At 67.0% G+C, this 55,933-nt stretch carries 54 protein-coding genes (1 of these 54 cut by a window edge); 16 read left to right on the top strand and 38 right to left on the bottom strand.

All coding sequences use genetic code 11. From position 1 onward, the window contains the following. The 9 genes from AC5Y31_RS19050 to AC5Y31_RS19010 form a co-directional block, all read right to left on the bottom strand. Positions 1–1,101: the 5' portion of an acyl-CoA dehydrogenase family protein gene (locus AC5Y31_RS19050; RefSeq protein WP_065023294.1), read on the bottom strand. It extends 78 nt beyond the left edge of the window; only the first 1,101 of its 1,179 coding nucleotides appear in the window; it begins with the start codon at positions 1,099–1,101; its stop codon lies beyond the left edge, outside the window. Between the two features lie 12 nt (positions 1,102–1,113). Beyond that, positions 1,114–2,211, bottom strand: coding sequence for an acyl-CoA dehydrogenase family protein (locus AC5Y31_RS19045; protein WP_499982166.1), 1,098 nt, complete (start codon positions 2,209–2,211; stop codon positions 1,114–1,116). 3 nt (positions 2,212–2,214) lie between these two features. After that, positions 2,215–3,042: an amidohydrolase family protein gene (locus tag AC5Y31_RS19040; RefSeq protein ID WP_301633694.1), complete on the bottom strand. Its 828-nt coding sequence runs from the start codon at positions 3,040–3,042 to the stop codon at positions 2,215–2,217. Then, on the bottom strand, positions 3,039–4,661 hold the full coding sequence (locus AC5Y31_RS19035) for an acyl-CoA synthetase (RefSeq protein WP_499982165.1): 1,623 nt from the start codon (positions 4,659–4,661) through the stop codon (positions 3,039–3,041). Before AC5Y31_RS19035 ends, AC5Y31_RS19040 begins: the two co-directional genes overlap by 4 nt. 12 nt (positions 4,662–4,673) lie before the next feature. Further along, positions 4,674–5,867, bottom strand: coding sequence for an amidohydrolase family protein (locus tag AC5Y31_RS19030; protein ID WP_499982163.1), 1,194 nt, complete (start codon positions 5,865–5,867; stop codon positions 4,674–4,676). A gap of 25 nt (positions 5,868–5,892) precedes the next feature. Further along, positions 5,893–6,738, bottom strand: coding sequence for an enoyl-CoA hydratase (locus tag AC5Y31_RS19025; protein WP_301633688.1), 846 nt, complete (start codon positions 6,736–6,738; stop codon positions 5,893–5,895). Between the two features lie 149 nt (positions 6,739–6,887). Then, on the bottom strand, positions 6,888–7,685 hold the full coding sequence (locus AC5Y31_RS19020; RefSeq protein WP_065023288.1) for an SDR family NAD(P)-dependent oxidoreductase: 798 nt from the start codon (positions 7,683–7,685) through the stop codon (positions 6,888–6,890). Between the two features lie 3 nt (positions 7,686–7,688). Continuing rightward, entirely contained in the window at positions 7,689–8,459 is a 771-nt protein-coding gene (locus tag AC5Y31_RS19015; RefSeq protein ID WP_064853225.1) for an SDR family oxidoreductase, read from the bottom strand. Between the two features lie 51 nt (positions 8,460–8,510). Then, on the bottom strand, positions 8,511–9,272 hold the full coding sequence (locus AC5Y31_RS19010) for a crotonase/enoyl-CoA hydratase family protein (RefSeq protein WP_064853224.1): 762 nt from the start codon (positions 9,270–9,272) through the stop codon (positions 8,511–8,513). Between the two features lie 151 nt (positions 9,273–9,423). Here AC5Y31_RS19010 and AC5Y31_RS19005 point away from each other — a divergent pair, with 151 nt between their 5' ends. Continuing rightward, on the top strand, positions 9,424–10,182 hold the full coding sequence (locus AC5Y31_RS19005) for a TetR/AcrR family transcriptional regulator (protein ID WP_499982161.1): 759 nt from the start codon (positions 9,424–9,426) through the stop codon (positions 10,180–10,182). Here AC5Y31_RS19005 and AC5Y31_RS19000 read toward each other — a convergent pair. From AC5Y31_RS19000 to AC5Y31_RS18990, 3 genes are all read right to left on the bottom strand, one after another. Beyond that, positions 10,179–11,354 carry a thiolase family protein gene (locus tag AC5Y31_RS19000; RefSeq protein WP_301633684.1) on the bottom strand — a complete coding sequence of 392 codons (1,176 nt, stop codon included), beginning with the start codon at positions 11,352–11,354 and terminating at the stop codon, positions 10,179–10,181. The two genes, AC5Y31_RS19005 and AC5Y31_RS19000, sit on opposite strands and share 4 nt — an antisense overlap. A gap of 71 nt (positions 11,355–11,425) precedes the next feature. Then, a complete protein-coding gene (locus AC5Y31_RS18995; protein WP_301633682.1) occupies positions 11,426–12,307 on the bottom strand; it encodes an enoyl-CoA hydratase/isomerase family protein in 882 nt (293 codons plus the stop codon). Further along, positions 12,304–12,990, bottom strand: coding sequence for a hotdog family protein (locus tag AC5Y31_RS18990; protein WP_499982158.1), 687 nt, complete (start codon positions 12,988–12,990; stop codon positions 12,304–12,306). The genes AC5Y31_RS18995 and AC5Y31_RS18990 overlap by 4 nt, the downstream gene beginning before the upstream one ends. Positions 12,991–13,070: 80 nt before the next feature. Here AC5Y31_RS18990 and AC5Y31_RS18985 point away from each other — a divergent pair, with 80 nt between their 5' ends. The 7 genes from AC5Y31_RS18985 to AC5Y31_RS18955 are packed head-to-tail and all read left to right on the top strand — an operon-like array spanning position 13,071 to position 20,642. Further along, positions 13,071–13,910 (top strand): enoyl-CoA hydratase-related protein, encoded by an 840-nt coding sequence (locus tag AC5Y31_RS18985; protein ID WP_301633679.1) that lies wholly within the window; start codon positions 13,071–13,073, stop codon positions 13,908–13,910. 17 nt (positions 13,911–13,927) lie between these two features. Further along, entirely contained in the window at positions 13,928–14,734 is an 807-nt protein-coding gene (locus AC5Y31_RS18980) for an enoyl-CoA hydratase/isomerase family protein (protein WP_301633676.1), read from the top strand. A 5-nt stretch (positions 14,735–14,739) separates the two neighbouring features. Further along, entirely contained in the window at positions 14,740–15,522 is a 783-nt protein-coding gene (locus tag AC5Y31_RS18975; RefSeq protein ID WP_499982151.1) for an enoyl-CoA hydratase/isomerase family protein, read from the top strand. After that, the gene (locus AC5Y31_RS18970; RefSeq protein WP_499982149.1) at positions 15,522–16,982 is read left to right on the top strand and encodes a class I adenylate-forming enzyme family protein; all 1,461 of its coding nucleotides are present in this window, start codon (positions 15,522–15,524) and stop codon (positions 16,980–16,982) included. The genes AC5Y31_RS18975 and AC5Y31_RS18970 overlap by 1 nt, the downstream gene beginning before the upstream one ends. Next, complete coding sequence (locus AC5Y31_RS18965) at positions 16,972–18,495, top strand: class I adenylate-forming enzyme family protein (protein WP_301633672.1); 1,524 nt, start codon at positions 16,972–16,974, stop codon at positions 18,493–18,495. The genes AC5Y31_RS18970 and AC5Y31_RS18965 overlap by 11 nt, the downstream gene beginning before the upstream one ends. Further along, on the top strand, positions 18,488–20,014 hold the full coding sequence (locus AC5Y31_RS18960) for a class I adenylate-forming enzyme family protein (RefSeq protein ID WP_301633670.1): 1,527 nt from the start codon (positions 18,488–18,490) through the stop codon (positions 20,012–20,014). Before AC5Y31_RS18965 ends, AC5Y31_RS18960 begins: the two co-directional genes overlap by 8 nt. A gap of 19 nt (positions 20,015–20,033) precedes the next feature. Beyond that, positions 20,034–20,642, top strand: a complete 609-nt coding sequence (locus AC5Y31_RS18955) for a carboxymuconolactone decarboxylase family protein (RefSeq protein ID WP_301633668.1) — start codon at positions 20,034–20,036, stop codon at positions 20,640–20,642. On the opposite strand, the gene AC5Y31_RS18950 is transcribed toward AC5Y31_RS18955, so the two are convergent. From AC5Y31_RS18950 to fabG, 4 genes are read right to left on the bottom strand one after another with little or no spacing between them, the layout of a single operon-like run. Beyond that, positions 20,626–21,321 carry a GntR family transcriptional regulator gene (locus AC5Y31_RS18950; protein ID WP_301633666.1) on the bottom strand — a complete coding sequence of 232 codons (696 nt, stop codon included), beginning with the start codon at positions 21,319–21,321 and terminating at the stop codon, positions 20,626–20,628. The genes AC5Y31_RS18955 and AC5Y31_RS18950 overlap by 17 nt on opposite strands. A 3-nt stretch (positions 21,322–21,324) precedes the next feature. Continuing rightward, positions 21,325–22,518, bottom strand: coding sequence for an acyl-CoA dehydrogenase family protein (locus AC5Y31_RS18945; RefSeq protein ID WP_499982148.1), 1,194 nt, complete (start codon positions 22,516–22,518; stop codon positions 21,325–21,327). Further along, positions 22,515–23,738, bottom strand: coding sequence for an acetyl-CoA C-acetyltransferase (locus tag AC5Y31_RS18940; RefSeq protein WP_301633662.1), 1,224 nt, complete (start codon positions 23,736–23,738; stop codon positions 22,515–22,517). The genes AC5Y31_RS18945 and AC5Y31_RS18940 overlap by 4 nt, the downstream gene beginning before the upstream one ends. Continuing rightward, positions 23,735–24,520, bottom strand: coding sequence for a 3-oxoacyl-ACP reductase FabG (gene fabG / locus AC5Y31_RS18935; protein ID WP_301633660.1), 786 nt, complete (start codon positions 24,518–24,520; stop codon positions 23,735–23,737). The genes AC5Y31_RS18940 and fabG overlap by 4 nt, the downstream gene beginning before the upstream one ends. Before the next feature lie 59 nt (positions 24,521–24,579). Here fabG and AC5Y31_RS18930 point away from each other — a divergent pair, with 59 nt between their 5' ends. The 3 genes from AC5Y31_RS18930 to AC5Y31_RS18920 are packed head-to-tail and all read left to right on the top strand — an operon-like array spanning position 24,580 to position 28,067. Further along, on the top strand, positions 24,580–25,743 hold the full coding sequence (locus tag AC5Y31_RS18930; RefSeq protein ID WP_499982147.1) for an acyl-CoA dehydrogenase family protein: 1,164 nt from the start codon (positions 24,580–24,582) through the stop codon (positions 25,741–25,743). 22 nt (positions 25,744–25,765) lie between these two features. After that, the gene (locus AC5Y31_RS18925) at positions 25,766–26,587 is read left to right on the top strand and encodes a mycofactocin-coupled SDR family oxidoreductase (protein WP_065023272.1); all 822 of its coding nucleotides are present in this window, start codon (positions 25,766–25,768) and stop codon (positions 26,585–26,587) included. A gap of 7 nt (positions 26,588–26,594) precedes the next feature. Beyond that, positions 26,595–28,067 (top strand): ANL family adenylate-forming protein, encoded by a 1,473-nt coding sequence (locus AC5Y31_RS18920; protein WP_301633654.1) that lies wholly within the window; start codon positions 26,595–26,597, stop codon positions 28,065–28,067. On the opposite strand, the gene AC5Y31_RS18915 is transcribed toward AC5Y31_RS18920, so the two are convergent. From AC5Y31_RS18915 to AC5Y31_RS18860, 12 genes are all read right to left on the bottom strand, one after another. Then, the gene (locus tag AC5Y31_RS18915) at positions 28,062–29,240 is read right to left on the bottom strand and encodes a cytochrome P450 (RefSeq protein ID WP_301633652.1); all 1,179 of its coding nucleotides are present in this window, start codon (positions 29,238–29,240) and stop codon (positions 28,062–28,064) included. The two genes, AC5Y31_RS18920 and AC5Y31_RS18915, sit on opposite strands and share 6 nt — an antisense overlap. A 165-nt stretch (positions 29,241–29,405) precedes the next feature. Further along, the gene (locus AC5Y31_RS18910; RefSeq protein WP_064853206.1) at positions 29,406–29,810 is read right to left on the bottom strand and encodes a hypothetical protein; all 405 of its coding nucleotides are present in this window, start codon (positions 29,808–29,810) and stop codon (positions 29,406–29,408) included. A gap of 15 nt (positions 29,811–29,825) precedes the next feature. Beyond that, positions 29,826–30,512: a hypothetical protein gene (locus AC5Y31_RS18905; protein ID WP_065023270.1), complete on the bottom strand. Its 687-nt coding sequence runs from the start codon at positions 30,510–30,512 to the stop codon at positions 29,826–29,828. Beyond that, positions 30,509–30,640 carry a hypothetical protein gene (locus AC5Y31_RS18900; RefSeq protein WP_267887450.1) on the bottom strand — a complete coding sequence of 44 codons (132 nt, stop codon included), beginning with the start codon at positions 30,638–30,640 and terminating at the stop codon, positions 30,509–30,511. The genes AC5Y31_RS18905 and AC5Y31_RS18900 overlap by 4 nt, the downstream gene beginning before the upstream one ends. A gap of 14 nt (positions 30,641–30,654) precedes the next feature. Next, positions 30,655–31,446: a CbbQ/NirQ/NorQ/GpvN family protein gene (locus AC5Y31_RS18895; protein WP_499982140.1), complete on the bottom strand. Its 792-nt coding sequence runs from the start codon at positions 31,444–31,446 to the stop codon at positions 30,655–30,657. Positions 31,447–31,458: 12 nt separating this feature from the next. After that, complete coding sequence (locus tag AC5Y31_RS18890; protein ID WP_499982139.1) at positions 31,459–32,991, bottom strand: nitric oxide reductase activation protein NorD; 1,533 nt, start codon at positions 32,989–32,991, stop codon at positions 31,459–31,461. Between the two features lie 395 nt (positions 32,992–33,386). Next, a complete protein-coding gene (locus tag AC5Y31_RS18885; RefSeq protein WP_065023267.1) occupies positions 33,387–34,064 on the bottom strand; it encodes a hypothetical protein in 678 nt (225 codons plus the stop codon). Positions 34,065–34,109: 45 nt separating this feature from the next. Continuing rightward, a complete protein-coding gene (locus AC5Y31_RS18880; RefSeq protein ID WP_499982231.1) occupies positions 34,110–34,694 on the bottom strand; it encodes a TetR family transcriptional regulator in 585 nt (194 codons plus the stop codon). A 66-nt stretch (positions 34,695–34,760) separates the two neighbouring features. After that, positions 34,761–34,943, bottom strand: coding sequence for a (2Fe-2S)-binding protein (locus AC5Y31_RS18875; protein ID WP_065023266.1), 183 nt, complete (start codon positions 34,941–34,943; stop codon positions 34,761–34,763). Positions 34,944–34,949: 6 nt separating this feature from the next. Then, positions 34,950–36,404: a FadD3 family acyl-CoA ligase gene (locus AC5Y31_RS18870; protein WP_499982137.1), complete on the bottom strand. Its 1,455-nt coding sequence runs from the start codon at positions 36,402–36,404 to the stop codon at positions 34,950–34,952. A gap of 2 nt (positions 36,405–36,406) precedes the next feature. Next, the gene (locus AC5Y31_RS18865; RefSeq protein WP_301633641.1) at positions 36,407–37,597 is read right to left on the bottom strand and encodes an amidohydrolase family protein; all 1,191 of its coding nucleotides are present in this window, start codon (positions 37,595–37,597) and stop codon (positions 36,407–36,409) included. A gap of 35 nt (positions 37,598–37,632) precedes the next feature. Beyond that, positions 37,633–39,222: an AMP-binding protein gene (locus tag AC5Y31_RS18860; protein WP_499982136.1), complete on the bottom strand. Its 1,590-nt coding sequence runs from the start codon at positions 39,220–39,222 to the stop codon at positions 37,633–37,635. Positions 39,223–39,279: 57 nt separating this feature from the next. Between AC5Y31_RS18860 and AC5Y31_RS18855 the strand changes: the two genes are divergently transcribed. After that, positions 39,280–40,002 (top strand): enoyl-CoA hydratase/isomerase family protein, encoded by a 723-nt coding sequence (locus AC5Y31_RS18855; RefSeq protein WP_065023263.1) that lies wholly within the window; start codon positions 39,280–39,282, stop codon positions 40,000–40,002. Here AC5Y31_RS18855 and AC5Y31_RS18850 read toward each other — a convergent pair. Beyond that, positions 39,999–40,643 carry a TetR/AcrR family transcriptional regulator gene (locus AC5Y31_RS18850; RefSeq protein ID WP_065023262.1) on the bottom strand — a complete coding sequence of 215 codons (645 nt, stop codon included), beginning with the start codon at positions 40,641–40,643 and terminating at the stop codon, positions 39,999–40,001. The genes AC5Y31_RS18855 and AC5Y31_RS18850 overlap by 4 nt on opposite strands. Before the next feature lie 140 nt (positions 40,644–40,783). On the opposite strand from AC5Y31_RS18850, the gene AC5Y31_RS18845 reads away from it, so the two are divergent. Genes AC5Y31_RS18845 through AC5Y31_RS18830 form a run of 4 tightly spaced genes read left to right on the top strand, consistent with a single transcriptional unit; the run spans position 40,784 to position 45,283 of the window. Next, a complete protein-coding gene (locus AC5Y31_RS18845) occupies positions 40,784–42,082 on the top strand; it encodes a cytochrome P450 (protein WP_301633637.1) in 1,299 nt (432 codons plus the stop codon). 33 nt (positions 42,083–42,115) lie between these two features. After that, a complete protein-coding gene (locus tag AC5Y31_RS18840; protein ID WP_301633636.1) occupies positions 42,116–43,321 on the top strand; it encodes a cytochrome P450 in 1,206 nt (401 codons plus the stop codon). Between the two features lie 49 nt (positions 43,322–43,370). Beyond that, complete coding sequence (locus AC5Y31_RS18835) at positions 43,371–44,210, top strand: mycofactocin-coupled SDR family oxidoreductase (protein ID WP_301633634.1); 840 nt, start codon at positions 43,371–43,373, stop codon at positions 44,208–44,210. A 47-nt stretch (positions 44,211–44,257) separates the two neighbouring features. Further along, complete coding sequence (locus AC5Y31_RS18830) at positions 44,258–45,283, top strand: phosphotransferase (protein WP_499982230.1); 1,026 nt, start codon at positions 44,258–44,260, stop codon at positions 45,281–45,283. Positions 45,284–45,366: 83 nt separating this feature from the next. Here the strand turns inward: AC5Y31_RS18830 and AC5Y31_RS18825 are convergent, their stop codons facing one another. From AC5Y31_RS18825 to AC5Y31_RS18785, 9 genes are read right to left on the bottom strand one after another with little or no spacing between them, the layout of a single operon-like run. Then, on the bottom strand, positions 45,367–47,760 hold the full coding sequence (locus AC5Y31_RS18825) for a CoA transferase (protein ID WP_301633632.1): 2,394 nt from the start codon (positions 47,758–47,760) through the stop codon (positions 45,367–45,369). 4 nt (positions 47,761–47,764) lie between these two features. After that, positions 47,765–48,739 carry an enoyl-CoA hydratase/isomerase family protein gene (locus tag AC5Y31_RS18820; RefSeq protein ID WP_301633630.1) on the bottom strand — a complete coding sequence of 325 codons (975 nt, stop codon included), beginning with the start codon at positions 48,737–48,739 and terminating at the stop codon, positions 47,765–47,767. A gap of 8 nt (positions 48,740–48,747) precedes the next feature. After that, positions 48,748–49,872, bottom strand: a complete 1,125-nt coding sequence (locus AC5Y31_RS18815) for a M24 family metallopeptidase (RefSeq protein ID WP_499982131.1) — start codon at positions 49,870–49,872, stop codon at positions 48,748–48,750. Further along, a complete protein-coding gene (locus tag AC5Y31_RS18810) occupies positions 49,872–51,110 on the bottom strand; it encodes a M24 family metallopeptidase (protein WP_499982228.1) in 1,239 nt (412 codons plus the stop codon). Before AC5Y31_RS18810 ends, AC5Y31_RS18815 begins: the two co-directional genes overlap by 1 nt. A 2-nt stretch (positions 51,111–51,112) precedes the next feature. Continuing rightward, the gene (locus AC5Y31_RS18805) at positions 51,113–52,294 is read right to left on the bottom strand and encodes an amidohydrolase family protein (RefSeq protein ID WP_301633626.1); all 1,182 of its coding nucleotides are present in this window, start codon (positions 52,292–52,294) and stop codon (positions 51,113–51,115) included. Between the two features lie 24 nt (positions 52,295–52,318). Continuing rightward, positions 52,319–53,509 carry a cytochrome P450 gene (locus tag AC5Y31_RS18800; RefSeq protein ID WP_499982225.1) on the bottom strand — a complete coding sequence of 397 codons (1,191 nt, stop codon included), beginning with the start codon at positions 53,507–53,509 and terminating at the stop codon, positions 52,319–52,321. Between the two features lie 53 nt (positions 53,510–53,562). Next, positions 53,563–53,760, bottom strand: a complete 198-nt coding sequence (locus tag AC5Y31_RS18795; protein WP_301633623.1) for a 4Fe-4S domain-containing protein — start codon at positions 53,758–53,760, stop codon at positions 53,563–53,565. Next, entirely contained in the window at positions 53,757–54,413 is a 657-nt protein-coding gene (locus AC5Y31_RS18790) for a TetR/AcrR family transcriptional regulator (protein WP_499982128.1), read from the bottom strand. The genes AC5Y31_RS18795 and AC5Y31_RS18790 overlap by 4 nt, the downstream gene beginning before the upstream one ends. 45 nt (positions 54,414–54,458) lie before the next feature. Beyond that, positions 54,459–55,277 carry an SDR family NAD(P)-dependent oxidoreductase gene (locus AC5Y31_RS18785; protein ID WP_499982126.1) on the bottom strand — a complete coding sequence of 273 codons (819 nt, stop codon included), beginning with the start codon at positions 55,275–55,277 and terminating at the stop codon, positions 54,459–54,461. Positions 55,278–55,933 lie beyond the last annotated feature (656 nt).

Genomic DNA, 55,933 nt, shown 5'->3' with positions numbered 1-55,933 from the left:
CACCTCCAGCGTGCCGCCGTAGATGCCGACCAGCGGGGCGAACCGGTAGATGTAGTCCGAAGCCCCCTCATCGATGGAGCCGTCGGTGCCGATCGGCAGCGCCGACGCGCTTCCCAGCAGGTCCATCAGATCCGGCGAGATATCGCGCATCGTCTGGGCGAGCGCCACCCGCCCGAAGATGGACGGCGCCGACAGTGACGCCTCCACCCGCGCCGCGGCGCGGCCCAGCCGGTAGGCGACCGAGCCGTCGTCGATGCGCCCCGACCGCCCGACGACCGCACCTGCTTTGTCGACGGCCTCGGCCATGAAATTCGCCTGGTGCATCATGATCGAGACATCCTGCAGCCCATCGGGATCGGCGTCGACGGCGCCGTGCTCGACGTTGAGCGGTTCGCGCAGCACGGTCCAGCCACCGTTGACCTCACCCAGCCGGTATTTGTCATCAATCCGGACATCGCTGTAGTAGACGATGTTGGTGCGATCACCGTCGACGGTGCGCAGCCCCTGGATCTCGATGCCCGGCGTGTTCAGCGGAACCAGGAACATGGTCAGGCTCTTGTGCTTTCGCGCATCGGGGTCGGTATTGGTGATCAAGAAGACGTACTGGCAGTTGTGCGCGCCGGTGGTGAACATCTTGGAGCCGTTGATAATCCAGCTGTCCCCGTCGCGGACCGCGCGCGTCTTGCAGGTCGCGACGTCGGAGCCGCCTTCGGGTTCGGTGTAGCCCAGGCAGAGCCGGACGTGGCCGCTGAAGACGCCCGGAAGCACCTCGTCACGCAGCTCGGACGAACCGAACTTGTCGACCGAGCGGGCCACCATGGCGGTGGTTCCCCAGGTCACCCACGGTACGTGGGCGCGACGCTTCTCCAGTTCCCAGATGCGCCGGCGCACCCGGGAGAAGCCGCCGTCGGCTTCGGTCTTCCATTCGGCCTCCAGATAGCCGGCGGTACCCAGCGCCAGGTGCACGCCTTCGTCGAAGTTGTCGCCGGTCTCGCGGTCGCGGCGCTTGACCTCCTCGGTCACGTGGGTGGCGAGGAAGGTGCGGGCCTCGTCGAGGAAGGCCTGGTCGTCGTCGGTCAGTTGCGGTCGGGAGAAGTCCATGATGCTCCAGTCTTAAAGGGCTGCGCGGTCGGCGTTTTCGCGAACGGCTGTTTCACGAACGGCTGTTTCACGAACGGCTGTTTCACGAACGGCGATGAGCTCCGCTATGCGGCAGGCGCTGACGCCGGGGTCGCCACCGGCCAGCGGCCAGCCACGGGCCCGCACCAGATATGCCGTGGCGGCGGCTTCCGCCGAGACCCCGAGGCCGCCTTGGATGTGCACCGCCATGGTGGCGGCCTTGGCGGCTTCCTCGGCCATGAACACGAACGCCGACGCGGCCAGCTCCGGCCGCTCGTCGGGTTCGTTGTCCATGAACCATCCGGCTCGATAGGCCAGGTTGCGCCCGCTCGCGACGGTGATCGCCATGTTCGCCAGCGGGTGGGAGATGGCCTGCAAGGTCCCGATCGGCACCCCGAGGGTGTAGCGGGTCTTGGCGAATTCCACGGCGATGGTCATGGTCTGCTCCACCATGCCCACCAAGGCGGCGGCGGTCAGCAGCCGCCATTCATCCAGGGCCCGCTGGTATTCCGCCAACGCGCCGGCCCCGCCGGCCAGCACCGTCCGGCTGTCGGCCGCCGCCGGGTCGATCCAGGCCATTGGCAGCCGGCCGATGTTCTCGACCGTCGTCGCCCGGGTGTCGAACGTCAGGCTGACGATCTCGTCGCCGTCGCGGAGGACAATCGCATCGGCGATGGAACCGGCGGGGAGCAGCCGTGGCCCGACAATGGTGTCCTGATGCGGGTCTAATGCGGCCAGTTGGCTACCGCGCACGACGTCGGCATCCACCGCACCAAGCCGCGCCAACAGCCGTGCGGGGCAAACGTGATCGATCCAGGGCACCGGGGCCAGCGCCCGGCCGATCTCCTCGGCGACCAGGGTGAGGTCCACCAGGGTGGCGCCGTCGCCGCCGGCCGATTCCGGCAGCGCCATCGTGGTCGCGCCCATCGCGCAGAGCCGCTCCCACAGGTTCTTGTCGAACCCGGATTCCTCGGCGGCGCGGACGGTTTCGATATCGCAGTGCGTGGTGAAGAACTGCTTGTAGGCGGCTTGCAGCGCCTGATGGTCCTCGGTCAGGCTGTAGTCCAGCCGGCGCAGCTCGTATCGGTCCATTGATCAGTGCTCCTCGTAGTCGCCGAAGAAAAACTCGTGTGCATTGCGGTACAGGTATTTGTCCATCACCTCGGGCGGCAGATCCAGCCCCAGCGCCTCGGGCACCACGCGGTTCATCCGCAGCACCGGCCAGTCCGAGGCGAAGATGATCTTGTCGGCGCCGCGAGTTCGCATGAAGTGCAAAAGGCTTTCCGGCAACCGTTTCGGCGACCATGCCGAGGTCATCAGCCGCAGGTTGCGGTATTTGATCAGCATCCGGATCGCGACGTCCCACCACGGGTCGGCGCCGTGGATCATGCACAGCCGCAGTTCGGGGAAGCGCACGCAGACCCGGTCCAGGTGGATCGGGTTCTGCACCTCACCGGGGATCGGCGGTCCCGGGATGCCGGTGTTGATGCACAGCGGCAGATCCAACTCGGCGCACTTGGCATAGAGCGGGTAGTAGACCGCGTCACTCGGGGGGTACTGGCCGTCGCCCCAGAAACTCGGTCCCACCACGGCGTAGACCACCGGCAGGTCCTTGACGACGGCGCTGAGGTCGCGAAGCGCCGGAACCGGGCGCAGCAGATTCAGCCCGCCCATCGCCAGCACGAACCGGTCCGGCCTGGCCTGCACGAACTTTCGCGCAGTCACCGACGGTGTGGCCAGGTTGTCCATCAGCACGGCCTTGGTCACCCCGTTGGCGTCCATCTCGTCGAGCAGCGCCGACATGTCGGCCGGCTCGAACATCGACTTCGGGCCCTTGAAGTAGTCGTCCCGCGTCTTGGCCATCCAGGCGGGCTGTTCACGTTCGCCGAAGTGAACGTTGACCAGACAATCGATTGCGCTCATGACCCTGTGGCCACCTTTTCGTTCATTTGGCTTTTCGCCCACCGGTAATCGGCCTTGCCGTTGCCCAGCCGACGGACCTCGGGCACGACGAGGAACTCCTTGGGTACCTTGAATCCCGCCAGTGACGCCCTGCAGTGCGCCGCGAGCAGCTCCCCGGTGGCGTCGGCGTCCGGACGCAGCGCCACCAGCGCGGCCAGCTCCTCGCCCCACCGAGCACTGGGCCGACCCACCACCAGAGCGTCCGCCACCGCGGGGTGGGCACGCAGCACTTCCTCGACCTCCTCGACGAAAACCTTCTCCCCGCCGGTGTTGACCACCAGGGCGTCGCGGCCGAACAACCGCAGCGTGCCGTCCTCCTCGATCGAGGCCCGATCGCCGGAGATCACCACCCGCTGGCCGTCGATCTGACAGAAGGTGCGCTCGGTGGCGTCGGCATCCTCGAAGTAGCCGAGTGGGATACGGCCGGTCCGCACCACCCAACCGACCTCAGGTTCACCGGGTTTCAGGAATCTGGCGCGGTCCTCGGAGACCACGGCTCCGCCGGTGCGCAGGTCGAACGTGTCGCGCCGCGACTCGCGCTGGCTGCGGCCGAAACCCATGTTTCCGGTCTCCGAGGAGCCGTACCCGTTGATCAGGGTGATCTGCGGAAGGTACTCCAGCAGCGCCGCCTGATACTTCGGGTTGGTGGCGGCACCGCCGGTGCCGATCGCGTACAGCGAGGAAAGGTCATAGCTTCCCCTGCCCAGTTCCTCCACCAGCGGTGCCGCGTAGGCGTCACCCACCATCGTCATCAGCCCGACGCGCTCGCGCTCAACCGTTCGCAGCACCGCGCGCGGATCGAATTTGGTGCGGGTGTCGTTGAGAATCACTGTCTGACCGCTCAGGAACGCCGAGAACGCGGTCCACATGCCCGCCGCGTGCATCAGCGGTGACAGCGCGAACCAGGGCGAACCGGCGTTGCTCACCTTCTGGTGAATCTCCGCCGCGGAGGCGTGGTCGTCCCCGACCATCGAGGAGACGTAGATGTCGCTCTGCCGCCACAGCACGCCCTTGGGGCGTCCGGTGGTGCCGCCGGTGCAGATCATCATCAGATCGTCGGGCGAACCCGTCGTCGTGTGATCGGTGCCGCCTTGCGCCAGCGCATCATCGAGCCGGATCGCACCCGCCGACTCGGGGGCGTCACTGCCGTCATCGATCGAGATCAGCAGGTCAATGCCGGCCGCAGCGATGATGTCGGCGAACTTCGCCCCCAGCGCCCGGTGATAGATGATGCCGCGGGGCCCGAGATAGCGGAGCAGGTCGGCGATCTCGGCCGGCGCGTAGTAGTGGTTGACGTTGACCGGCACCGTCCGCGCCTTGAGGCAGCCGATCACCATGTCCGGGTAGAGGTCGTTGTGCATGAGCAGAGCAATCCGGTCCTGGCCGCATTCCCAGTTGCTCAGGTCCGCGCGCTCACGCCGGACACCGAGTCCACGTCCGGCCAGGAAGTTGGCCAGCCGGCGGGTGCGCTCCGCCGATTCGGCGAACGTGCTGCGCCGGTCCGCGCAGATCGTCATGGTCCGGTCGGGAACGGCCACGGCGATCTCGTCGAGGACCGCGCCGATGGTCCACTCGCTCATGGCAACGGCGACCTATGCCCGCACGTTCACGCCGAGCAGGTCCAAGGCGTTGTCGCGCATGATCTTCCGGATGTCACCGGCGCTGAAAGCGGACAGCTCCTCGGTGAACGCCACCGGATCTTCCAGTCCCTCACCGTGCGGCCAGTCCGAGCCGAACAGAATCTTGTCGACGCCGATGGTCTCGGCCAGCAGCGGAAGGTCGTCCTCGTAGTAGGGAGCGATCCAGACGTTGTTGCGCAGCTGCTCGACCGGATCCTCGGCGAAGTACCGCGGCTGGCTGTTGGCGGCCTTCTTGAGCCGTTTGATCAACCGGTGCACGAAGTACGAGCCGTTTTCGATACTGGCTACCTTCAGGTTCGGGTGCCGGGTGAACACCTGGTGCACGATCATCGCAGCCATCGTGTCGTGAATCGCCCGGTCGTCGAGCAGCACCGTGTCCAGCGGATCCTTGGCGCCGAATCCCTCGAAGGTCGACTGGCCGCCCCACAGGGCGGCGATCGCCAGATAACCGCTGTCGGACAGGTGAAATCCGACCGGCACCCCGGCTTCGGCGAGCCGAGCCCAGACCGGGTCATGGCTGGGATCGCCGAGCGAGCGCGGCTTGACCGCACCGGGTACCGGCGCGGGCCGCACCAGCACCATCTTGGCGCCCTTGGCCAGCACCTCCTCGACTTCGGCCACCGCGGCGACTGGATCAGCCAGGGAGATGATCGGCGCCGCGATGATCCGGTGATCGAGCCGGTCGAAACCCCAGTCCTCGTCGAGCCACCGGTTGAAGGCGTGCACCGAGGCCATCGTCGCTTCGATGTCGTGTTTGAGGGCCTCTTCGACGCCGCAGGCGAAAGTCGGCAGCATGAACACGGTTTCGATGCCCTGGCTGTCCATCACCGTCACCCGGGCGTCACGGTTCTGGTATTCCGGGTGTTCGGCCAGCCGCTCGACCTTCATCAGTGACGCGGGGTCGACGCCCTCAGGGATCTCGCCGCGGAACAGCAGATCCAGGCAGCCCGGCACGATGATCGGGTCGAACGTCGGGTTCGGGATGAAGTGGTTGACCCGGTCGCCGATCACCGCCTGCGTGCGCTTGCCGTCGTTGAGCATCTGCACACCGCGACGCTTGAACTTCTTGTCCAGGTGCCGGGTGAACGAGTCCACCGGCTCGTAGTAGTGGTTGTCGACGTCGATCGCCTTGTAATCCAGCGTCATGAACTTAGCCCTCTCCCTGCGTTAGTCATTCACTCAGCGGCGGGAATTGTGGCGGCCGCTTCTGGAGAAAACTCGTGATGCCCTCGATGAGGTCGGGCCGCGCCAGCGATTCGTACATCAACTTCTCGGCACGTGCGCTCACCGCGGCGACATCATCGAGGGCGTCGCGGTAGGCCTGCGCCTTGATCACCGCCAGGGACGCCGGCGAGCAGTTGGTGGCGATGTCTTCGGCGTATTGCATGGCCCGCTCCAACAGTCGGTCGGGCGGCACGACGTGGTTGACCAGGCCGAGTTCGCGGGCCTCCTCTGCCAGGAAGGTCCGCCCGCTCAGCAGCAGATCCATCGCCGCACCCCAGCCGGCCAGCCGAGGCAGGATCCAGGTGATCCCGTATTCGGCGATCAGTCCGCGGCGGGTGAACGCGGTGGCGAACTTGGCTCCGGCCGCCGCGAAGCGGATGTCGCACATCAGCGCGTGGGTCAGCCCGATGCCGACACAGGCGCCGTTGATCGCGGCGATGACGGGTTTGCGCAATTCGGTCAGGAAGTGTGGATGACGCTCCCCGACCAATTGGGCCACATCGGTGGTGGATACGTCGGGCTCCGATGCCTCGGAGTTGGTGGCCGGACCCAGATTCGCGCCCGCACAGAATCCGCGACCACTGCCGGTCACCACGATCGCCCGTACCGCGGGGGCGGCCTCGGCGCGATCGATCGCCGTGTAGAAACCAGCCGCGATGTCAGGCCCCCAGGAGTTGAGCCGCTGCGGACGGTTGAAGGTGATCACCGCGACGCCGCCCCGCACCTCGTAGCGCACCGCAGGGTCGTCCGAGGCACTCGTGGCAACGAGCGCGCCGTCGTCGGCAGCGGTCATCGACCCGCACCTCCTCGCCCTGGGCGCCCTTCGGAGTCCGACTGGAATAACTCTTACTGTATACCTTTCGGTAGCACATTCCGCAACCCTCGTCCTCCGCCCGAAAATCGCTATGTCAGCAGGTCAGAGGCGGGTCGCTGGGCGGCGCATCAGACGAAATCGGAGCCACCGTCGACGTTGACGTTGGCGCCGGTCATGTAGGAGTTGCGCCGCGAGGCCAGAAAGGCGGCAACGGACCCGACTTCATCCGGCAGTCCGGCCCGCGGCAGGTGCGCCGGATGGCCGAAGTGCTCGGTGATGGCTTCCATCAATCGGTACGGGTCCTCACCGTCCAGCCCGACGGAGCGTGCCCAGCCGACCAGTGCCTCGGAAGCCACGCTGCCGGGAGAGACCACGTTGACCAGGATCTCATCGGGGGCCAGCAGCAGCGACAAGTTCTTCGAGACGCTGTTGACCATCGCCTTGGCGGCGGTGTAGGCGGCCAGCACGGTGCTTTGCCGCTGCGTCGAATGCGCCGAGAAGTTGACGATCCGAGCCCATTCGGCTTTGCGCAGCAAGGGAAGTGCGGCTCGCACGGTGTGCACCATGCCCATCGCACCCTGGTCGATGGCCCGGCGCCACTGCTCGTCGGTGAGATCGTCGAAGGTGCCCTGCACGTCGGGTCCGGCCGCGTTGATGAGGATGTTGAGTTCGCCGCCCCAGCGCCTCCCCAACTCGGCGAAGACCTCCCCTACCCGCTGCTCGTCGGTGGCGTCGGCGACCAATCCGACCGCGTCGGGGCTGCCGCGCCGGGTCAGGTCGTCGGTCGCCCGGTCGAGGTCGGCGGCCGAGCGCGCGACGACGGCGACCCGGGCGCCGTCGTCGGCCAGGCACCGCGCGGTGGCCAACCCCATGCCGCGGCCGCCGCCGACGACGACAGCGCGCGCGTCTTGCAGGCCCAGGTCCACGCGTTAGCGCGGCTGGAAGCGTTGCGCGCCGTCGATGCGCACGACTTCGCCGTTGATGTAGGTGTTTTCCAGCAGGTGCTGCGCCAGGTTGGCGTACTCGTCGGGGGTGCCCAGCCGCTTGGGGAACGGCACCGTTTCGGAGAATTTCGCCAGCATCGCATCGGTGGCGCGTTCCATCGCCGGCGTCCGGATGGTGCCCGGCGCAATACTGTTCAACCGGATCCCGACCGAGCTGAGATCCCGGGCCCCGCACAGCGTCAACCCGATCACCCCGCCTTTGGCGGCCGCGTATGAGGATTGGCCGATCTGCCCCTCGATGCCGGCGATCGACGACGTCATCACGATCGCGCCCCGCTCGCCGCCTGAGCCGGGCTCGGTGGTGGCGATCTTGGCCGCCGCCAGCCGCAGCACGTTATAGGTGCCGGTCAGATACAGCGCGATGGTCTTGGTGAAGCCCTCCATCGGGGCGGGGCTGCCGTCGCGGGCGACGATCTTGTCCGCCACGCCGAAGCCCCCGTGGGCGATCACCGCGTAACGCAGCGTGCCGAGTTCGTCGGCCTTGGCCAGCGCCGCCTGCACGTCGTCGTCGTTGAGGACATCGGTGCGCGCGTAGACGGCCTTGTTGCCCAGCTCATTCGCTAGCTTGGTGGCCTTCTCGTCGGCGACGTCGGCGATGACGACCGCCGCACCGGCTTCGTGCAACCGGCGGACCGTGGCCTCACCCAGGCCGCCGGCACCTCCGGTAACCAGGACCACTTCACCTGCGAAAGACATGACTGCTCCTCACGTTTCGACCTACGAGTTCAAAAAAGCTGCGCGCCGGGGTCAGGTCCCGGTCCAGTTGGGTGCGCGCTTTTGCGCGAAGGCGATGGCACCTTCCTTCGCGTCGTTGGACGCGAAAACCGGCGAGATCAGCTCGCCCTGCTTCTGCCACATCTCGTCGGAGGACCAGTCCGCGGACTGGACCATGATGTCCTTGGTCACCGCCACCGCGAGCGGCCCGTTGGCGGTGATCCGCTCGGCCAGCTCAATCGCCCCGGCCAGTGCTTCACCCGGTTCGGTCAGGACATTGACGAAGCCCCACTGGGCGCCCTGTTCGGCGGTGAAACTCTCACCCGTCAAAGCCAATTCGAGCGCCTTCTGATAGGGGATGCGGTGTGGCAGCCGCAACAGGCCACCGCCGGCGGCCACCAGCCCCCGCTTGACCTCCGGAATGCCGAACTTCGCGTCCTTGGCCGCCACCACCAGGTCGGTGGCCAGCACCAGCTCGGTGCCGCCGGCCACCGCGTGACCCTCGACGGCGGAGATGAGCGGCTTGCGCGGCGGGCGCTCGGTGAAGCCCAGCCCCCGTCCCGGGACGTAGGCCAGCTCGCCGGCCGCGAACGCCTTGAGATCCATACCGGCACAGAAATTGCCGCCGGCACCGGTCAGCACCGCGGCCGACAGCTCCGGGGTGTCATCGAGCTCGTCGCAGGCCGCGGCCAAGCCTTCGGCGACCGCCTTGTTGGCCGCGTTGCGGGCCTCCGGACGGTTGATCGTGATGATGAGGGTTCGTCCACGACGTTCGGTGAGCACTTCATCTGACACGGGCAACCCCTCGAGCGTTGTGACAAGTTATACCAAAATGCTTACCATATGCTTTACGGTAAGAGAAGCTCACTTCCCGGGGACGACGACGGGCACAGGTAGGTTTGACGGCAACAAACCGGCCGCGCGGCCAGAACTGGAGGTACCCGCAGTGGCAAAGCAGCCTGTCGCCGAGAAGCGTCAGCGGCGCGAGCGCGGATCCATCAATCCCGACGACATCATCGACGGCGCGTTCGAGCTCGCCGAACAGATCGGGGTCGACAATCTGAGCATGCCGTTGCTCGGCAAACACCTCGGCGTCGGTGTCACGAGCATCTACTGGTACTTCCGCAAGAAGGACGACCTCCTCAACGCGATGACCAGCCGGGCGCTGCGCCAATACGTGTTCGCCACCCCGTACGTAAAGGCCAAGGACTGGCGCCAGACGTTGCGCAACCACGCCCACAGCATGCGGACGACGTTCTTGGGCAACCCGATCCTGTGCGATCTCATCCTGATTCGGACCGCGCTGAGTCCCCGCGCCGCGCAGCTGGGCGTCCAAGAGGTGGAGCGCGCGATCGCCAGCCTGGTGGAAGCGGGACTGTCGCCGCAGGACGCCTTCGACACCTACTCGACGATCTCGGTTCATATCCGCGGATCGGTGGTGCTGCGTCGCCTCTACGAGAAGAACCGCGCATCGGACGCCGAGGGACCGTCGGACTTCGAGGAGGCGCTCGTCATCGACCCCGAGGTGACACCGCTGCTGGCGCAGACCACCCAGCAGGGTCATCGGATCGGGGCGGCCGACGACGCCAACTTCGAATACGGGCTCAACTGCATCCTCGACCACGCCGAGCGACTGATCGAGGAGAACAACAAGCCGGCGCGGCGTCGCTCCGGCGCCGCGGCCAGCACCCCGAAGGCCCGTTAGACCTCGATCACCACCGCGCCGCCCTGGCCACCGCCGGCACACATCGCGGCCACGCCGATACCGCCACCGCGCCGCTGCAGTTCGTAGGCCAAGGTGGTCACCATCCGCGCTCCGGAGGCAGCAATCGGGTGCCCGAGGCTGCAGCCGCTGCCGGAGAAGTTCACCAGCTCCTCGTCGAGGCCGTACTCGCGGCACGCCGCGATCGGCACCGAGGCGAACGCCTCGTTGATCTCCCACAACGCGACGTCGCCGGGGGCCAGACCCGCCCGCTGCAAGACCTTGCCGATCACCTTGACCGCTCCCAGGCCGGTGTCCCGGGGCGCGACGCCCGCGGACGCCCAGGCCTTCACCGTGCCCAGGACGTTGAGCCCCTGGGCGTGCGCGTAGTCGGCGTCGACAAGTGCGACCGCAGCCGCGGCGTCGTTGGTGCCACTGCTGTTGCCGGCGGTGATCGAGAATCCTTCGATCTCTGGGTGCAGCACCTTCAGGCCCGCCAGCTTCTCCGGTGTGGTGTCGCGGCGCGGGTGCTCGTCCACGCTGAACTCGGTCACCGTGCCGTCGGGCAGTTGGACCTTCAGCGGCACGATCTCGTCGATGAACTTGCCCGCGTCGATCGCGGCGATCGCACGCTGGTGCGACCGGGCCGCCCAGGCGTCCATCTCCTCGCGGCTGATCCCGGCCGCCTGAGCGGTGTTCCACCCCACGGTGATCGACATGTCACGCGTCGGCGCATCCACCGTCTCGGGGTGGGTCGGCGGCATCCACGGCTCGGCGAAGCTGAGCTCCGGGCCCGGGATGCGCATCTTCATCACCGGCAGCATCGACAGGGTCTGCACACCACCGGCGACCAACACCCGCTCCATTCCGGAACCGATCTGGGCGGCGGCGTTGCCGATCGCGGTCAGGCTGCCGGCGCAGTGCCGGTTGACCGCCTGGCCGGGCACCGACTCCATCCCGCAGGCAGCTGCGGCGAAGCGGGCCATATCGCCACCGCCGTAGTGGGATTCGGCGAAGATCATGTCGTCGATATCGGCGGGTGCGATGCCGGCCCGGCGAATCACCTCCGGCACCACCGTGGTGATCAGCGTCTCCGCGGAGGTGTTGGCCAGCGTTCCTTTGAATGAGCGTCCGATGGCCGTGCGGACGGCACCGACGATGACAGGCGTAGGCATTCTTTGACCTTACATTATCCGTTGTTTTTGTAAAGGTCCCGGTGCGCGGCGGGTGGGCCCGCCGGAGCGACTCAAGGCTCCGGCACGTGAAAGTGCTCATCACGCAGCCGAAACGCCTCCTTGGTGCCGTGCTGCGCGCGCGTCTTGACGAAGTTGAATTCGCCCGGCGCGAACTGCAGGTTGGTGCCGTAGGCGTGAAACAGATAGCTGGCCACCTCTTCGCCCTGATACGCCTGGCTCTGCTCGACGAGCCGGAACGCCTCTTTGGCGATGACCACCCCGTCGGCGGGCATCTTGGCCGCCTTGCACGCCCAGTACCGCGCCCGCGCCGTCACCGCCGCCGGATCGCACGTCTCAGTGAACACGCCCAGATGCTCGACCGCGCCGGCCTCGATGATGTCGCCGGTCAACAGCAGTCGCCGCGCCAGCACCGGGCCCAGACGATGGAAGAACATGTGCAGACTGCCCAGGGCCGGGCCCAGAAAGCGGGTGGCCGGCATGCCGATCTTGGTGTCGCGCGCGATCACCGAGATGTCGGTCATCAGTGCCATCTCGAAACCGCCGCCCAGGGCGTAGCCGCTGATCTCACCCACGGTGACCTTCGGAAAGCCCATCAGGTTGTGGTAAAAGCCGAACGCCTTGCGGTCGACGGTGAGCCGCCGGCGCTGGCTCGGGCGGCCCTTGGCCGCCAAACCCGGCGCTTCGCCACGCTCGCCGTACCAGCCGTAGGCGTTGTTCATGTCGGCGCCGGTGCTGAACACGCCCTCGGCGCCCCGAAGCAGCACCACCACGACGTCATCGTCTTCGGCGACGCGGTCCAGATAACGGGCGATCGCGTCTCGCATCGCAGCATCGTAGGAATTTCGGCGACCGGGGTTGTTCAAGGTGATGGTGGCGATCCGGCCGTCGGGATCGACATCGAAGTGCACGCGGCCATCGGTGCCATCGCTCATCGCTTGGACTCCTCACTGGGCCGTCTGCGGCCGAATCGGTTGGGACTCACCTGCTCCGGCGTCATCGCAGCGGTGGTGACCTCGCCGGTGCACAGCACCTCACCGCGATGCAGAAGCCGCGCGGTCAAGGCGATCCCGCGCTCGACCTCACTCCGCACGATGTCGAAGTCCAATTCGGTGAGAATGGGCGTCGGGCGACGGTAGGTGACCAACAGCGAACGGGTGCGGCCGGCCAGACCCGCCGCGCAGCTGTGATGCTGGGTCACGCAATCGAAGAACACCCCGAGGAACCCGCCGTGTACCAGCCCGGGCGGACCTTCGTACACCACCGGGAAACTGACACGCCCGGCGGCAGTTTCGGCATCCAGGTGGTCGAACCGGTACTCCGGAAAGCAGGGGTTGAACGCGCCGACGTCGAAGGCATGGTTGAGATAGACCCGCCCGCCCTCGTCCTGCTCGAGCCGCGGCGTCGGCGAAGCCGGCGCGTGGGCAGCCAGCTGCCGTTCCCAGTCGGTGAATCGTTCCAGCATCTCGTCCACCACCGGGTGCGGGTGCTCCAGTGCGAGCAGCATGCCCGCCACCCGCCGCAGGGCGCCGGCCGCCGCAACGGTCTGCTCAAGCGGCTGCTCGCCGAACCGGTCGCTGCCAGCCGAAACCGCCGAGGTGCCTGAACCGTCCGCCATGGGCCCTTCCCCCGTCGAATCCCGGTCGAATCGCGCCAATCGTATCGCCTACTGTAGCCCTCACGATATACCGTTGAAGGATGGACACCACAGTGGCCGATTCCCCCGATCCCGGGTCCGGCTCCGCGACCGACGGCTCGGTGGCGGTGCTGCGCGACGGTGCGCTGCTCCGGCTCACCCTGGTTCGTCCGGATCGCCGCAATTCGCTCAGCCCGCCGATGACCGAGGCGCTGATCAACGCCCTGACCGGGGCGGCCAGTGATGATGCCCTGCGCGTCATCCACCTGACCGGCTCCGGTGCGGACTTTTGCGCGGGAGCGGACTGGGTCGCCACTAACTCGACCGGCCAGCGACCCCGCACCGGTGATCTGGTTCGGCGCATCCCGCACGCCGCGCATCGGGTGATCGAACTGCTGCACACCATCCAGCTGCCGGTGGTGTGCAGCGTCCGGGGGTGGGCGGTCGGGTTGGGCTGCAATCTGGCGCTGGCCGCCGACTTCACCGTCGCCGCGACCGACGCCGTCTTCTGGGAGCCGTTCCTGGCGCGCGGATTCAGCCCCGACTCGGGCGCCACCTGGTTGCTGCCGCGCCTGGTCGGACTGGCCCGAGCCAAACGCATGTTGCTGCTCGGTGAGAAGGTCAGCGGAGCTTCGGCGCAAGACTGGGGATTGATACATCAGGCGGTGGAACCGACAGCGGTCGACTCTGTCACCGAAGAACTGCTGGGACGTTTGGTCGACGGACCCACGGTCGCGATCGGCCTGACCAAGCAGGGACTGCACTACGGGCAGCACGCGACGCTGCCGCAAGCCATGACGCAGGAGTTGTTCAACCTCGAACTCAGCTGCCGCACTGCAGATTTCAAAGAGGGACTCGCAGCGTTCACCCAGCGGCGTCCGCCGGGCTTCACCGGCCGCTGACCAGAAGGGATCCGGCTATGCCGACGTTCGACACCATCACCTATGAGCTCGACGGGCACACCGCGACGATCACGCTGAACCGCCCCGAGGCGCTCAACGCGCTGAGCCCGCACATGGTCACCGAGCTGCGGGCCGCCTACGCCGAGGCCGAGAACGACGACCGGGTGTGGCTGCTCATCGTGACCGGTACCGGGCGGGCGTTCTGCACCGGCGCAGACGTCAAGGCGATTCCCGGCGATGGCAAGGTGATCAACGAGCGGCCGTACCTGTCCACCTACGAGCAGTGGGAGGCCCCGCAGGAGGGCACGCCGCCGTTCCGGACGATGGCCAAGCCGGTCCTGGCCGCGATCAACGGAATATGTTGCGGCGCCGGCCTGGACTGGGTGACCACCGGCGACATCGTGATCGCCTCCGAGCGTGCCACCTTCTTCGATCCGCACGTCTCGATCGGGCTGGTCGCCGGCCGCGAGGTGGTGCGGTTGGCCCGGGTACTGCCCCGCTCGGTCGCGCTGCGGATGGCGATGATGGGCCGCCACGAGCGGATGGACGCCCAGCGGGCCTACGACCTCGGGATGATCAGCGAGGTGGTGGAGCACGACCGTCTATTGGAGCGTGCGCACGAGATCGCGGGCATCCTCAACTCCAATGCTCCGCTGGCGGTGCGCGGAACCCGGCTGGCGATCCTCAAGGGCCTCGACCTGCCGCTGCACGAGGCCGAGATGCTCGCCGAAGCGTTCCGGGAGCGCAACCTGCACACCGAGGATTCGCTGGAGGGCCCCAAAGCCTTCGTCGAGAAGCGGGCACCGGAATGGCAGTGCCGATGAAACCGATGACTTTCGAGACCATCCTCCTCGACGTCGATCGCACCGACCGGGTCGCCACCATCACGCTGAACCGGCCGGATCGGCTCAACGCCTTCAACCGCACCATGTGCGAGGAGATGACCGCCGCGTGGCGCATCGTCAAACTCGACACGGACGTCAACGCCGTCGTGCTGCGAGCCGCCGGCGACCGCGCCTTCAGCGCCGGACTGGACATCAAGTCCTCCTACGGGCAGCCCGACAATGTCTGGAATCACGAGGATCCCGGCGAGGCGCTGAGCCCCAAGTGGCAGAAGATGTTCAAGCCGGTGATCTGCGCGGTGCAGGGCATCTGCACCGCGGGCGCGTTCTACTTCGTCAACGAATCCGACGTGGTGATCTGTTCGACCGAGGCGACGTTCTTCGACTCGCACGTCTCGGCCGGGCTGGTCAGTGCACTCGAACCGATCGGTCTGATGCGCCGCATCGGGTTGGGCGAGACTCTGCGGATCGCGCTGATGGGTAACGACGAGCGAGTCAGCGCCGAGACCGCACTGCGCATCGGCCTGGTCTCCGAAGTGACAGCGCCCGAACAACTCTGGGCGCGAGCACATGAGATCGCGGCCATCATCGCGGCCAAACCGCCGTCGGCGACCCAGGGCACGGTCAAGGCGATCTGGGAGTCGCTCGACAAGCCGTACCGCGCCGCACTGGACCAGGGGCTGATCTACACCCGGCTGGGCAACCCGCTGGGCAAGGCCGAGCTCGACGCGCAGTCAACCCGCCCTGCGACCGCGCCGCGGATCCGCTGATGACGCACCCACTCAGCGAACGGATCGCCGCGGTGCTCGACCTGCAGCCCGAAGCGCCCGCCTTCGAGTACGCCGGCCAGTGGTTCTCCTGGTCGCAGCTGGACGTTTCGGCACGGCGCATCGCGGAATTGACCGGTGGCGGCAAGGTCGGGATCCTGCTGCGCAACCGTCCCCCGCAGCTGGCCGCGCTGCTCGGAGTGCTGTTGGCCGGGGGCTGCGTGGTGGTGATCAATCCGTCGCGCGGTGACGAACGCACCCGCGCGGACATCGCCGCGCTCGAGCTGCCGCTGATCATCGGCGAACCGGACGATCTGGCTGCGCTGGTCACGGCGACACCGCACACCGCGACGGTGTCCCTCTCCGACGTGGATGCCGAGCCGCAGGTGACCGCGGCCGCTACGCCCGGCCTGGAAGCCGGCCCGGATTCCGGCCGTCCCGGCGTGGCGGTGTGGATGCTCACCAGCGGGACGACCGGGCCTCCCAAGCGCATCGATCTGAGCTACGACATGTTGGCGCACAGTGTGCTCGGTCCGGCACCGACGGAGCTGCGGAGCGGTGTCGCGATCGTCAACGCCCCGCTGGTGCACATCGGCGGGGTGTTCCGGATCCTGCAGTGCGTCACCGAGGCGAGACCGTTTGTGCTGCTGGACCGCTTCGAGCTGGACCGCTGGGCCGATGCGGTGCGCAAGTATCGACCGCGCGCGGTGTCGCTGGTGCCCGCGGCGCTGCGGATGGTGCTGCACTCGACACTGAGCCGCGAGGATCTGTCCAGCATCCGCGCGGTCACCTCGGGTACCGCGCCGCTGTCGGCCGACGACGCCGACGCGTTCACCGAGAAGTTCGGCATCCCGGTGCTCACCTCCTATGCGGCAACGGAGTTCGGCGGCGGGGTGGCCGGCTGGACACTCGCCGACTACCAGCGGTTCTGGCGTGACAAGCGCGGCAGCGTGGGCCGGGCCAGCCTCGGGGCGCACTTGCGGGTGGTCGGCGACGACGGGTCTCCACTGGGACCCGATGAGCCCGGACTGCTCGAGGTCAAACCGGGACAGCTCGGACCAGACGCGGACTGGATGCGCACCACCGACCTGGCCCGCATCGACGCCGACGGCTTCTTGTGGATCCTGGGCCGGGCGGATCAGGCCATCATTCGCGGTGGATTCAAAGTGATGCCCGATGATGTCCGCGCCGCACTGGAGGCCCACCCGGCGGTCAAAGGCGCTGCTGTCGTGGGGCGTGCGGATGACCGCCTCGGCCAAACCCCGGTCGCCGCGGTCGAACTGCGCACGGGTGCTGCCGCCGACGCCGAGACGCTCGTCGCCTTTCTGAGCACCCGATTGGCGCGCTACGAGATACCGACCGACATCGCGATCGTCGACGCGCTGCCGCGCACGCCCTCGGGCAAGGCCGACCTGGGCGCGGTGCAGGCGCTCATCGGCGCGCAGGGACAGCATGCCCTCTAAAGAGGCAGTCACGCTGCCCGGAATCCTGTGCACTCAAGCCCGTTCGCGTGGCTCCCACGCACTGCTGGTCTGCGACACGGAGCGGATCAGCTACGCCGACGCCGCACAGCGTTCCGCGGGCTTGTCCGGCCGGCTCGTTGCACTCGGGGCCGGCAGAGGCACGCACATCGGCCTGCTGTATCCCAACGGTGCCGCCTTCGTGGTCGGCATGCTGGCCGCGGCCCGCATCGGCGCGGTGGTGGTGCCCTTCCCCACCTTCGCCACCGCGCCGGAGCTGCGCCGCCAATTGGCCCACAGCGATGTGCGGATTCTGCTGGCCGCCACGTCCTACCGGTCCCACGACTATCGGCAGCGGCTTGCCGAGGCACTCCCGGATGCCGATATCGATGACGAGGCAACGCTGTTCAGCGTTCACGCGCCACAGCTGCGGCAGGTGGTGTTCGGCGCCGATGCGGCCGGTGTCGACGGCCCGGTCGCACTGGAAACGCTCGAAAGTGATGTCGACGGCAGCGATCCGCTGGCCATCATCTACACCTCGGGCTCGACCGGCGCTCCCAAAGGGGTGGTGCACACCCACGCCGGCCTGCTCGGTCACCAACGCAATCTCAACGAGATCCGCGGGCTCACCGCGTCCGATGTCCTGTTCTGCAACTCACCGTTCTTCTGGATCGGTGGCTTCGCCTTCGCGCTGCTGGCCAGCATGCTGGCCGGGTCGACGCTGCTGTGCTCCAATGCCAGCGACCCGGAGGCCGCACTGGACCTGCTCGAAGCCGAGAAACCCACTGTCACAAACGGTTTTGTCAGCGGAATTTCCGCGCTGACGCAGCATCCCAGCCTGGCCCGCCGGGACCTGTCCACGCTGCGCCGCGGCAACCTGTACCCGATCATGAACCCGGCGTCGCGTCCCAGCGACCCGGAGCTGCGGCACAACATGCTGGGGCTGACCGAAACCGGCGGCGTGGTGCTGATCAGCGATGACGACACCGACCAGCCCGAACACCGGCGCGGCAGCTTCGGCAGGCCGGCGCCCGGGTTCGAGTGCCGCGTCAAGGCCGGTGAGTTGTTGGTACGCGGACGGTACCTGATGCAGCGTTACCACAAGCGCAGCCGGGAGGAAACCTTCGACGCCGACGGCTGGTTCCACACCGGGGACCTGGTCCGCACCGATGCCGACGGGTTCTACTACTACCTGGGCCGGCGGGACGCGCTGATCAAGACCGCCGGCGCCAATGTGTCACCGGCCGAAGTGGAACGCGCCATCGCGAAGGTGACCGGGGGCGCCGTCGCCCATGTGGTCGGTGTCCCCGACTCCGACCGCGGACAGCTGGTGGGCGCCGTCGTCGTGCAGGGGGATGTGCATCCGGATCTGGAGTCGCTGCCAGAACTGCTGAAGCCGGAGCTGTCGGCCTACAAGATCCCGCGCCGCTTCACCACGCTTCCTGCTGCCGAGATCCCACTGCTGACCAGCGGCAAAGTCGACCGCCTCAGGTTGGCGGAGGTCTTCGATGTCTGACGCCGCGACGATCGACGCCCTGGTCCGATTCCGGGCCGGCTCACACGCGGACAAGCCCGCGGTCATCGATCCGGCCGGCCGGCTCAGCTACGCCGAGCTCGACGCGTCGTCGCGGGAGCTGGCGGCGGTCTTCGTGCAGGCCGGCGTCGGCAAGGGGACCCGGGTCGGGCTGATCATGCCCAACGGCCTCGACTGGGTGCGAACCGCGATCGCGCTGACCCGCATCGGCGCGGTACTGGTTCCGCTGAGCACCCTGCTGACTCCACCGGAGCTGACCGCCCAACTCCGCGTCGCCGCGGTGCAGTTCCTGGTCAGTGTCGAAGAGTTCCGTGGCCGCCGCTACCTCGACGGCCTGGATACGGCTCATGCGCCCCTACCTGCGCTGCAACAGATCTGGGCAACAGACCGATTGGCCGCCGCCGACCCCGCCGAGGCCGGGCCCGCCGGAATCGTCGACGCGCTGGCCGCAAGCGTTGCGCCCAGCGATCCGCTGGTGATCATGTTCACCTCCGGCAGCAGCGGCCCGCCGAAAGGGGTGCTGCATTCGCACGGCAGCGCACTGGGCGCCGTGCGCGCCGGTCTGGCGGCCCGCTGCATCGACACCGACACCCGGCTGTATCTGCCGATGCCGTTCTTCTGGGTCGGCGGTTTCGGCGGCGGCGTGCTGTCGGCGCTGCTGGCCGGGGCAACCCTGGTCACCGAAGAGATCCCCCAGCCCGCGACCACCCTGAAACTGCTGGAATCCGAACAGGTCACGCTGTTTCGCGGCTGGCCGGATCAGGCCGAAACCCTGGCCCGTCATCGCGGGGCCGCCGACCTGTCGGCGCTGCGGCCCGGCAGCCTGGAGGCGCTGCTTGCTCCGGAGTTGCGCTCGCAGCCCGGGGCGCGGGCCAACCTGTTCGGGATGACCGAGTCGTTCGGGCCGTACTGTGGCTACGCCGCCGACACCGACATGCCGCGGTCGGCCTGGGGAAGCTGCGGAAAGCCGTTCGACGGCATGGAGGTTCGGATCGTCGACGCCGACACCGGTGTCCCGGTGCCGGCCGGCACGATCGGCATGATTCAGCTGCGCGGACCGCATATCCTGCGCGGCATCTGCCGGCGCAGCCGCGAAGAGACGTTCACCGTCGACGGCTTCTACCCCACCGGCGATCTGGGCCGCCTCGACGACGACGGGTTCCTGTTCTACCACGGCAGATCCGACGACATGTTCAAGGTCAGCGGCGCCACCGTGTACCCGAGCGAGGTGGAGAAGGCTTTGCGAGCCATCGACGGGGTGGAGGCTGTCTTCGTGACCAACGTGCCCGACGCCGGCCGCGACCGAGTCGGAGCGGTGGTGACCGGCGATGCGCTGGGGGTCGAGCAGTTGCGGGAGCAGGCCCGCGCGCTGCTGAGCCCGTTCAAGGTGCCGACACTGTGGCTGCTGGTCTCAAGTCCCGACGCCGTGCCACGCGGGCCGACCGGCAAGGTCGACAAGCGCCGGCTGCGGGAGATGTTGGCCGAGGCGAATTACCTATAAGTCGAGGAAAGAAACTGATATGCCACGAATCGATCCAGTCAAGCCCAAAGACTTCTCGGAGGAGTTCCGAGCCGCCCTGGCAATGTTGCGACCGCCGAACCCGCGTCATCAGCCACTGCCCACGACGGACCGGCCGAAGGCACTCAACACCCTCGGGACGCTCGCCCATCACCCCGAACTGGCCCGCGCTTATTTCACGTTCAACGGTCACCTGCTGCTGGGTACGACGCTGACTGCGCGGCAACGCGAGATGGTCGTCATGCGAGTGGCCGCGCTGCGCAAGTCCGGTTACGAGTGGTACCAACACCTTTTCATCTCGCGAGACGTCGGCCTGACCGACGAGGAGATCGGACGCATCGCCTACGGCCCCGACGCCCCGCTGTGGAGCGCACTGGAGGCCAACATCTTGCGCGCGGTCGACGAGATCATCCTGGACGGCGGGATCCGCGAAACCACCGTGACAGCGCTCAAAGCCGAGTTCGATACCCGCCAGCTGCTGGATCTGGTCTTCACCGCCGGTGGTTACGACATCCTGGCACGCATGTTCAAGTCGTTCGACGTCGCCATCGACGATGACATTCCCGAGCTGATGAGCCGATACGATCAGCTCTTCACCGAGGAGCGCTGAGCTTCTTCGCCGACTCCACCACGCCGCGCTCGACGAGGTGCTCGAGCATCGGCGCCGCACCGGCCGCCAGATGCTCGGCCATCGCGGCGCGGGCCAGCTCCTCGTCACGCTTGGCCAGGGCCGCCAACACCGCGCGGTGGTGCCTGGTCGACTTGGCCGGCCAGCCCGAGACGGTAGGAAACACCGATTCCGGTGCGTAGCGGGTGATCTGGTACATCAGCTGGGCAAGCTTGGGCGAGTCGGCCGCGACGTTGATGGCGCGGTGGAACTCATGGTTGAGCCGCACCGCGGCCTCTTCGTCGTCGCCGGCATAGGCGGATTCGAGTTGGTCCTGGATGTCTTCGAGCTCACGCAGCTGGTCATCGGTGATGCCGGCCGCCGCCCGCGCGGCGAGTTCACCACCGATATGCGCCTGGACATCGGAGACATCGGTGATGTCACGCTGGGTCACCGGCAGCACCACGAATCCGCGGTGCGGCTGCTGGTCGAGCAACCCTTCGGCGCGCAGCCCGAACAGCGCCTCACGCACCGGGGTCACGCTGACACCCAGCTCGGCCGCCAGTTGGTCCAGCCGCACGTACGCTCCGGCGGCGTAGTCCCCGTTGAAGATCCGCTTACGCACGAAGCGGGCCACATCCTCGGAGAGCTGTGACCGCGCCGGGAATTCCGGGACGCTCACCGGTCAGACCCGGTAGTCGGCGAGCAGCCGCTTGCTGATGATCTGCTTCTGGATCTCGCTGGTGCCCTCACCGATCAGCAGGAACGGGGCGTCACGCATCAACCGTTCGATCTCGTACTCCTTGGAATAGCCGTAGCCGCCGTGTATCCGGAAACTCTGCTGGGTGACCTCCGAGCAGAATTCGCTGGCGAGGTACTTGGCCATCCCCGCGGCGACGTCGTTGCGCTCCCCGGAGTCCTTGAGCCGGGCCGCATTGACCATCATCAAATGTGCCGCTTCGACTTTGGTGGCCATCTCGGCGAGCTCGAAGGCGATCGCCTGGTGCTCGGCGATCGGCTTGCCGAAGGTTTCGCGCTGCTGGGCGTAGCGCACCGCGAGTTCGAACGCCCGGATTCCCACCCCGCACGCCCGGGCCGACACGTTGACCCGGCCGACTTCGATGCCGTCCATCATCTGGAAGAAGCCCTGCCCGGGCGCCCCGCCCAGCACGTCGTCGGCAGCGGCGGCGTACCCGTCGAAAATCAGCTCGGTGGTGTCGATGCCCTTGTAGCCAAGCTTGTCGATCTTGCCCGGGATGATCAGTCCGGGTAGGACTTCGCCGAAGCCGACCGGCTTTTCCACCAGGAACGCGGTCAGGTTGCGGTGCGGTTTGTCGGCCCCCTCGTCGGTGCGCACCAGCACCGCGATCAGGGTGGAACTACCGCCGTTGGTCAGCCACATCTTCTGTCCGCTGATGGTGTATCCGCCGTCTGCCTGTCGGGTGGCGCGGGTGCGGATCGCCGCAACGTCCGAACCCAATTCGGGCTCGGACATCGAGAATGCGCCCCGGGTCTCACCGGTCGCCATCCGCGGCAGGAAACGCTGCTTCTGCTCGTCGGTGCCGTGTTGGCGCAGCATGTAGGCGACGATGAAATGGGTGTTCAGCACGCCGGAGACACTCATCCAGCCGCGAGCCAGCTCTTCGACGCAGAGCGCGTAGGTGAGCAGCGATTCCCCCAGACCGCCGTACTCCTCGGGGATCATCAGGCCGAACAGGCCCATGTCGCGCATCGCGTCGACGATGGTCTGCGGGTAGCTGTCGGTGCGCTCCAGCTCGGCCGCCGCCGGAATGACGTCCTTGTCCACGAAACGGCGGACGGTGTCGAGGATCTCGGTCTGGAACTCGGTGAGCCCCAGGGTCTGGGCGAGCTTGGTCACCGCGCACCTACCCTTTCAAAGATTGCGGCCAATCCCTGGCCGCCGCCGATGCACATGGTCTCCAGCCCGTAGCGGGCACCGCGGCGGTTGAGCTCGCGGGCCAGCGTGGCCAGCATCCGCCCGCCGGTGGCGCCGACCGGATGCCCCAGCGAGATCCCCGAACCGTGCACGTTGGTGCGTTCGCGATCCGCGGCACCGAATTTCCACTCGGCCATCACCGCTAGAGCCTGGGCGGCGAAGGCCTCGTTGAGTTCGATCAGGTCGATGTCGGCCAGCCGAAGCCCGGCCTTCTGCAGAGCGACATCGGTCGCCGGCACCGGGCCGATTCCCATGACGTTGGGCGGGACTCCGGCAACACCCCACGACACCAGCCGAACCAGCGGCGTCAAGCCCAGCTGCTCGGCCTTCTCCGGCGTGGTCACCACGCACATCGACGCGGCGTCGTTCTGGCCGCTGGAATTGCCCGCGGTGACGGTGGCCTCCGGGTCACTTTTGCCCAGAACGGGTTTCAGTTTGCTCAGGGACTCCACCGAGGTGTCGGCCCGCGGGTGCTCATCGGTGTCGATGTGTTCCTCACCGGCGCGGGCGCGCACGGTGACACCGATGATCTCCTCGGCGAGCACACCGGACTGCTGAGCCGCCACCGCACGCCGGTGCGAGGTCACGGCCAGCTCGTCCTGTTCGGCGCGGGAGATGCCGTATTCGCGGCGCAAATTCTCGGCGGTCTCCAGCATGCCGCCGGGTACCGGGTAGTGCCGGCCGCCGGCGGTCGTGCGGCCGCGGGCCAGTCCGTCGTGCACCCGGACGCCACCGCGGGCCCCGCCCCAGCGCATATCGGTGGAGTAGAACGCCACGTTGCTCATGCTCTCGGCGCCGCCGGCGATCACCACCTCGCAGTCGCCGCTGCCGACCTGCAGGCAGGCCTGCAGCACCGCTTGCAGTCCCGAGCCGCAGCGGCGGTCGACCTGCATCCCCGGAACCGTCACCGGCAGACCGGAATCCAACGCGATCACCCGCCCGATGGCCGGCGCCTCACTGCTGGGATAGCAATGCCCCAGCACCACGTCGTCGATGGCCTCGGCGGCCAGTCCGGTGCGGTTCAGCAGGCCTTTCAGCGCGGCGACGCCGAGCTCGACGGCGGTCAACGACTTGAACATCCCGCCGTAGCGGCCGATCGGGGTGCGGACCGGCTCGCAGATCACCGCCTCGCGGGCGCTCATAGGTGCCTGCCGCCGGTCACCTCGAGCACCGTGCCGGTCATATACGAGGAGAGGTCGGAAGCCAGGAACAGTGCGACGCTCGCGACCTCGTCGGGCTCACCGGCCCGGCCCAACGGAACCTCGGCCACCTTGGAGTCCCAAATACGCTGCGGCATCGCCTCGGTCATCGCCGAGCGGATCAGGCCCGGCTGGATCGCGTTCACCCGCACCCCCAGGTACGCCAGTTCCTTGCTGGCGGCCTTGGTCATGCCGACGATGCCGGCCTTGGCCGCCGAGTAATTCGTCTGCCCGACCATGCCGACCTTGCCGGAGATCGAGGACATGTTGACGATGGCGCCGCGCTTCTGCTCGCGCATGATCGCCGCCGCCGCACGCAGTCCGTTCCAAGTGCCCTTGAGGTGCACGGAGATGACCTGGTCGAACTGCTCCTCGGTCATCTTGCGCATGGTGGCGTCGCGGGTGATACCGGCGTTGTTCACCATGATGTCCAGCCCGCCGAATGTCTCCACAGCGGCCGCGACCAAGGCGTCGACCTCGGCGGAACTGGTGACATCGCAGCGGACCGCCCGGGCCACCTCGGATCCGCCCAACTGTGCTGCGGCCTCCTCGGTGGCCGCCAGGTTCACATCGCCGAGCACCACCCGGGCGCCTTCGGCGATGAATCGCTGCGCGATGGCGAGACCCAGACCCTGGGCGCCGCCGGTGATGACCGCCGTTTGACCGGTCAGCAAGGACACTGCATCACCTGCCTTCTCCGAGATGTTTGCGTCATCATATTTCATATATGATCTTCGTCGGTAGCCGGTCGTTCCCGTGTCGGACGTAAGGAGAAGCGGCGTCAATGAGTGAAGTCAGCGACGAGGATTTCGCCGAGATCCTGTCCCAGACCCGCCGATTCGTCCGCAGCTCCGTTGTCCCGCGCGAGGCCGAGATCCTCGCCGACGACCGGGTTCCCGACGACCTGCGCGAGCAAGCCAAGGCGATGGGCCTGTTCGGCTACGCCATCCCGCAACAGTGGGGCGGGCTGGGCCTGGACCTGCGCCAGGACGTCGAACTGGCCATGGAGTTGGGCTACACGTCGCTGGCGGTGCGCTCGATGTTCGGCACCAACAACGGGATCGCCGGTCAGGTACTGGTCGGGTTCGGCACCGAGGAACAGAAATCCCGGTGGCTGGCGCCCATCGCCTCCGGTGAGGTCGTCGCCTCCTTCGCCCTCACCGAGCCCGGCGCCGGCTCCAACCCGGCCGGGCTGCTGACCAAGGCGCTCCGCGACGGTTCGGACTGGCTGATCACCGGGCAGAAGCGGTTTATCACCAACGCCCCGACGGCAGATCTGTTCATCGTCTTCGCCCGCACCCGTCCGGCCGACGACCAGGGCGCCGGTATCGCGGTCTTTCTGGTGCCTGCCGACGCCCCCGGTGTCGTGGTAAGCCCCAAGGACGCCAAGATGGGTCAGGAAGGCGCCTGGACCGCCGATGTCGGCTTCACCGACGTGCGGGTCCCCGACGCGGCGCTGGTCGGCGGCAGCGAAGATCTCGGCTACCGGGCGGCGCTGACATCGCTGGCGCGCGGCCGGGTGCACATCGCCGCACTGGCGGTCGGTGCCGCCCAGCGTGCCCTCGACGAATCGGTGGCCTACGCCGCCACGGCCACCCAGGGCGGTACCCCGATCGGCAATTTCCAACTCGTGCAGGCGATGCTCGCCGACCAGCAAACCGGTGTGCTGGCCGGTCGGGCCATGGTTCGGGACGCGGCGCGCATGTGGGTCACCGATGAGGACCGGCGGATCGCCCCGTCGGCGGCCAAACTGTTCTGCACCGAGATGGCCGGCAAGGTCGCCGATCTGGCGGTGCAGATCCACGGCGGCTCCGGCTACATGCGTGGGGTACCGGTCGAACGCATCTACCGCGACGTCCGGCTGCTGCGGCTCTATGAGGGCACCAGCGAGATCCAGCGCCTGATCATCGGTTCGGGCCTGGTCAAAGCCGCGCAACGACAAGCGTGAATCACCAACGGAGGGAACAGCAATGACGGGACGATTGGCCGACAAGGTCGCGTTCATCACCGGCGCGGCACGCGGGCAGGGGCGTGCGCATGCGGTGCGGATGGCCGCCGAGGGCGCCGACATCATCGCGATCGACGTGGCCGGCAAGCTCCCGGACTGTGTGCCCTACAACCCGGCGAGCCCGGAGGACCTGGCCGAAACAGTGCGCCTGGTGCAGGCCACCGGTCGGCGCATCGTGTCCGCCGTGGTCGACACCCGCGACTACGACGGGTTGCGCGAGGCCGTCGCCGACGGGGTCGCCACCCTGGGGCGGCTGGACGTCATCGTCGCCAACGCCGGTGTCGCGGCCCCGCAGGCCTGGGATGCGATCACCCCGGAGAACTTTCGCGATGTGCTGGACATCAATGTGACGGGCACCTGGAACACCGTGATGGCCGGTGCGCAGCACATCATCGACGGGGGCCGCGGCGGCTCGATCGTCTTGATCAGCTCGGCGGCCGGGATCAAGATGCAGCCGTTCATGGTGCACTACACCGCCAGCAAGCATGCTGTTACCGGGATGGCCCGCGCCTTCGCCGCCGAACTGGGTAAGCACGGGATCCGGGTCAACAGCGTGCATCCCGGCCCGGTCAACACCGACATGGGCACCGGCGACATGGTCAGCGCACTGGGTCAGGCCATGGAAACCAACCCGCAGTTGTCGCACATGCTCACGCCGTTTCTGCCCATCTGGGTGGCCGAACCGGAGGACATCGCCGGCACGGTGTGTTGGCTGGCTGGCGACGACTCGCGCAATGTCACCGCCGCCGCGGTTCCGGTGGACCAGGGCTGCACCCAGTACTGAGGCAGTCATGGAACGGTTCTGCGCAGCCCTGTCCGCGGGCCTGAACAGCTACGGCGCAGCACCGTGCATCGAGTTCGAGCGAACCTGGTACTCGGGCAACGACATCACCGGCTACCTCGCGTCGGTCGAAAACCTGTTGGCCGAGGCCGGAATCGCTGCCGGCGAGCCGGTCGGTGTCGTGGTGCGCAACCGGGTTCCGCATGCCGCGGTGATCCTGGGGTTCATCGCCGCCGGACGCCCGGTCACGATGATCTACTCCTACCAATCGGCCGAATCCATCGCCCGCGACATCACCGCGCTGCGCCTGTCGGCGATCCTGGCCGACCGGCAGGACTGGACCGCACCGGTGCGCCGGGCCGCCGAGCAGATCGGGGCCGCGGGACTGGCCTTGATCCCGCGGCCGCTCGCCGTGCAGACCGTCATGCCACGCGCCAGCGAGATCCGGCCCGAGCCCGCACTCGCGGCCGGGCTGCACATCCTGACCAGCGGCACCACCGGAGCGCCCAAGCGGGTAGCCATACCGATGTCGGCGCTGCAGCACACGGTGCTGACCATGACCGTGGGCCAATCTCCCTCGCCCGACGATCCGCCCGAACTGGTGTATTGGCCGTTCGGCAGCATTGGCGTCTGTCAACTGCTGGTCGGCCCCTACCTCGGCAAGCGGGTGGTGCTGCTGGAGAAGTTCACCGTCGACGAGTGGGTGCGGGCGGTGAAGACCTACCGGATCAGGCGCACCGGCGTCCAGCCGGCAATGCTGCGAATGCTGCTCGACGCCGACGTCGCCGAAGCAGACCTTGCCTCGCTGGAGTATCTGCCTGGCGGCTCCGGACCGCTGGAGCCGGCGCTACGCGAGGAGTTCGAACGCCGCTACCGAATACCACTGTTGTGGGCTTACGGCGCAACGGAATTCGCGGGATCGGTATGCGCCTGGACCCCGGAGCTGTTTCGACGCTACCGCGATACCAAGGCGGCCAGTTCCGGCAAGCCGCTGCCGGGCGTGCAGGTTCGCATCGTCGACGCGGACACCGGCGCGGCGCTGCCGATCGGTGAGCGCGGGGTTCTGGAGGCCCGGGTGGAGGTGCTCGGCCCGGAGTGGATCCGCACCACCGATCTGGCGTCGGTGGATTCCGACGGGTTCGTCACGCTGCACGGCAGAGCCGACGGTGCGATCAACCGCGGTGGTTTCAAGATCCTGCCGGAGACGGTGCGCGCGGTGTTGGTCTCACATCCGGCCGTTCGCGACGCCTGCGTGGTCGGCATCCCCGACCGGCGGCTGGGCCAAGTTCCAGCGGCTGCAGTCGAACTGCGGCACGGTGGCGCCACCCCCTCGGCCGAGGAGCTGATGACGCTGGTCCGCGACGCACTGCCCAGCCATCATGTGCCGGTGGCGATCGTCGTCGTCGAACAACTGCCGCGCAATGCCGCGCTCAAAGTGCGGCCCGCCGATGTCGCCGCGCTGTTCGACGCGCGACGGTCATGAGTGCGGCCCGAGCCTGAGCGGTAGCGCGGGCAGCGCGCACGTCGCCGACGGCCAGGTGATCTCTGGTACGAAACCCGGCACGAGCCCGAAATCGGGAATGCGGGCCAGCCATTCCGAGACCACGAGCCTAAGCTCCATACGAGCGAGGTGTGAGCCCAGACAGCGGTGTGGCCCGCCGCCGAACCCCCAGTGTTTGTGCACCTTTCCATCGAGGATGAGTTCATTCCCGGAAAACTCGTCGCTGCCGTCTCGATTGATCGCACCGAGGCAGAGGCGGACCTGGGCGCCCGCGGGAATCTCAACGCCGGCGATGGTGACCGCGCGTGTCGTCGCTCTCCCGACGACGGGTGCCGCAGGTTCGAGGCGGATCATCTCCTCCACGAAGACCGCGACACCGCCGGGATCGTCGCGCAATTCCGTACGCAACCCGGGTCGGCGGGCCAGTTCCAGCATCGTCATACCGATCATTGCGGTGACGGTGTCCAGCCCGGCCAGCACGAACACCAGGGACAGTCCGATGGCCTCGTCGTCGTCGAGCGGGTCTGCGCCGCGCAATAGTTCCGAGAGAATGCCGGGACGCGGTTCCTTGCGTTGTCGCGCAACCGCTTCCGTGAGGTAGCCGAACAGCTCAACCGTCGGGGTCAGATCCACGCTAGCGGGGTCGTCGGTCAGACCCAACGCGATGATCGCGTCCTTCCAGGCGACCAGGCAGTCCCGATCCTCCAGTGGCAAACCGAACAGCGTGAGGAACACCTGCGAGGGGTAGGGGGTGGCCAATTCGGCCATCACCTCACACCGATCGTGCTCGGCGATCTCGGCGATGATCTCGGCGGCCTGCGACTGCAGCGACGGCAGCAGGGCCATCAGGGTCTGGGGGCTGAAGTAGCGATGCAGCAGCTGCCGGTACCGGGTGTGGTCGGGCGGGTCGAACCCCAATGGCACCAGCGGAACCGGGCTGATCATGTCGTCGTAGGGGATCCTCGAGGAGAAGACCTCCCAGTTACGCAGCGCGGCAAGCACATCATCACGTCGGGTGAGGTAGTACGCGCCCTCGCCGTACACCACGGGCCCGAGATCATGCAGCGCCGCCCACCCTTTACCACGATCATGGGCCATCGGCAGGTCGGCGTAGGCGAAGTGCGGCAGTGCCGGCGCTACATGCATATCGGTCATGACCGCGCCGGACTGCACGGCTGGGCCGATCCCGGGTCCAGATGCAGCACCTGGCCGGGCGGCGCGGCGCAGACCGCAGAAACGGTGTTGTCGGCGAGATGCCGGATACCGCCCCGCCCGACATCGCCAGTCCTCCGCTGCATAACCCGTAGCTTGTCCGGCACCTCAACCACCCTGCTGTTGTGCGGCTTGCTGTCTGGCCAGCCGGGCCTCGTAGCGGTCGACCAGTTCCCGGAAGCCGAGCCGGTCATACTGCGGGACGGGCTGAATCCCCCAGATGTCCTTGGCGGTGTCCTTGCCCTCAGCCCCCTCGGGAGGTCCGAGCGGCGGGTAAGGGTACTTGCACTCGAGGGTGTCGTCGGAGTAGCGCACCTTGAGCAACTCGCTACAGATCTGGGTGAGGCTCAGCGTCGGGTAACCGTAGTAGACCGCCATGAACGGCAAGGTGAAAGCGCCTTCGATGACGAGCGCGACCAGACACACCAAGGTGGCGCGCTTGATCCAGGTGTGCATACGGGCGTAGTAGGGCGTGGTGCCCGGGGGCAAGTCTTCGGCGGCAGGGGTTTCCATCGTGGCGCTCCTTGGTCAGTCGGTGAAGATTTCGCGATTCACCGTGTGCAGATACGGAATGGCGAGGAAGGGGGTGATGTAGAAGATGTCGTAGAGCCACCAGCCGATAACGGGGAAGATCACCCCGGCGAACCGCACGTCGGCGAACATAGTCATGTTGAACACGTAGAGAATCCAGATCAGGACGCCCATCCAGCAGGTGACGATCATCCATTGGTGGCCCCAGCGCTTCATCTGCAAGAAGCCGATCGCCGCGGCGCAGCGCATCGCGAACACCGTGAGGATCATGCCGAAGACCATGGATTTCTCCCCGGGCCCGGCAGCACCGCCGACCCACAGTTCGTTGTAGTGCCAGAAATAGCCGGCATCGAACATGTGACCCCAGCCGATCATCAGCACCCGGTTGATCAGGGTGTGGTTGGCGACCAGATCCAGCGACCAGCCCAGGCTGTTGAGCATGCCGTCGATCAGTACCAGGTAACCGATCAGGGTGACGATCATGGGCCGCACCGACAGGCCCGCCCGCTGGGCCTCGCGCTGCAACCACACCCCGCGCATGAAGATCGGGAAGCCGATCAACCCCGGCGCCCACATACCCATGAGCGCCGCTCCGACGATCATCCATTTGTCGGCCTGCCACTGGGCGAGACGGGACTGCTCCTGATGCTCGTGCAGACCGACCGGCGAATTAGCGGTGGTCACAAGTACCACCAACCCCGTTCGAACGACATGTACAGCTGGATCAGGAACATCGTGAGCAGGTAGCCGTAGATGACGATCTGGAAGACGATCAGGGCCCGCTTGCGTTTCCGCTCTCTCTGGTCGGCCATTTCGGATTTCCTTTCTAAAGCTTGTCGGCGTCGAGCAGAACTGCGGCCGCGATTTCGCGCAGCCCTTCACTGATGGCCCCATCGGTGCTCAGCGGCGCAAGGATGCATGCTTCGGCCGCCTCCAGTTCGCCGGCGCCGGCCGCGATGAGCTGCGCCGCGGTGACCAGGGCCCGGGTCGAGGGCGGCTCGAAGTGGAACGCCTCGTCGGCGGTGCGGATGGCGATAGCGCACTGCACGAGTCGCTGCGCGGCGGCGAGCTCGATGCCCGTCTCCGCGACCACGGCCTGCGCCTCCCGTTCGGGGGGAAGGTAGGTCATCGGCAAGGTGGCGAAGCGCTGCCGGAATGACGGTTTGAGCTCTTTCAACGAACTCCGGTACGCCGGGTTGTAGGAGCACACGAGCATGAAATCGTCTGGCGCCCGGATCACTTCGTCGGCGCGGTCCAGATACAGGGTGCGCCGATGATCGGTGAGCGAGTGCAGAATCGCCAGTGAGTCATGACGCGCCTCGACCACTTCGTCGAGGTAGCAGATGGCACCGGTTTTGACCGCCCTGGTCAGTGGTCCGTCGATCCAGGTGACGTCACCGCCGGTCACCATGAAGCGTCCGACGAGATCTGAGCTGGTCAGGTCATCATGGCAGCTGATGGTGACGACGGGCCGCCCCAGCAGCGATCCCATATGCTCGACGAACCGGGTCTTACCGCAGCCGGTAGGACCGGTCAGCATCACCGGAGTCTTCCGAGTGAAGGCCAGCTCGAAGAGTCGGACCTCGTTTCCGTTCGAATAGTATGTGTCGCTACTCATGTGACTCCTCCCCTATGTACTGATCAGTTCGCGGTGCACGCTTGCCAGTACGCGCGGCAGTTCTTCCACCCGGCTGATCCGTTGCGAGCGTTTGGGTCCGAAAACCTCGGGCAACGGGTCGACGCGTGTCGGTCCGACGCCCACGTAGTAGACCGACACACCGGCGTCGTTGGCCTCCTCCACCGCATGTGCGGCGTCCTCCCAGGCGTACCTACCCTCATAGCCTTCGTCGGAGATCATCCCGTCGCCGATGATGATGAGTAGTCGGCGCTCGGAGGGCTGGTCCAGCAGTCGGCTGGTCAGATGCCGGATCGGGGCGCCGAGACGGGTGTAACCACCAGTGCACAACCCCAGACCGCTCGGCGGGACGAAGCGGGCTTCTGGAAAGTCCTTCAGACAACGCACTTCCACCCGGTGCCTGGTGTTGCCGGTGAACACGAAGATCCCGTGCCGCTCCCGCGCGTGGGTCATTGCGCGGGACAACGCATCTGCGCAGGCCAGCTCGAGCCGGAACACCCGTCCCCCGTGTACCCCCAGTGAAGAGCTGCCGTCGAGCAGCAGCGCGGTGCTGACATCGCGGTTACAGGGCAACAGCTCGCGGAACAATCGAGGTTCGCCGGCCTCCCCGGTGCGCAGGTCGACGTAATGGCGGACGTACTGGTCGATATCGAGATCCGACCCGTCTTCGAGCCGGTTCACCATCGCGCGATGGGTGTTCTCCTGGAACCATTTGCGCAGGTCAGCCGAGGCCGTGGTGGGGGCACCGACTCGTCGGTCACGCGCGAGCTCCACAACGGCCACGTGGCCGGGCATCAGGCGTTGGGTCCAGGAGTTCCACTCCGGATACGGGATTCCCGGACGGTGCTCAGGGGTGACATCGGTGTCGTTGTCCTGCGGCCGGCTCGGGGGAGGCAGGTTCGGATTGCGAACCCCACCGTCACCGCCGACGGGCACCGAATAGGGTCGCGGCATCCGTGTTTGCGTCGTGGTCCAGGGCATCCTGCCGAACTGCCGCCGCAGTCTGTCGGTCAGCCCGGTGGGCGCTGTATAGATCGCCGGCAGCTGGCCCAGCAGCGGGTCGAGCTCTGCCGGATCCGATCCCCGGGCCATCGCGATGGCCCGGCCGATCATGTCCCGCGCCTCGAGCTGCGGGTCTGCCGGTACGAGTTCGGGTAGCAGACGGCCGAACTCGGACATCAGGCCCGGCCACCGCGACGCGATCCAGCCCAGAGCGACGCCGGCTTCCACGACGGTCAGCGCCCGCAGTTCGCGTGTCGACAGTTCGTTGATTCGGTACTGACCCAGCCGGTCCTTCGACGATGCGCATTGCAAGGCGATACCGCAGGTCAACGATCGGCGGGTCCAGTGGGCCCGCAATACCGGGTAGGGCACGTGCACGTGACTGCGCGATGCGCTGAGGCTGAATCCGCGGTGGTCGCCGGTGACCAGCCGCACACCGGCGCGGTTCTCCTCGCTCAGGGCGACCGCGGTGACCGAGCAGCTGCGTTCCAACGCCATGGCGGCCGTCTGGTCGAGGTCAGTCATGAACCGTCGCTCCCGGGCAGTGGCGCGCCGGCCTCAGAACGTGCCGATGTTGGAGAACATCCAATACCAGAACCAGATGACCAGACCGGTGCCGCCCCACGCCGCGACGTAACGCAGAATCTCCCAGACGTAGTCCATGGTCGGACCTCCTTGTTGACGGGTTCGGGCCACGCCCTGCGGCGCAGGACAGCTTGTTACGCACGCTGTTTCGTTGGCCACCGCGACACCGCCCGACGACCGCGATGGCCCGCGTGTGGCGTCGGCGGGTGCCGCACCGGACCTGGCGCACCTGTGGGGTCATGGTGCACTGTTTCTAACCCATTGACTGACTTCAGTCAATAGAACGGTTGTGGTGGAAGTCGACCCGACCCGAAAATCCACCGCCCGGGACGGGTTCAATCGGTGAAAATCTCGCGGTTCACCGTGTGCAGATACGGGATCGCGAGGAACGGGGTGATGTAGAAGATGTCGTAGAGCCACCAGCCGACGACCGGGAGGATCACCCCGGCGAACCGCACGTCGGCGAACATCGTCATGTTGAACACGTACAACACCCAGATCACCACGCCCATCCAGCAGGTGACGACCATCCACTGGTGACCCCAGCGCTTCATCTGCAGGAACCCGATCCCGGCCGCGATCCGCATGGTGAAGACGGTGAGGATCATGCCCGCTTCCATGGCCTTTTCGCCGGGACCGGCAGCGCCACCCACCCAGAGTTCATTGAAATGCCAGAAGTATCCGGCGTCGAACATGTGGCCCCAGCCGCTGAGCAGCACCCGGGCCAGCAAGGTGTGACTACCGATCAGGTCGAGAGCCCACCCCACGGTGTTGATCGCCGCGTCGACAATGACCAGGTATCCCAGCAGGGTCACCAGCATCGGCCGCACCGACATGCCGTTCCGCTGCGCCTGCCGTAGTAGCCACACGCCCCGGAGGAACAACGGCAGGCCGAAAATGCCCAGTGCCGCAGTGCCTATCAGGATGCTTCCACTGATCAACCATTTGTCCGCCTGACGCTGAGCTAGGCGAGACGCTTCCATATGCTCATCGACCGGCGGTGCACTGCGCATGCTGACTGACTCTAGTCATGTAATATCGCCGACGACAAGCATTGATCAGGCGAGCACGGCCATGCTGTGCATGGTGCGTTTCGCCAGATCTTCGAGCAACTCGTGACGCATCGGATCGTTGGTGGTGATCGCCAGTGCGTAGATGCCGAGCAAGAAGAACACCGCGCTGTTGATCGGCCGGACCTCCGGATCCACCTCCCCCTCGGCCTGGGCCTGCTCGATGCGCTTGCCCAACAGCAGCACCAGGGCGTGGTCACTACCGCCCTCGGCGGCCGGGCGGGTCTGGGAGAAGTGCAGCGCCAGGAAATCCTTGAACAGCACCTCGCCGAGGCGGCGTTCCAGCCCCAACACCAGTCGCACCGCCTCGGTCAGGGCGGATTCCAGGTCATGTCCCTTGTCCAGGTACCGGCCGAAATGCTTTGCCATCCGGTCCTCTTCGCGCTTCTCGAGTTCCAGCAGCACGTGTTCCTTGGTGGGGAAATGAAAGAAGAACGTGCCGTGCGCGACACCGGCGGCGGCCACGATCGCGCCCACGTCCGCCTGGGCCATCCCGGTCCGCTTGAACTCGGCGGTCGCCGCACCCAGCAGTCGCTCCCGCGTCTGCAGCCGCTTGGTTTCGCGCGCCGACATCTTCTCCGTCTTATCCACCACGGCCAAGACAGTATCGTCTCGACGCCAGCACCCGCACTAGATGACTTAGGTCATCGTCGCGGTCTCCTGCGAGGACGCGGCGATCAGGGCGCGGATGTTGGTCTTGCAGCGCCCGCACACCGTGCCCGCACCGGTGCACTCACCGACCTGCTTGGTGGTCGAGGCGCCGGCCTCGACGGCGTCGATCACCTGCTGGCTGGTCACCCCGACACACAGGCAGACGTACATGACGCCTCACGCCCCGGACTCGGTCTCCAGTCGCGCCTTGTCCACCTTGCCGGTGGCGTTCAGCGGCAAGCGGTCCACGAACGACACGTACCGCGGGGCCTTGAAGCCGGCCATCCGGTCCCGGCTCCACGTGATCAGATCCGATTCCGAAATCTGCCCGTGGGAGGCCTCTTTCACCACGAACGCCTTGCCGACCTGGCCGAGGCGCTCATCGGGCACGCCGATCACCGCGACCTGTGCCACGGCGGGATGCTCCCGCAGGAAGCCCTCGATCTCGGCGGGATAGGCGTTGAAGCCGCCGACGATGAACATGTCCTTCTTGCGTCCGACGATCCGCAACCGGCCGGCATCGTCGATCGTCCCGGCGTCGCCGGTGTGCAGCCAGCCCTGCGCGTCGATCGCCTCGGCGGTCGCCTGCGGGTCGTCGAGGTAGCCGGCCATCACGTTGTAGCCCCGGACCAGAACCTCGCCGTCATCGGCGATCCGCAACTCGACGTCCTCGCAGGCCACGCCGGCCGTGGTCGCAATGTCCTCGAATGAGTCGCCGCGGCGCGAGGCCGTCACCGTACCGGCTTCGGTGAGCCCATATCCGGTCATGATGGACTGGAACGGCAATTCGCTGCGGATCCGCCGGATCAGATCCACCGGGATATCGGCGGCGCCGGTGACCGCGGCGCGCAGCGACGACAGGTCACGCCCGGAGGCCGCGTCCAGTAGCGACTGATACAGCGTCGGCGGCCCCGGCAGCATGGAGATCCGTTCGGTCTCAATGAGTTCCAGCACGGCATCGACGTCGAATACCCTGACCGGGAACATGGTGGCCCCGCGGATGCAGGCAGCGATGCAGCCCGCTTTGTAGCCGAAGGTGTGGAAGAAGGGATTGACCATCAGATAGCGGTCGCCCTGACGAAGGTCGGCCAGGTCGCACCATTCGGCGTAGAGCCGCAGATTCTGCTGATGGCTCATCATCACGCCCTTGGGCCGGCCGGTCGTGCCCGAGGTGAAGATGATGTCGGCGATGTCGTCACCGTCGACCGCGCGCTGCGTCGGCGAACCGGCACTCAGGAAGTCCGACTTGAGGTCGATCACCGGGACGCCGGGCGGTGCGGTGAAATCCAAACCCAGGAAACCCTTTTCGATCAGGACCAGCTTGGCGCCGCTGCGGCGGATGACGTCGTCGGCTTCGGCCGCCTTGAACCGGGTGTTGACCGGGACCAGCACGCCGCCGGCGGTCAGCAGCCCGAAAGCGGCGATGATCCACTCCGCTGAGTTGGGCGCCCAGATCGCCGCCCGATCGCCCTTCTCGATCCCGGCGCCGGCGAATGCTCCTGCGGCGCAACGAACCCGTTCCGCCAGCTCGGCGAACGTGAGCCGTAACGAACCGTCGGCGATCGCTTCGGCATCCCCGAAGCGATCGCCGACGCTCAAGACCATCTCGGGAATGGTCTGCCAGCGGGGCACCTCTAAACGGTGACGAGGCGACCGAGGTTACCGCCCATGATCTTGGCCTGGTCCTCGACGGAAAGGTGCGACAGCGCCGTCACGTAGTGGGTCGGCTCGGCCAAGCCCTCCGGGTGCGGCCAGTCGGAGCCGTAGAGCACCTGGTCCACGCCGATCAGGTTGATCAGGTCGTCGATGCCCTCTTCGTAGAACGGGCTGACGTAGATGCGGTTCTTGATCTCTTCCATCGGGTTGCCCAGGAAGGCTTCGGGAGCCTTCTTGTACACCTCGGCCATGGACTCCATCAGCGGGAACATCCACTTGGAGCCGGCCTCGACGATGCCCACCTTGAGCTTCGGGTGGCGGAACAGCGCGCCGTGGATCACCCAGGACGCCACCGCGTCCTGGATCGGGCGCCACTCATTGAGGATCTGCATGGCGTTGGTCTGGAACGGCAGCATCTCCTGCGCGGCGCCGTCCCACTCGGAGGTGTAGCGGGAGTAGCCGCTGTCCGACGAGTGCATCCCGACGAAGACGTCGTATTCGACGCACTTCTCCCAGAACGGGTCGAACTCGGGCAGCGCGAAGGACCGCGGCCCGCGGAAGCCGGGCACCGGGGCCGGGCGGATCAGGATGGCGCGAGCGCCACGCTTGACAACCCAGTCCAGTTCTTCGATGGCCTTCTCGACGATCGGCAGGGTGATCACCGGCGTGGTGAAGATCCGGCCCTTGTAGTTGAAGCCCCACACCTCGTCGAGCCACTGGTTGAGCGAGTGGATGATGACGTGGATGGCGACCGGGTCGTCGCGCAGCCGCTCCTCGATCAGGCTGGCCAGCGTCGGGAACATCAGCGAGCGGTCGACGCCGAGCTCGTCCATCAGCTCCAGACGCGCCCCCGGCTCGAAGAACGCCGGAATCGACTTCATCGGCTCACCGAACAGCTCCCGCTTGGTCTTGCCGTCGGGGTTGCCGAACTTGAAGTACTCCTCCCAGGCGCCCGGCTTGGCCACCACGGAGAACGTCGGGTTGGGGATGTACTCGCTGATCTGACCGCGGATGGCGATCTTGGTACGCCCGTTGATCTCGACGTACTGGACGATGTCCTTGTACTCCTTGGGCAAGTACTTGGTCATCGCCTCCGGCGGCTCGTAGAGGTGGTTGTCGGCGTCGAACAGCGGGAAAGGAATCTCGACGCGGTGTGACAGTTGACCCATGAAATGCTCCTTTTCGGCTCGTGAGAATCATATTCTCACAATGGTGTCGGTGCAACCTCGCCGGCGAGCTGCTGGCGCACCACGTACTTCTGCACCTTGCCGCTGGCGGTACGCGGAAAGTCGTCGACCTCGTGCAGCTGCTCCGGCCACTTCTGGCGAGCCACGCCGAGGCCTTCGAAATGGGCCTGCAGTTCCGGCATCGTCGGTAACGCACACCCGGGCTTGAGGCGCACGACCGCCGCCGCCCGCTCCCCCAGGCGGGCGTCGGGCACCGCCACCACCACAGCCTCGGTGACGGCGGGCAGCGCCAACAAAACCTCTTCGACCTCGACGGCGCTGATGTTCTCGCCGCCGCGGATGATGACATCGGCCTTGCGGTCGGTGATGGTCAGATAGCCGTCGGCATCGAGCACCCCGACGTCCCCGGTGTGGTACCAGCCGTCGGCGTCGAAGGCCGCTTCGGTCAAGGCGTCGTCGGTATAGCCGAGGCACAGGTCGGGCCCGCGGCTCAGGATCTCCCCGTCGGGGGCCAGCCGGATCTCCACGCCGGGCCGCGCATTGCCGTCGGTGAACAGTCGCTTGTCCTCGGCAGCGCTGGGGGTGGAGCCGGTGATCGACGGGTGTTCGGTGCTGCCGTAAGACCGGTACACGAAGATGCCCAGATCCGCGAGCCGGCGGGTGACCGCCGCGGGCACCGTCGACCCACCCAGGCCGACGTGGCGGATGTGCCGTAGGTGTTCGGGAGCGAAATCCGGATGGTCGAGCAGGCTGGTGACGAAATACGGTGGCCCGCCGCCGATCGACACGCCCTGCTCGGCCATCAACGCCAGCGCCTTCGCGGGATCCCAGACGTCAGCGAGGTCGATCGGCGTGCCCTCCAGCACCGGGATCAAAAACGCCCCGATCATCCCGATGAAGTGCCCGACCGGGGTTGCGGTCAGTTGCCGGCCGCGGTCCTTGGGGTAGTTGGCGAGCAGCTGGCGCGTCTCGAAGCACAACGTCTGGTGACTGTGGATGACGCCCTTGGGGTTTCGCGTGGTTCCGGAGGTGAAGGCGATCAGCGCCGGTGCGCCGGGGTCGGTGGCAAGTACGCCGGGCATCGGCTCGGCGGCCAGCAGGTCCTCGAAGTTCTGTGCGGCACCGCTCCCGCCCACCACGCTCGCACCGCTCCCGCCCACCACCCCGACGATCGGGACATCCGCCACAAGTTCGGGTGCAAACGTCATCCGCCCGAACTTCTCGGCGGTGATGAATACCCGCGGCTTGCTGGCGGACAGGATGTAGCCCAGCTCTTTGGCCCCGTAGAAGTGCACGACCGGCACCACGACCGCCCCCAGGAACGCCGCGGCCCAGAAGGTTGCGGCGGCCTCCATCCAGTTGGGCAGTTGGAACGCCACCACGTCGCCGGGACCGACACCGCGGGCGGAGAGCCCGGCCGCGAGCCGGCGCGCGGTCTGCTCGACATCGCCGAAGCTGCCCCGCCATGGGCGGACCTCGGAGTGCACCTCGAAGCGGCAGTCCGCCGCCTCGGACAAGCACTGTGTGAGCAGGTCACCGAGGGTCTCGTGGGTCCACCACCCGTTGGCTTCGTAGTGCCGCGCCAGGTCGTCCGGAATCTTTCGCATGACGCCCGTGATGTTATTCTCCTAATCCGAGAATGCCAATATCTTCATTGGAGAGTCATGGTTGATGTCGAGTTGGATGAAGGATTGGCGGTCATCACGATCGATCGTCCCCAAGCGCGCAACGCGATCGCCCCGGAGACGATGGATCAGCTCGATCGCGCGCTGGACGCGGTCGCCGCGGCCCGGGCAGTGGTCATCACCGGCGGTGGCGATCGGGCCTTCGTGTCCGGCGGAGATCTCAAGCAACTCGCCGCCATCCGCACCGAGTCCGACGCGCAAGCCATGGCGTGGCGGATGCGGTTGTTGTGCGACCGGATCGCCGCCTTTCCGGCGCCGGTGATCGCCGCGCTCAACGGGCACGCGCTCGGAGGCGGCGCTGAGGTGGCCGTTGCCGCCGACATCCGGATCGCCGCCGCCGACGTCAAGATCGCCTTCAACCAGGTGTCGCTGGCGATCATGCCGGCCTGGGGTGGCGCCGAGCGACTGGCCGCCCTGGTCGGACACAGTCAGGCGCTGCTGCTGGCCGGCACCGGAACCATGCTGGACGCCCCGGCCGCCGAACGGATCGGCCTGGTCAACCGGGTGGTGCCCCGCGAGTCGTTCGAGGCCGAATGGCGTGGCCTGGCACGGTCGTTGGCCAACCCGTCAGCCGGCGAGATCAAGCGTGTGCTCGCCGGCGCGTCGGCCGACGAGGCGGTGGCGGCGTTCGCTCGGCTGTGGGTCTCCGACGAGCATTGGGCGGCAGCGGATCGCTTGCAGCAGGGCCGGGCGCAACGCTAATGCGCCGCGTGCCCCGAGGTCAGTGCGGCGCCGGGGGCAGGCTCCCCCGGCTCACCCTCGAGTCGGCGCAGCCAGCGCTCGACGAACTCGACGGTCTCGGCGTGGCCAAGGGTCATGCCCAGCGCCTCTTGTTCGATGATCAGCATCCGCGACGCGCTGGTCATCAGCACCATCAACACCGTCGCCGGAAACTCTTGCGCGTCGATGCCGTAGCGCGCCAGCAGTCCGGCCACCGCCTCGATCTGTTCGGCGCGAAGCCGTTCGGCATAGGTCGCGATCTCCGCCCGCAACGCCTCCCGCTGGTTGGCCAGCGCCATGAACTGCATCGTCAGCGCGGTCCACGCCGGGTCGGTGTTGAAGCGCCACAGCGCCCACAACGGCTGCGGCGAGGCGAGCACCTCGGCCTGTTCGGCCAAACCCTGGTCCCCGCGCCGGCGGAACATCGCCAGGAACAGCTCGTCCATGGTGCGGAAGTAATAGTGCACGAGTTGGTGCTTGAGGCCGGCCTGCTCGGCTACCCGGCGCGAGCTCACCGCACCGTGACCGGCGGTCAGCAGCAGCTGTTCGGCGGCATCGAGCAGCAATGTCCGGTTCTTGGCGTCCGGGGCCCCAATTCTGCGCTGCCCCTTAGGTTCGGGCATATCGTCCGCTTTGCATCGTCGTCGTCCACCTTTACACGTCCGGCGGCCATCGTAATGCCGCCTCAACCCTTGACCCCCGGTGCCACCCATGCTAAGCAGATGCTCAGCACCTGTCAGCCCATTCTGCAGAGAGGTCCACGTTGACCGACTTCGACACCATCGACTTCTTCACCGATCAGTCCCTGGTACCCGACCCGCACCCGTACTTCGACTACTTGCGCGCCCAGGGCCCGGTCACCCCGCTGAACGTCTACGGCGTGTTCGCCGTGACGGGTCACGAAGAAGCGAACGAGATCTACCGCGACTCCGACACCTTCTCCAATCTGGTCGCGGTCGGTGGGCCCTTCCCGCCGCTGCCGTTCACCCCTGAGGGCGACGACATCAGCGAGCAGATCGAGGCGCACCGCCACCTGATGCCGATGACCGAGCACATGGTCACCATGGACCCGCCGATGCACACCAAGGCGCGGTCACTGCTGAGCCGGCTGCTCACCCCCAAGCGGCTCAAGGAGAACCAGGACTTCATGTGGCAGCTGGCCGACCGGCAGCTGGACTACTTCATCGACAGCGGCAAGTGCGAATTCCTCTCCGAGTACGCCCGGCCGTTCGCGCTGCTGGTGATCGCCGACCTGCTCGGTGTACCTGAGGAGGACCGCCCGACGTTCCAGGAGGTGCTGGGCGCACCGCAGCCGGGCGCTCGGATCGGCTCGCTCGATCACGAAGAACTGGCCCACGACCCGCTGGCCTGGTTGGACGGCAAATTCAGCAACTACCTCAGTGAGCGGCGCGAGAATCCGCGCGCCGACGTGCTGACCGACCTGGCCACCGCCACCTACGAGGACGGGTCGATTCCCGAGATCGGCGACGTGGTCAAAAGCGCCACGTTCCTGTTCGGGGCCGGGCAGGAGACCACCACCAAACTGCTCAGTGCCGCACTGCGTTTCCTTGCCGAGGACCCGAGCCTCGTCGCGCAGCTGCGCGCGGACCGCAGCAAGATCCCGAACTTCCTCGAGGAGACGCTGCGGATGGAGAGCCCGGTGAAGACCGACCCACGGCTGGTGCGCAAGACCACCACGCTCGGCGGGGTCGAACTGAAAGCCGGCACCGTGGTGGTGATGTTCCCCGGCGCGGTCAACCGCGACCCTCGCAAATTCGACGACCCGCACGAGTTCCGCATCGACCGGCCCAACGTGCGCGAGCATCTGGCCTTCGCCCGCGGCACGCACACCTGCCCGGGCTCACCGTTGGCGCGCGCCGAGAGCCGGATCTCGCTGGAACGCATCCTGGATCGCATGACCGACATCCGGCTCGACGAGTCGCAGCATGGCCAAGCAGGCGAGCGACGGTTCACCTTCGAACCGACGTTCATCCTGCGCGGCCTGACCGAACTCCACCTGGAATTCACCCCCGTGACGGCTCCCGTCCCCGCCGGCCTCTAACCACTGTTCTCCCACCCACTCAAAGGGGCAACCATGACGGTGACCACCACCGACGAAGCGCGCTACGACCCATACGACGTCGAACTCAACAACGATCCGTACCCGATGTTTCGCCGGCTGCGCGAAGAGGCGCCGCTGTACTACAACGAAGAACACGACTTCTACGCGCTGAGCCGATTCGACGACGTGCACGGCGCGTTCGCCGACTACCAGACGTTCAGCTCCGCCAAGGGTGCCGTCCTGGAGATCATCAAGTCCGGAATGGAAATACCGCCGGGAATCCTGATCTTCGAGGACCCGCCGATCCACGACATCCACCGCAACCTGATGGCGGGGATGTTCAGCCCGCGGCGGATGAACGCCCTCGAATCGCAGATCCGGGAGTTCTGCGCGCGCTGCCTGGACCCGCTGGTGGGCACCGGCCGGTTCGACTTCGTCACCGACCTCGGCGCGGAGATGCCGATGCGGGTGATCGGCATGCTGCTGGGTATTCCCGAGGATCAGCAGCGCCACGTCACCGAGCACGGCGATGCCACCATCCGCACCGAGCCCGGTCAGAAGATGACCGACAACCCGGACGGCCCGATCGCCACCGGTGACGTGTTCACCGACATCATCGCCTACCGGACCACGAACCCCTCCGATGACTTGATCACCGAGTTGATGAATGCGGAGTTCGAGGACGAACACGGCACTCGGCGCCGGATGTCCCGCGAAGAACTGCATCTGTTCCTCACCGTGCTTGCGACCGCCGGCAGTGAGACCACCACCCGGTTGATCGGCTGGGCGGGCAAGGTGCTGGCCGACCACCCCGACCAGCGCGCGCAGCTGGCGGCCAACCCGGCACTGATCCCGCGGGCGGTCGAGGAGCTGGTCCGGTTCGAGCCGCCGGCACCGCACGCGGCCCGTTACGTCACCCGCGACGTGGAGTACTACGGCCAGACCGTGCCCGAAGGTTCGGCGATGCTCCTGCTGATCGGCGCCGCCAACCGCGACCACCGCCGGTTCCCGCCGGACGGTGACGTGTTCGACATCCACCGGGAACGGCGCCCGCACCTGGGATTCGGTCATGGCACCCACTTCTGTGTGGGCAATGCCCTGGCCCGGCTGGAGGCGCGGATCGCTCTCGAGGAGATCCTCAAACGATTCCCGGAGTGGGAGGTCGACTTGTCGGCGACGCAGATCTCCCCGACGTCGACGGTGCGGGGCTGGGTCTCCATGCCGGCGCTCGTTCCCTGAACCCCCTAGTCACCCGAAGTTTTCCGCAACAACAGAATTGAGGTTTCCCATGACCGGACGTGTTGAGGGCAAGGTCGCGTTCGTCACCGGCGCGGCGCACGGCCAGGGCCGCAGCCACGCGGTGCGGTTGGCCCAGGAGGGCGCCGACATCATCGCGATCGACGTTTGTAAGCCGATCGTGGAGAACTCGCCCATTCCGCCGGCCACCCCGGAGGAGCTGGCCGAGACCGCCGACATGGTCAAGGCGCTGAACCGCCGGATCTACACCGCCGAGGTCGACGTGCGCGACTATGACGCTCTCAAGTCCGCGGTCGATGCCGGTGTCGAGGAGCTCGGCCGCCTGGACATCATCGTCGCCAACGCCGGTATCGGCAACGGTGGCGACACCCTCGACCAGTGCAGCGAACACGACTGGCAGGAGATGATCGACATCAACCTGTCGGGTGTCTGGAAGACGGTCAAAGCCGGCGTGCCGCACCTGATCTCCGGAGGCAACGGCGGTTCGATCGTCCTGACCAGCTCTGTCGGCGGACTGAAGGCCTACCCGCACTGCGGCAACTACGTGGCCGCCAAGCACGGCGTGGTGGGCATCATGCGCTCCTTCGCCGTCGAGTTGGGGCAGCACAACATTCGTGTCAACACCGTGCACCCCACCCATGTCAGCACCGGCATGATCATGAACGAGGGCACCTGGAAGATGTTCCGGCCGGACCTGGAAAACCCGGGCCCCGACGACATGGCGCCGATCTGCCAGCTCTTCCACACCCTCCCGATTCCGTGGGTGGACGCAGTGGACATCAGCAACGCCGTGCTGTTCCTGACATCCGACGAGGCCCGCTACATCACCGGGGTGACCCTGCCCGTCGACGCCGGAAGCTGCCTCAAGTAGTGACGCAGACGATTCCCGATAGCTGGGAAGCGATTTCGCCGGAGTGGATGACCGCTGCCATCAGCGGTCATCACCCGGGAGCGGTGGTGGAGGACATCTTGGTGGCGTTCCGCGACGACGGCACCAACCGGCGGGCTCGCCTGGCGCTGCGCTACGCGGCCGGAAGCGGGCCGGCCACCGTCTTCGTCAAGGCGGTCGACCCCGAGCACGCCGATCTGGTCGAGCTGACCAGTGGCCTATACCACGAGCCGCGACTGTTCCTCGCGCAAGTCGAACTGCCACTGGATCATCCGGCGGTCTACCGGGCGGTGATCGACGAGCAGCGCCGCGACTTCCTGCTACTGATGGAAGATGTGGTGGCGCGCGGCGCCGACCCGCGCGACGCGACCCGGCCGCTGAACCTCGACGAGGCGGCCCACGGGGTACGCGGCTTGGCCCGCCTGCACGGGGCATTCTGGGGCGAACGCATTACCGCCAATCCCGCGCTGGAGTGGGTGGAGCCGTTCGTGCCGTTCGCCGGCCTGGAGCTTGCGCCGCTGGACGTCGCCTACCAGCGACTGGGCGACTCGGTTCCCGCCGAGATCACCGCGATGAGCGGTCCGGAACTCTTCGGCGAGATCTGGGCCCGCTACATCCGCAGCCTGACCCGGGGGCCGCAGACCCTGCTGCACGGCGACCCGCACATCGGCAACACCTATGTGCTGCCCGACGGCGACGTCGGCTTCCTGGACTGGCAGATGGTCCGGCATGGCAACTTCTCGCTGGACCTCGGCTACTTCCTGCAAGGCGCGCTGACCATCGCCGACCGGCAGGCCGCCGAGCGTGACCTGGTCGAGGAATACCGTGGCGCCCTGGGCCTTCCGTCCGCCGAACTGCCCTCAGTCGAGGAGATCTGGCGGCACTACCGAGCCTCGGCGGCGCACGGCCTGGCGATCTGGATCGCCACGCTGTCCGGCGGCGACAACTGGCAGCGGCCCGACATCAGCCTGGCGCTCGCGCAGCGGTACGCCGCGGCGTTCACCGACCTCGACACCCGCGCTGCGCTGGACACCTTGGACGGGTGTGGCGATTGAGCGTTGAGGCTGCGCCCAGCGCGGAAAAGTGCGAGAAGAATGCGGGCCGTGAACGCGGAGTCATTGCGAAGGCGCGTTACCGACTAACCCAGCGCGTTGCCGATTACGCCGTCGGCTTCCAGCACGGCGATCTCGGCATTGGTCAGTCCCAGCCCGGCCAATAGCTCGTGATTGTGCTCACCGAGCAGTGGCGCCGGGCGACGATGGAATCGCCTGGGCCCGTGCGTCGAACGCACCGGCAGCGTGCTGTGCCGCACTGCCGGGTTCACCGGATGGTCAACCTCTTCGAAGAAGCCGCGGTGCTGTAGTTGCGGCAACTCGGCCTGCCGGTGGGGCTGCACTGCTTTGGCCACCGGGATACCGGAGGGCCAGAGCAACTCGACGATCTCGTCGCCACTGCGCTCGGCGCACCAAGCACCGACCCGGGAGTCGATGAGGTCGTGGTGTTCGCGGCGTCCTGCTGCGGTCGCCAGGTTCGGGTCCAGGGCCCAAGCAGGACGGCCCAGTGCCTCGCAGAGCGCCGTCCACTGGTCATCGCTGCTGACCGCGACGGCCACCCAACTGTCCAGGCGGCCGAACTCGTCGATATCGGCGGTGCGGTACAGGTTTTGCGGCGCCGCGGTCGGACCCCGATTGCCGTCGCGTTGTAACAGTGCCCCGTAGGCCGAGTACTCGATCACCTGCTCGGCGGCGATGTTGAGGGCAGCATCGACCATCGCCGCTTCCACCAGTACCCCTTCGCCGGTACGGCGACGATGCTCCAGCGCCAGCAGCAGCGCGTTGAGGGCGTGCACCCCGGCGTTCGGGTCGCCCACCGAATACGGCTCGAACGGGTTGCGGTCGGGGAAGCCGGTCAACCAGCTCACGCCGGCGGCGGCCTCGATCGCATAGGCGAACGCCGGATTGTCACGCCACGGCCCGTCGAGCCCGAAACCGGGCATCCGCAACAGGATTGCATCTGACCGCAATCGGCGAACCGTGTCGAAATCCAAGCCGATCTGCTCGAGCACCCGCGGGGTGAAGTTCTCCACGATCACGTCGGCGGTCGCGACCAGCTTCCGCAGAATCTCGCGGCCGGCATCGCGGCGCAGATCCACTGCCAGCCCCAGCTTATTGGTGTTCAGCGCCGAGAAGATCGGTGAACGCTCCCACCATTGCGATTCACTGGCGGGGATTCCGGCGATGAGCCGGGTACCGTCGGGTTTGCCGGTCGATTCGATATGGATGACTTCGGCGCCGAGCATGGCCAGCAGATGGGTGCAGCTCGGCCCGGCCCAGAACGTCGTCAGGTCCAGCACCCGCAGGCCGCTGAACGGCCCGGCATCGTGCTGCTCACCCCCACCGGCGACACGGGATGGTGGGGGCGCCGAACGGTAGTGCTCGGTGTGCTCGCCGAGGCGCGGCGCCGGCTGTGGGGGTCCCCAGCTCAGTTCCGGCATCCGGTAGGGGCGATCGGGCTGGATGAATCCGCCGCGCGGGTTGGTGACGAAGACCTGCCGCGCCTGGAAGTGATCCAGTTCGGTGACGTTGGCGCCGTTGCCGACCGGGGCGTTCGGGATCCGGAACGCGGTGGCCAGATCTCGGATCTCCTCGATCGTCTGGTCTTTGAACCAGGCGTAGATCTCCTCGGCCTTCTCGTTGGCCTGCTCGGTGATAGACAGCGGCGACTGCTCGTCGATCCACTCGGGATGCCCGGTCATCGCGCACAGGTCGAACCATTGCTGGGCAGTGCCGCACCCGACATCCACCAGGCCGTCCTTGGCGGTGGCAATGCCGGGAACGGTGAGCCTGCGGGTGTCGCGCCACGGTTTCTCCAGCATCTCGAAGTAGGTCACCGGGTAGTAGGTCAGGCCCATGATCTGTGTCTCGAGCATCGACAGATCCAACAGCTCACCACCGTCACGCCGGGCGAACCACGAGGCCAGGGTGAGCGCACTGGCGTAGGCGCCGGCAAGGTACTCGCCGACCTGCCCGCCGACGAATGCCGGTGGTAGATCCTGGGATCCGCGCCCGATCCCGAAGATCCCGCCCGACCAGGCCTGCAAGGTGAATTCGGTGGCCGGGCGGTCGCTCCACGGACCGTCCAGCCCGAAGGGTGTGATGGCGGTGACGATCAGATGCGGATGGTCGCGAGTGATCTGGTGGGGAGCAAATGCGGGATGCTCGGCCACCGTCGAACCGCGCGACCAGATGACGGCGTCAGCGCCGGAAAGCAAACGGTCGACGAGCGCGGTGTCGCAGTCGGTATCGGCCCCGAAGTCCACCAAGACACTTCGTTTGCCGCCGGACAGAAAGCTGAACAATGCCCCGTCGCCGGCGGTGTCGGCACCCGAGGCCGACCAGTACCGCAGTGGATCGCCCTGCGACGACTCGACTTTGATGACCTCGGCACCGCCATCGGCCAGCATCTTGGTGCAGTAGGCACCGGCGATCCCGGTGGAGAGATCGATGACCGTGAAGCCGTCGAGCGGTGTCACGGCGTCAGGAATCCTTGTTGCGGCTGGACTTGCTCAGCCGGAAGTCGGGCGGGAATTTCGCGTCGTTGTCCTTGACCGCTCCGGACAGGCCCGATTCGATGGCGTCGTCGAGCATCAGGTCGTCGGTGTCGGGTGCTACGCCGGAGCCCATCGATTCGAAGAACGCCGACAGCAGGCTGCCCATGTACTCGCCCTGGTGCTGCTTGTAGACCTCGAAGAACATCTTCTGCATGAAGACGGTGTCGACCGGACGGTTACGCGCGCACGCCAGCGCGTACTTGTCGACTTCGGCTTCGAGCTCGTCGCGCGACACCACCTTGTTGAGGAAGTTGCACTTCTCCATATCGGCGGCGGTGAACGGCCGTCCGGTGAACACCATCTCGGAGAACTTGCGCAGCCCCATCATCTGCACCCAGGTCCACATCCGCGGTCCCCACCCGTAATAGCGGAACGACGGGTGACCGAAAAGTGCGTCGTCGCTAGAGATCACCAGGTCGGCATCGGCGGCCTGGTAGAAGTGCCAGCCGTAGCAGTAGCCCTTGGCCTCCACGATGCTGATCTTCTTGAGCTCCTGCAGCGGCCGGTTGCCGGCCTGCACGTTGGCGTACCACGCGCTGATGGTGGCACCGTTGCGGAAAGTGCCCTTGGGCGGATAGTTGACGTCAGCTCCCAGGTCGCCTTCCAAACGCAGTTCTGCGAGCCGCATCTCGGGCGCCTCGACGCCCTCCATGAACTCCGGCAGATCGGCCCCGCTGCCCAGGTTGTCCCCGACACCGCGGATCACCACCACCTTGACGTCGTTGTCGACGCTAGCCCCGCGCAGCAGGTCCGCATACCGCAGTCGCGCCGCCGAGGTCGGCGCGTTGAGGTACTCCGGCCGATCGAAGGTGATCGTGGCGATCTTGGTGGCCGGATCCTTGTGGTAGCGGATGATCTCCTCGGCTGACGGCCGTTCGGAAGTGCCTGGCGTACCCGACATTCTGCTCCTTAACTGGACGGACTGGTGGTCAACACTTCGTGGCCCTCATCGGTGATCAGCACCGCTTCGCGCCCGAACACCGCACCCACACCGGGCTCGAACACGTAGCCGGTGACGGCCAGCACCATTCCAGGCTCCAACCGCTCGGTAGCAGCGGTCTGCGGAAGGTGAGCCGATACGACCGGCAGATCGAAGCCCATTCCGAGGCCGTGGGCCACCGGTACCGGCGGCAACGGCTCCCCGGCCTCGGCGTAGGCACTCAGCAGAGCACTGCCCGCCGCGCCCGGCCGGCAGGCTCCGGATAGGCGCTGCCACAGCGCTTCTGACCGGCCGTACAGCGCTGCGGCTTTGCGGTCCGGCGCTCCGCCGACCTGGTGAGTGCGCCCCGCTTCACCGACATAGCCGCCGGCCAGCACCCCGGCCGAGAACCCCACCAGATCACCCGGCCGCGCCCGGCGATCGCCGGCCGCGCGACGCCACGGCTGTTCCCGCGACGTCACCCAGGCGATGTCCTGATTCGCCGGGCTGCTGACCCCGGCGGCGATCATCGCCTCCATCAGCACCCCGGCCAGGGCCTGCTCGCTGACACCGGGCTCGAGTGCCGCCACGGTCGCTGCCAACGCCGACTCGGCCACTCCAATTGCACCGCGGAGCGCCACCACTTCGTCGGGCGTCTTGATCCGCCGGGCCGCCCGCATGACCAGTTCGCCATCGATGAGATCGGCCTTGGGGAAGGCCAGCGGCAGCAGCTGCGCGAACAGCGGTGATATCGCGTCGGTTCCCACCCGGCACGCGGTGAACGCCCCATCGATATGCGCCAGCGCCGCAGTGATATTCGTCGGGTTCCACGAGTTCTCGTGAATATTCTCGTGCGGAATGTCCTCGGGCACCCCGTCATCTGTGGTACTCAGCAGGTGGACCGCCCCGGTTGCCCGCACCAGCACGCAGCTGGGACCGAACGGGCGGGTTCCTGCCGCCCAGCGCTGCGGCGCCCCGGTGACATAGCGGACGTTAGCCTGGCGCCCTAGCACCAGTACATCCAGGTCGTGGGCTTCCATCTCGGCCAGCGCACGCTCGCGACGGCCCCGGCGCAGCGCGAGACCGTCCGGCAACACCTCGGTAGTCGTGGTCATCAGCACTCGCTGTAGGGCGCGTAGGGGTAATCGGTCAGCGAGCGGAAACCGTCCTCGGTGATCACCACGACTTCTTTACCGCGGAATCCGCCGGTGCCGTCGGCCCACACCATCGGCTCCAGCACCAGCACCATGCCCGGCTCGAAGGCGAAGTTCTCGTCGAACTCCGCACCCAGGTCGGTGCCGATCATCGGTGTCTCGACGGGGTCCACGCCCAGACCGTGGCCCAGATAGCCGTGCGGCAGCCATGGCCGCTGCCGCCCGTTTGCGGCGGTGGCCGCGCGAGCCAGATCGCCGGCAGTGGCGCCGGCGCGGGTCCGCTCCAGCATCGCGGACAGGATCTCTCGCCACCGGCGGAACTGCGCCTGCTGACGCGACGTCGGGGCGGCCCCGACGATCCAGGTCCGGCCGAAAGCCGAACAGTAGCCGCCGTGGCTGATCGAGACGTCAGTCCACAACACATCACCCGCGGTCAGCTCGCGGCCGGTGGCCAGCAGCGGCAACGCGAGATCGCCGTGGGTGGTCCACACGCCGGAGCTTCTACTGTCGGGCATCACCTGCCAGATCGGCTCCACCATGCTAGCGTCGGCGCCCGATTCGAAAGCCGCCCGCAGAAAGTGTGCCGACAGCTCCATCTGACGGACCCCGGGTGCCAATGCCTCGTGTACCCCGGCCATCGCCCGCTCGGTGATCCGGCACGCGGCGCGGATGTAGGACAGTTCGTCGGCGGTCTTGATCAGCTTGGCTGCGCTGACTAGCTGAGCCGCATCGACCGGCCGCCGGCCCGGAAACAGCTGTTGCTGGGCTCGTCGCATGGCGCCGGTGCACTCGTCGATCGCGACCACGGCGGTGCGCGGAACCAGACCGGCGAGCTCCCGCGCGAAATGGTCGACGCCCTCGTCGAATTCGAGATACAGCGGCCCGTGCACATGATCGGCGGGCAGTTCCGAATCACAACCGTCCCGAAACGGCGGGAACACGTGCGGCCACGGGTCATCGGCGAGCACCACCGCGACCGGTCGTTCGACGTGGGACAGTCCGGCGTCGCCGAGGCGCCAACTGGTTCCGGTGGCGTAGGTGACCGCGTCGTTTCCCAACAGCACCAGGGCATCGACACCCCGGTCGGCCATCGCCGCCCGCAACCGGGCGCCGGTCTCCCGACGCAGCCGGCCCCGGTCGATAACGTCCGAAATCTCGACGCTGCCGGCCTCGGTGGCCGACGCTGTCGCCGACGCCACTGTCACAGTCCCAAAAACGCCTTGACGTTGCCGCTCACCACTTTCGTGGCGGCCTCCGGACCCAGCGCGTTCACCACGCTGGCCAGCGACTTCTCCGAATAGCCGAAGGTGCTTTCGTTGTGCGGGTAATCCGACGACCACATCACGTGATCGACCCCGATCTGGTCGATCAGTCGCAATCCCAGCGGGTCGACCATGAACGACGCACTCATGTGGGTGTCCCAATAGTGCCGGATCGGGTGTTCCAACTGGTGGTTGAACATGTGCTGGTAGGAGGCCAGCAGGTGCTCGGCGTCCTGCAGCGCTGACGGCACCCAGGCGATTCCGCCCTCGAACCAACCGACCCGCAGCTTCGGGTGACGGTCCAGGATGGCCCCGAAGATGTACTTGGAGAACATCTCCCGGAACGAGTCGACATTGATCATCATGCCCACGACGACACTGTTGACCTCACACGGAGTCTTCGGGGGGGTCTCACCGATGTGATGGGTCACCGGTAACCCGGCGTCCTCGATCTCGTCCCATACCGGGCGCATCGCCTCGCTGGAGTAGTCGATGATGGCGCCGTCGTCGTCCTTGCCGGGATTGAGCGGCAGCAGGAACGTTTTGAGCCCCAAAGATTTCAGCTCGGACAGCGTGCGCCGGGTGCCGGCGGGATCCCACCAGTTGATCAGGCCGACCCCGTGGAAGTGGCCACCCGAGCGCTCCTGCAGCTCCGCCATGTACTCGTTGTAGATGCGAAAGACCCGCTCCCGCAGCTCTTTGTCGGGGAAGTGGAACAGCGCGAGCACGGCGTTGGGGAAGGCCAGCTCCTTGTCGACGCCGTCTTCAGCCAGCTCGGCGATGCGCGCCTCGATGTTGGTGCTGGCGGCGCCGGCCAGGTCGTCGTACTGCATCAGCACCGCGGAGAAGTCGCCGGGCAGGAAGGTCTGCCCCTTGCGCCCGACCATGTAGGCGCCGTCCTCGTACCAGATCCGCGGCGCCTTGTCGCGCAGTTCCTCGGGGAACTTCTGGTAGAAGATGTCGTCGGCCAGCGAGATGTGGTTGTCGGCGGAGAAGATCTCGGTGCCGGCGGGCAGGCCGACCTTGCCGGCGACGCCCCGGGCCTGGCCGCGACGGTCTTTGGGTGCCCCGTATCCGCCCGGCGGATAGAATTCAGCGGTCTGCGTTGCGCTACTTGACATCTCAATCCACTCCAATCGGGCGGGTTACCAGGTGACGGGGAGCTCGTAGACGCCGTAGGCGAGCCGGTCGTTCTTAAACGGGATCTCATCCACGCCTACCGCGAGCCTCAGCGTCGGGATGCGGCGGAACAGGGTGCGGAAGGCGATCACCATCTCGGCGCGGGCCAGCTGTTGGCCCACACACTGGTGCGGGCCGAACCCGAACGCCATGTGCTGGCGGGCCGGCCGCGCCAAGTCGAGGACCTCGGGCTCGGGGAAGACGGTGCCGTCCCAGTTGGCTGGGGCCAAATCGATGATGATGCCGTCGCCGGCCCGGATGGTCTGGCCGCCGATCTCGATGTCGTCCAGGGCGACCCGGCGCTGGCCGGTGTGGATGATCGACAGGTAGCGCAGTAGTTCCTCGACCGCGTTGGCGATCGCGGCGTCGTCGTCACCGCGGAACACCGCGGTACGTTCGGCGATCTTGTCGGGCTCGTGCAGCAACGCCACGATGCCCAGGCCGATCATGTTGGCGGTGGTCTCATGGCCGGCGATGAGCATCCCGGTGCCCAGCTGGGTGGCCTCGCGCACCGACAGCTCGCCGTTTTTCACCCGCTTGCCCAAGTCGGAGACCATGTCGTCGGCCGGTTCGGCCATCCGGGACTCCAGCAGCCGGACCAGATACTTGGACAGTTCGGTGGCGCCCTCGGCGAGGTCGTCGGAGGTGGCGTTGCGATCCACGCCCATGGTGGCGTGCTGCTGGAAGAACTCGTGGTCCTCGTAGGGCACGCCGAGCAGTTCGCTGATCACCAGGGAGGGAATCGGTAGCGCGAATCCCTCGATCAGGTCGGCCGGTTGCGGGCCGGCCAGGATCGCGTCGAGGTGCTCGTCGGTGATCCGTTGCGCCACCGGGGTCAGCGCGTCGACCCGCTTCATGGTCAATGACGGGGACAGGATCCGCCGGTAGCGGATGTGCTCGGCGCCGTCGGTGGTGAACACCGACTTGGGCCGGTGATCGACGCTGGCGCGCATCATCTCGTTCCAGTGCGGGAAGCCGGGCTGGTGGTCGTCGACGCTGACCCGGGGGTCGGAGAACAGCGTGCGTACCGCCTCGTAGCCGGTGATCAGCCACGGGGTGCTGCCGTCCCAGATCCGCACCCGGCTCAGCGGAGCCTGCGCGGCCAGCGCCATGGTCTCCGGCGGCGGGGCGAACGGGCACCGGCCGTCCCGGCTCATCGGGTACTCCGGTGTTTCGGTGGCCGCAATGGTGGTTGCGTCGGTCACGCTTGTCACTCCTCCACGATCTTGATGGCTCCGGACGGACAGACGCGTTCCGCCTGCCGAAGGGCTTCGGCCAGTTCTTCGGGCGGGTTCTCGTCGAGCACGACGACGACGCCGTCCTCGTCGCGCTGGTCGAATACCTGGGGCGCGAGGGCCACGCACTGCCCCGACGACGCGCAGATGTTCTGGTCGGCGGTGACTTTCATGCGGTTCCTCCCGTGACCGGGGCGCGCCACAATCCCACGATCGCGTCGATGAGGTTGGAGCTTGCCTCTTGCCAGCTGGTTTTCGGTTTGCTGCCGGCGGCCAGCGCGCGTTCCCAGTCCGCGCAGGTGTGCATCAACAGATTGCGGGCCATCACGTTGCGGGCCTGGCGGACCGGCGCCGGCAGGTCCGGCAGGCAGCGGTTGATGCCCTCGATGACCTGCACCAGGGACGGTGAACTCAGGGCGTCCTTGACGACGATGTCGTGGTAGGCGGGATCTGCCATCACTTGTGCGGCGAAGCGCGCGTACCAGGTCGGATTACCCAGTGCGGCAAGGTGATCGGTGAGTGGCCGGACCAGACACGACACCCAGTCCCGCAGTTCCGCCGAGCCCGCGGCAGTGGCGACCATCTGCTCGCGCAACCGCTCGACCGGCGCCCGGTGGCTGCGCTCGATCTCGCGCACCAGGTCGGTTTTGGTGCCGAAGTGGTAGCCGACCGCGGCGTTGTTGCCCTGGCCGGCAGCCTCGCTGACCTGGCGGTTGGACACCGCGAACACCCCGTGCTCGGCGAACAACTGCTCCGCGGCGGTCAGAATCGCTTCCCGAGTGGAGTTCGCCCGCTCGGCCCGCACTGCCCTATCAGCGGTGGTCACGGCCGCCAGTCAACCCCGTTCCGCGAATTAAGTCAAGCGCTTGATTTAACGGGCTTGGTCGCTGCGCCGGCGGATGGCCTTGCCGGCCACAGTCCCGCCGTCGACCGGTAGCACCACCCCGGTGACATACCGGGATCGTTCACCGGCGAGGTACAGCGCGGCCTCGGCGACATCGCTGGCGCTGCCCTCGCGCTTGAGCGGCCGGTCGGCGCGCATCGTCTCGCGGATCGCCGCTTCATAGCGCACGATGGCCTCCTCATCCAGATTCGCCGCGGCCGACGACGCCACAAACGGTGTCGGAATGTTGCCGGGGGCGATGGCATTGACCCGGATCTCGTAGTGGGCCAACTCGATTGCCGCGGATTTGGTGAACTGGATGACCGCGGCCTTGGAGGCGCGATACGTCATCACCCCGCCACCGGCTTGAATGCCGCCGATCGAGGTCAGGTTGATGATCGCCCCGCCGCCGGATTTGGACATCTGCCGCGCGGCGTCGCGGGTGCCGGCCATCACGCCGAGCACGTTGACCGCCATGATGCGGTGAAAGTCGGCCAGGTCGTCATCGAGGAAGCGGTTGTGCATGGTGCCCGATACGCCGGCGTTGTTGACCATGACGTCCAGCCCGCCGAACTTCGCAACGGTGGCCTCGACCAACGCGCCGACTTGGGCCGGGTCGGCGACATCGGCGACCCGGAACGTCGCATCAGCGCCGAGTTCGCGCGCCAGCGCCTCGCCGTGCTCGGGATCCAGATCGGCGATGACCACCCGGGCGCCCTCGGTGAGAAACCGCTCGGCGATGCCACGGCCGAGACCCGATGCTCCCCCGGTGATGATCGCCGTTCGACCCGCCAGCTCGTTGACCATCGACAACCCTTCGTTTCGGAGAACACCGCAGCGGTTCGACTCAACCCGCTTCGCCCCGATCAGTCAAGCGACTGCTTTAATTGGCGAATGCTGCTGCGGGTTGCGAAGGTCTGCGGCTCGTAGTTCTCGACCCGTCGGCGATTCGCCCAACCCAGCGCGGTGAATCTGCCGTTCACGTTATCGGCGGCTCCAGTCGCGATGTCGGCCTGCCCACGATTGAAGTTGTGGTCGTCTTCGGCGGCCGCAGTTGCTGGTGCGGCGGCTACAAGTTGTGCCCGCTCGGTGTGAAAAGCACGTTAACGGTTTCTGTGCCGCTGGGGTCAATGTCGGCCTGGCGGTACAGGGTTCCGACCGTTGTTCGCGCGTGGTCCATTCATCGCTGTACATCTGCCACTGCTCAACCGGTGCGCAGCGTTCGAAGACTCCGGAGTCAGACCACAGCTCGGTTGATGGCGGTGGCTCCCTTACTAGAGGCTGTCCGCTCAGCGGCGAAGGACAGCCATTAGCGGGTCGCACCAGGGTGTAGTCCCTGCGTGCGTGCATCGCGGTCACGTAGGTGTCGATGTCGGCTAGCGGGGCCTTGAAAGCCAGTGTGATGTGGTTGTCGGTCTCCATCGGCGCGTTGGTCTGGTGTGCGGTGGCTTCCAACGGGATCA

The sequence above is a fragment of the Mycobacterium sp. NGS18 genome, assembly GCF_059813185.1.
The sequence above is the reverse complement of the archived record's forward strand: the minus strand, read 5'-3'. Positions and strand labels throughout refer to the sequence as shown.

What these genes read in the sequence shown, in the direction of transcription:
- AC5Y31_RS18930 (WP_499982147.1), top strand. Translation starts at nt 24,580, where the DNA reads ATGAGTGAAGTCAGCGACGAGGATTTCGCCGAGATCCTGTCCCAGACC.
- AC5Y31_RS18925 (WP_065023272.1), top strand. Translation starts at nt 25,766, where the DNA reads ATGACGGGACGATTGGCCGACAAGGTCGCGTTCATCACCGGCGCGGCA.
- AC5Y31_RS18960 (WP_301633670.1), top strand. Translation starts at nt 18,488, where the DNA reads ATGTCTGACGCCGCGACGATCGACGCCCTGGTCCGATTCCGGGCCGGC.
- AC5Y31_RS18915 (WP_301633652.1), bottom strand. Translation starts at nt 29,240, where the DNA reads ATGACCGATATGCATGTAGCGCCGGCACTGCCGCACTTCGCCTACGCC.
- AC5Y31_RS18895 (WP_499982140.1), bottom strand. Translation starts at nt 31,446, where the DNA reads ATGAGTAGCGACACATACTATTCGAACGGAAACGAGGTCCGACTCTTC.
- AC5Y31_RS18795 (WP_301633623.1), bottom strand. Translation starts at nt 53,760, where the DNA reads ATGAAAGTCACCGCCGACCAGAACATCTGCGCGTCGTCGGGGCAGTGC.
- AC5Y31_RS18975 (WP_499982151.1), top strand. Translation starts at nt 14,740, where the DNA reads ATGACTTTCGAGACCATCCTCCTCGACGTCGATCGCACCGACCGGGTC.
- AC5Y31_RS18880 (WP_499982231.1), bottom strand. Translation starts at nt 34,694, where the DNA reads ATGTCGGCGCGCGAAACCAAGCGGCTGCAGACGCGGGAGCGACTGCTG.
- AC5Y31_RS18910 (WP_064853206.1), bottom strand. Translation starts at nt 29,810, where the DNA reads ATGGAAACCCCTGCCGCCGAAGACTTGCCCCCGGGCACCACGCCCTAC.
- AC5Y31_RS18890 (WP_499982139.1), bottom strand. Translation starts at nt 32,991, where the DNA reads ATGACTGACCTCGACCAGACGGCCGCCATGGCGTTGGAACGCAGCTGC.
- AC5Y31_RS18800 (WP_499982225.1), bottom strand. Translation starts at nt 53,509, where the DNA reads ATGAGCCGGGACGGCCGGTGCCCGTTCGCCCCGCCGCCGGAGACCATG.
- AC5Y31_RS18855 (WP_065023263.1), top strand. Translation starts at nt 39,280, where the DNA reads ATGGTTGATGTCGAGTTGGATGAAGGATTGGCGGTCATCACGATCGAT.
- AC5Y31_RS18875 (WP_065023266.1), bottom strand. Translation starts at nt 34,943, where the DNA reads ATGTACGTCTGCCTGTGTGTCGGGGTGACCAGCCAGCAGGTGATCGAC.
- AC5Y31_RS19015 (WP_064853225.1), bottom strand. Translation starts at nt 8,459, where the DNA reads ATGTCTTTCGCAGGTGAAGTGGTCCTGGTTACCGGAGGTGCCGGCGGC.
- AC5Y31_RS18815 (WP_499982131.1), bottom strand. Translation starts at nt 49,872, where the DNA reads ATGACCACGACTACCGAGGTGTTGCCGGACGGTCTCGCGCTGCGCCGG.
- AC5Y31_RS18900 (WP_267887450.1), bottom strand. Translation starts at nt 30,640, where the DNA reads ATGGCCGACCAGAGAGAGCGGAAACGCAAGCGGGCCCTGATCGTCTTC.
- AC5Y31_RS19030 (WP_499982163.1), bottom strand. Translation starts at nt 5,867, where the DNA reads ATGACGCTGGATTACAAGGCGATCGACGTCGACAACCACTACTACGAG.
- AC5Y31_RS18955 (WP_301633668.1), top strand. Translation starts at nt 20,034, where the DNA reads ATGCCACGAATCGATCCAGTCAAGCCCAAAGACTTCTCGGAGGAGTTC.
- AC5Y31_RS18820 (WP_301633630.1), bottom strand. Translation starts at nt 48,739, where the DNA reads ATGTCGGGTACGCCAGGCACTTCCGAACGGCCGTCAGCCGAGGAGATC.
- AC5Y31_RS18940 (WP_301633662.1), bottom strand. Translation starts at nt 23,738, where the DNA reads ATGAGCGCCCGCGAGGCGGTGATCTGCGAGCCGGTCCGCACCCCGATC.
- AC5Y31_RS18865 (WP_301633641.1), bottom strand. Translation starts at nt 37,597, where the DNA reads ATGGGTCAACTGTCACACCGCGTCGAGATTCCTTTCCCGCTGTTCGAC.
- AC5Y31_RS18840 (WP_301633636.1), top strand. Translation starts at nt 42,116, where the DNA reads ATGACGGTGACCACCACCGACGAAGCGCGCTACGACCCATACGACGTC.
- AC5Y31_RS19035 (WP_499982165.1), bottom strand. Translation starts at nt 4,661, where the DNA reads ATGAGCGAGTGGACCATCGGCGCGGTCCTCGACGAGATCGCCGTGGCC.
- AC5Y31_RS18785 (WP_499982126.1), bottom strand. Translation starts at nt 55,277, where the DNA reads ATGGTCAACGAGCTGGCGGGTCGAACGGCGATCATCACCGGGGGAGCA.
- AC5Y31_RS19045 (WP_499982166.1), bottom strand. Translation starts at nt 2,211, where the DNA reads ATGGACCGATACGAGCTGCGCCGGCTGGACTACAGCCTGACCGAGGAC.
- AC5Y31_RS19040 (WP_301633694.1), bottom strand. Translation starts at nt 3,042, where the DNA reads ATGAGCGCAATCGATTGTCTGGTCAACGTTCACTTCGGCGAACGTGAA.
- AC5Y31_RS19025 (WP_301633688.1), bottom strand. Translation starts at nt 6,738, where the DNA reads ATGACCGCTGCCGACGACGGCGCGCTCGTTGCCACGAGTGCCTCGGAC.
- AC5Y31_RS18980 (WP_301633676.1), top strand. Translation starts at nt 13,928, where the DNA reads ATGCCGACGTTCGACACCATCACCTATGAGCTCGACGGGCACACCGCG.
- AC5Y31_RS18920 (WP_301633654.1), top strand. Translation starts at nt 26,595, where the DNA reads ATGGAACGGTTCTGCGCAGCCCTGTCCGCGGGCCTGAACAGCTACGGC.
- AC5Y31_RS18805 (WP_301633626.1), bottom strand. Translation starts at nt 52,294, where the DNA reads ATGTCAAGTAGCGCAACGCAGACCGCTGAATTCTATCCGCCGGGCGGA.
- AC5Y31_RS18985 (WP_301633679.1), top strand. Translation starts at nt 13,071, where the DNA reads ATGGACACCACAGTGGCCGATTCCCCCGATCCCGGGTCCGGCTCCGCG.
- AC5Y31_RS18990 (WP_499982158.1), bottom strand. Translation starts at nt 12,990, where the DNA reads ATGGCGGACGGTTCAGGCACCTCGGCGGTTTCGGCTGGCAGCGACCGG.
- AC5Y31_RS18835 (WP_301633634.1), top strand. Translation starts at nt 43,371, where the DNA reads ATGACCGGACGTGTTGAGGGCAAGGTCGCGTTCGTCACCGGCGCGGCG.
- AC5Y31_RS18970 (WP_499982149.1), top strand. Translation starts at nt 15,522, where the DNA reads ATGACGCACCCACTCAGCGAACGGATCGCCGCGGTGCTCGACCTGCAG.
- AC5Y31_RS18965 (WP_301633672.1), top strand. Translation starts at nt 16,972, where the DNA reads ATGCCCTCTAAAGAGGCAGTCACGCTGCCCGGAATCCTGTGCACTCAA.
- AC5Y31_RS18860 (WP_499982136.1), bottom strand. Translation starts at nt 39,222, where the DNA reads ATGCGAAAGATTCCGGACGACCTGGCGCGGCACTACGAAGCCAACGGG.
- fabG (WP_301633660.1), bottom strand. Translation starts at nt 24,520, where the DNA reads ATGAAATATGATGACGCAAACATCTCGGAGAAGGCAGGTGATGCAGTG.
- AC5Y31_RS18995 (WP_301633682.1), bottom strand. Translation starts at nt 12,307, where the DNA reads ATGAGCGATGGCACCGATGGCCGCGTGCACTTCGATGTCGATCCCGAC.
- AC5Y31_RS18830 (WP_499982230.1), top strand. Translation starts at nt 44,258, where the DNA reads ATGACCGCTGCCATCAGCGGTCATCACCCGGGAGCGGTGGTGGAGGAC.
- AC5Y31_RS18885 (WP_065023267.1), bottom strand. Translation starts at nt 34,064, where the DNA reads ATGCGCAGTGCACCGCCGGTCGATGAGCATATGGAAGCGTCTCGCCTA.
- AC5Y31_RS18850 (WP_065023262.1), bottom strand. Translation starts at nt 40,643, where the DNA reads ATGCCCGAACCTAAGGGGCAGCGCAGAATTGGGGCCCCGGACGCCAAG.
- AC5Y31_RS19000 (WP_301633684.1), bottom strand. Translation starts at nt 11,354, where the DNA reads ATGCCTACGCCTGTCATCGTCGGTGCCGTCCGCACGGCCATCGGACGC.